Genomic DNA, 57017 nt, shown 5'->3' on the forward strand with positions numbered 1-57017 from the left:
GGTCCAGCCCATTTCACGAACGTGAACCAGCGCCTGACGCCATTCAGCCTCCGGACGCCAGCTTTCATGACCACCGGTTTCCTGCGCAAAGTGGGCAAACATCGTTGCCAGCTCTTTACGGCAGATGGCATCACTGTCACGACCGTCGTTATAGGTCTTACACAGTGCTGGGAATTTTCCCACTGCTTTCAGGAAATTACTGTAGGTATAAGACTGAGCGCGCATCGGGAACAGATATTCCCAGTCACTTGCCTTAACGATCCCTTCAACGCGTTTCACGTTGTCCGGGTTAGCCGCGCGGCCTGGCTCAATCTGCTCAACAAGACTGTTGTCCAGAGTCGCAATGGTGTCTTTCACCGAAGTCATCAGTGGGAAATCAGTAAGCTCTTTTTCCTTTTTCGCCAGGTCGCTGGCTTTCATGGTGTACGGTTCGCTGCTGGTTGCCTGCAGCGTTGCAGCCTGAGCCATAAACGGTGCAATACATGCACCTGCAACGAGAACACTCAGTAATGTCCTTTTAGTCATTTCAATATAATCCTGTATTTAAGCAACAATGGTTTATGCATTCCCAGCTTATGTATTATTCCATTAATAAATAAACCTGAGAGTGCGGTTCTTTTCATTTTTTGAAGAACACCATCCGGTACCCTTCAAAAAATAAAAGATCAATATGCATTTGTTCTTTTCGGTTTTATTTCCTGGTACTTCGTCCAAACCTTATGGGCATAAATCATTCGCTGCTGATAATTCTCTTTTTTTAACCCAGCGTTATAGGCACCTACCGCTTCCCAGTTATAGCCATAGACTTTGATCATGCTCGACAAAATAGATGCACCGACCATAATGGACGTACAGGGCTCGGCAATAAGTCGATACTCGTCAATCCCCTTCCGCTGTAATTCACTAAAATGCGTACTGTTAATTTGCATTAAACCGACATCTCTTGAACCATCATGGTTCCAGCCCACGGCATACGGGTTCATGCCTGATTCCACGTTGGCGATGGCAAATAACAGATAAGGATCGACATGATAATAATGTGCGGCCCTGTCCCAGCAATTTGCAAATACACTTTGGCTAAAGATAAGTAATAACAATATGAAGCGTTTCATTTCTTTACCTGTTTATCGAATTACGTCCCTCTCTTTGCGCACATCTCTATTTTATTTTAAGTTGTTGACCACACCCGAAGTGGGGTGTGGTCAACGCATTGCAGGGTGATATCAATCCTGCAATTTCAGGTTAAGAAGATTATTTGCAGTCAGCTGACGCGCCTTCTTTCACCCAAACATCGCTATTCGCAGGGTTATCACCACGGGTCCACCATTTCGCACGGTATACAGAACCTTTATAAGTGGTGGTTTCACCGCCGTTATAAACGACATCTGAGCGCCAGTTCATTTTCACCTGGCTAACCAGTTCCCATGCATCAGCGTCAAATCCAGGTTTATTGCCCTGAGTCCAGTACTTCGCTTTCCAGACCAGGTTGTCGCTGCTGACGGTATCGCCAGTGTTGTAAACCTTACTGGAAGACCATGCCGCATATTTGCTGGCGTTAGCATCAACCGGTGTATCACAGCTACCGGTCGCAGGCGGGGTAACATCGTCCGCAGGTGGAGTCACGTCGTCTGCTGGCGGGGTAACCTCGTCAGCCGGTGGCGTGACATCATCTGCTGGAGGCGTCACGTCTGCTGGTTTTGGTGTAACCACTACCTGGACGTTGGACTGAACGCTGGTTTTACCATCGCTGACGACAACGCTAAGGGTGTAGCTGGACTCAGAAGCCACTTCCGGTGCAGTGATATTCACGTTAGCGGTATCAGTACCGGTCGCATGCATATCTGCTGGTACGCTCCAGGAATAGGTCAGTGCATCACCATCAGGATCCGCTGCCTGCGCATGCAGAGCATAAGTTTCACCCGCCTGGAGAGTGACGGCTTCCATCGCGTTCACGACTGGCGCCTGGTTGGCTTTTGGTGCCTTATTGACAACCTGCACGTCAACAGAATTGCTCAGCCCTTTAGCATCAGTCACGGTCAGACGGAATGCCAGCGACTGGTTAGCGGTCACAGCAGCCACATTGAAAGAGGCTTTCGCTTTGGTGCTGTTAGTAATGGTCACCGTTGGGCCAGAAATCTGGGTCCATTTGTAGGTAATAGCATCGCCATCCGGGTCAGTGGATGCTGAACCGTCGAGATTCACAGTAGCCGGGCCGGTCACGGTCTGATCGGTCGCCGTCGCAATTGGTGCATGGTTGGTCACCACCGGATCAACCGGTGCAGAACCCCCCAGCAGGCTTTCGTTCATCGCGTTCAGGATGTCGCCGGTATCGGAATCGATAGACCAGGCAAACAGACCGCCCAGGTTATTCGCCAGCACGTATTTACCTTTTGCGGTGGTAGAACGCGCATCTTCATAAGAGATCAGGTCACCCGTTGATTTGTTGAAGACGTATGGCGCTTCAGCCGTTGCGTCGTAACCGGATTCCCAGCCTGGCTTGCCTTTGTATTCGTTAACGATCTGACGATAGTCAACCACGCCCGGCTCCCAGGTGCCTTTCACCATACCGGTTGCAGTGCCGGTGAATGGGTTGTCGCCGGTGTAACCATGCACACCTGTCCATCCGCGACCATACATGCCTGCGCCGACAACGATCTTACCAGGCTGAACACCCTGTGCCAGCAGCGCATTCACGCCGTTTTCGGTGGTGTAGTTGGTATCCGGACGCCATGCTGGCGCACGCAGTGCTGCCTGATGGCCCAGTTCGGTGTTGCTCCAGCCGCCGTAGAAGTCGTAGCTCATCAGGAAGATGTGGTCGAGGTACTGCTGAGCAGCGGTGTAGTCCACGTCTTCAATCTTATCTTTACCGGCACCGATAGCACTGGTCAGTTCATATGAACGACCGGTCTGAGCAGACAGCTCGTTCAGCATGGTACGCAGATCGTGCATCAGCGCAGTATATGTAGCTTTATCCTGCTGCGGGTTGCCCAGACCTTCACTCACACCACCGCCACCTGGGAATTCCCAGTCGATATCCACACCGTCGAAGAATTTCCAGGTCTGCAGGAAATCTTTAACAGAGGAGACAAAGCGTGCGCGGATAGCTGGGTCGCCCATGTGGAAGAACGGATCGGACAGGGTCCAGCCACCGATGGACGGCAGCACTTTCAGATCAGGGTGGGCTTTCTTCAGCGCCATCAGCTGGCCAAAGTTACCTTTATACGGGTCGTCCCAGTCAGAAACGCCGGCCTGCGGTTTCTGCAAAGCAGCCCATGGATCGTGGATAGCCACAGTAAAGTCAGGACGGCCCGCACAATCGCGCTGAAGCACGGAGAAGCTGTTACCGCCTTCAACGGTTTTCAGACCGTCGTTGATGCCGTCACCGCCGCAGATCGGAATAAAACCATAGAGGATATGGTTAAGGTTTGCTGCCGGGATCTTATCGACCGGGAAGTTACGGCCGTAAACGCCCCATTCAGGGAAATAGGCTGCAACCACTTTATCGGTGTGCTTCGCGAAGGTTTTGTTGTTTTCCTGCATCGCGGCGTTCAGCGGCAACAGATGGCTACCGTCAGTATCAGCAACGATCACTTGTTTGCTGGCGCTTTTAGTACAACCGCTCGCATTACAAACTTCAACCTGCTCCTGATAACGTCCGCCTTTTTTCACTTTAAAGGTGGCAGAGCCAGACGCACCCGACGCACCAGACCACACAGTCTGGCCATCCAGCAGAACTTTCGCGGAGGTTGGCGCATCGCCACTCCAGACGTTCCATTCCGCTTTGACATCCACGCCATCACTATGGACTTTGACGAGGCTGTTATAATCCTGCGCGGCCTGATCCACTTCAACCAGGGCAAATTTATCATTGCCGGAGCCGATAGTAGGTGCACCTGGCGCAGCTGCAAATGCAGAACTGGTTGCCGCTGCAATGAATAGCGCCAGATATTTAGGCTTAATAAATTTCATTTCATTTCCTGATAAATTTATTCGTAAACGTGCGTGCCCATATCTTCCTTTAAAACATGGGATGATCTTACATTTTCTTTATTTAAACAAAAAACCATTACCAATAATATTTATGACGTGCTGTATTCCTCCACAAAAAGATACAAGTCCAAAATCCATGTAGCTTATGTCTTTCACAATACACTGAAAGAAAAAGGTGTTCCCTCCCTCTCTTCGTCGAAAAAACCCTAATAAAATCTTGACCTGAATATTTAAATAATGAACCCGAATTGCTGAGCGATTAATATAGCTATTCCAGCAAATGCCAGGTAGGGTCCGAAAGAAATAGAGAGGTTATTTTTATTTAAATTATTAAATGAAAAATAACCGACAATACCGCTGAGCGCTGCGACTAACACAATCACAGGCAGCGCCTGCCAGCCGCACCAGGCACCTAATGCCGCCAGCAGCTTAAAATCACCGTAACCCAACCCTTCCCGCCCGGTCGCCAGGCGAAAAGCCCAGTAAAGCAACCAAAGGGACAGATACCCAACCACGGCCCCCAACAGGGCGTCACGAAGCGGTAACGCGTTGTCAAAGGCATGTATCAAAAGCCCCGCCCAAAGCAGAGGCTGTGTCAGGCAATCCGGAAGCAATTGATGCTGCCAGTCGATCAACGCCAGCGGCAGCAAAAAAGAAACCATGAGCCAGAGCGAAAATAACCCCTGTCCGCCTGGCATAAACCCGGCACTAACGCCAAAAAACAACGCGATAAAAAGTTCGATGAAAAATAACCGAAACGGGATAGCGGTACGACACTGCCTGCACCGTCCGCGCAATACCAACCAACTGACCAGCGGTATATTTTCCCAGAAAGCCAGTGGGTGCTTGCAAACCGGGCAGTGGGACGCAGGAAAGAGAAGATTGCTGCTACCCTCTTCCTCCATCACCATGCCGGGAACACGTTCGGCAACCACCCCCAAAAAACTGCCCACGATGGCACCTAATATCCCACTCATTACCGTGAAACCTAGCGGATAGGCTTCCCGAATCAGTGCGAAGCTCGTCATGCGTTGCGCGCCCAGGTGAGCTGAACTTCGGCTTTCACATCGCTGAGATGATCAACAGGTGTGAGGTTCATTTTCTGGATCCGCACCCCCGAGGCCAGGTTAATTTCACGTAGCCAGTTTTTTAATTCATAGACATTAACGCGATTCACCACGAAGGATAATGTTTGCCCATCCTGACGCACGTCGGTTAGTAGCAAATTAATTTCATGTGCACTGTTCTCAACCACCATGCGTGGATTGTTTGTTTTGACCTGCTGAACCTGAAGGTGATTTTTATCTATTTCAGCTCGCATCCAGTTAAGCGTCTCTTGTTGTTTCACAAGCGTCAACTGGCTATTTCGATTCATATTATCCAACGGGGTGACTCCTGCGTAATAAACAATAGCGCCCAGCATGGCCACAACGCCTAATTTTAAAATCATCTTTTCCCGGGTGCTGTAATTCTGGTAACGCGATTTCAACAGCGCGACTCGCTCTTTCATTTATATTTCCCTGTAATCATGGCGGTATAAGGTGCAACGGTTGAGACCGGCTGTAAGGAAAAATCAAAACTGGCACTGGCCTGATTCACAAAATCCTGTAAAGCCGGTTGTTCCTGAGCACTGACGCTTAGCGTCAGGGTGTTATGCTCACCGTCAAACTCCATCAGATTTATTTCCATCGCAGGCACTGATTGTTTCGCCTTCTCCAGGTCGTCAAGTTGCAGGAAGAACCCTTTACTGTGTTTCTTAATATTTTGCCCAAAGTGGTACTTGATGTTGGTCTGCTGCGGCATACTGGGGAAGTAATGCTGGTAGACCTGCGCAATTTCCTGCTGGAGGAGGTTTTCCTGCTGTACCAGCATCCACGCCATGGCGATACGCGGGCCCAATAACAAACCGAGTGATAACAGACCCATTGCGGCAATAGCGGCGTTCATCCCTTTTGCTGATTTCCCCTTCCCGGCTTTGGCACTGAACTCACCGTGCAGAAGATTGACGCGGCAGGTTTGCCACTGCGGCTGGATCAGCACCAGCGGGTGCTGCCAGTGGTGCAGGACGTCCACCTCAACGCCTTCTGGCTTCTCGCCGTAACAGCACACTTCGCCTTCTCCCGCCTTTTGCATCAGCAGTGGCAACAGACTCGCCTCCATCTCCCCGGCGGTATGGGGCGATAAACGCAGCCAGTAGCTTTCATTCAGAGCAACAAGCGTGCTTCCGCCCTCCTCCACTGGCAACAGCCAGGCATCCGGCAACGCCTGAATAACCTTTAATCCAGCCTGCTGAAAACAGCGTAACCACTCGTGGAGCACATCGGCATCAATAGCCACGGCATCGACCTCAGCGCCCTTTTTATTGAGTACCGTCCAGTGAAGGTTATCCACATCGCCGATCAGCGTCTCTTCCGCCATCCACGAGAACGCCGTCGCCTGAGAGGCCACCTTCTTCGGCAGCGTAAAATGGCGGAAGATCATGTAGCTTGCAGGCAACAGTAAACAGACACGTGCGGCAAGCGGGTGCTCCGCCAGCGCGTCCAGGCTTTCCAGCATCTCAACCTGCTGACTGCCGGATTCACACCACATTATTTTCCCGCCTTCACAACTGTCGGGACGAACAAAAAGGACCTGTTTCATAACGTTCTACTTTGGTTATTCAATCATTCGGTAACGACGTTGCCACGTCACAATTTCACCGGCCTCGTTATTCACCTGAAGCTGGCTAATTACGCGAAGCGTTAACTCATCGGTATTGCCGGTATAGTTGACACGGAAATAGCGACTGTTGATGGCGAACTGTTCTGCCACCTGAGGTAAATCATCTTTCAACTGCGGAAAAGCCTGTTCCAACGCTTTGCTGAACGTTTCCATACTTTCCCAGCCGGTTTCTGGCCGTGAATCAATCAGGCGAACGGCATCATCTGACGTCATTTTTCCCGGGAACATCGCGGCCAGTATGGGGGCCTGATCCGGCTTAAGGGTATTCACATCCACCTTGCTGGCAGAGTCCGGCAAGGCACATAACAGCTTGCTCACTTTCGGATAGGCTGACGCAGGGAACGCCGGCAGCAGCTTGATCTCAGCAATAGTGCGCATCATCTGATTCGCTGGCTGGCGGGCGGGAACCACACCGGCCCAGGCATCCGTCTCTGCGCCCTCTTTCACCGTCGTGGTATCACCGTCGAGATAATCCACCAGTTGCAGATAAACGTCTTCCGCCGCAGTCTGGCTCACGCCGCTGTCCGTCAGGATCTGCTCAACGATGCGCGCCTTAAGCGGTTTTGCTGGCACGGCAGGCGCGTTTGGATCCTGAGATATTTTTTCAGCAGCCAGCAGGTTGTTGACGTTAAAGCAATCTTGCGCGTCTTCGACCTGGCTCACCACCGTGTAGTCTTCACCCTGAGTTTCCAGCTGTTGATGCCAGTCGCCATCCGGGTCAAGAGGTTTACTTTCGCCGCTGGCGTCATTTTGCAAGCGGTCTTTCACCACCTTTTCCTGCGCCTGCATCGCCCAGCGCAGCTGTTGCTGGCTCACCTGATAGTGGGTTTTCTGCAGGTTGCGACAGAACTGCTGGCTGATTTTGGCGGCCAGGGCCGACATCATGACCAGCAAGATCAGTACCACCAACAGGGCAACGCCGCGTTGTTGACGTATCCGGCTCATGATTTAACGTCCGGTGCAGGTGCATTTTCTGCGGCCGGCGCGGCCGGTTGTGGCGCCGCAGCCGCGTCTGGCATATCGCCCGGTGTCGTAAACACCCAGTGCCATGTATCGCCGTTTTCCATGGTCAGCGTGAGTTCCACGCCGTCCGGAAGATGGGCGGAATCGTCCCAGCTTTTCTGCCAGCCATTGCGATAAAACCGCCACTGCATCGATTTCACCTCGCCGATAATCTGCACCTCTTCGGGCTTTACGTCTGCCGGGCTGTCAATCACCGGCCAGACATCGCGATAGACGCGTCCCTTTTCAAGCCGCCAGCGCACGCGCTCCAGCTGGGCCGTGCCGCTCACGCCGTTCAGGGTGGTCAGCTCGACGGCATCCCCCTCCTGCAAAAACAGATCCGGTTCATTACGCGGCGCACGCGCCTGAAGCTGGAAAAAATCACGCTCCATCAGGCTCCAGGCACGCTGCAATTCGTTAAGCTTTGCCGCGCTGGCATCCGTTGCCGAACTGGTGCGCATCGCCCCGTCCAGGATTTGCCAGGCCAGGGTGCTGATTACCGCAAAGATGGTCAGCGCAATCATGATCTCCAGCAGGGTAAAACCGCGCTGGCGTTGCGTGTTCTTCACTTGCTCTCTCCTGGCGGAATAATGCGCAGCGCAATCACCGGCTGACTTTCATCACCTTCGGCATAGACGCGGATTTCGTTGGCCCAGACGTTGCTGGCGGTTTTTACCCGCTGCTTGTGCCAGTTCCAGCTGCGCCCGCCCATCAGTTCCGCGCCCTGTTCTTCAGCATCCGGGAAGTCGCGTTTGCTGAGCTGTGCCTCCGCCAGCTGGTTTTCGGCCACCCAGCTGGCCTGCAATGTTTCGGCAAGGCCGTGGGTAAAACGCACGTTAAGGGAGACGGAATTCATCAGCGCCAGCGCAGCGGTGGAAAAGATAACCAGGGCGACCATTACCTCCAGCAGCGTCATGCCTTTTTGTGTCGTTCTGCGTTTAGTCATCGTTTTCCACCGATACGGGCGCCGCGCCCTGCGAGACTACGCGGAAATGGTGCTGTTTATCGTAGCTTTGCAATGCAAGCGTAAAACGCCCGATCTCCCCGTCAGGCAGAAAGACGATTTGCGGCTCGGCATCTGTCGTGGCGGCCAGTCGCTGCGGGGAAAGCGAAACGTGCATCTCTTCCGGGAAATCACCTTTGGTTGTAATACGGCCCGCAGATAACGGTACCCAGTGACGTTCGCCGTTTTTATCTTCAAGCGTCACCATCTGATATTTGTCCGTGGTAATGACCAACCCGACAATATTTCCATCCATCACCGCACGATCAGAACCATAATCAACGAGGGCTTTTAATTGCTGGCCAAATATATCTGCGCCGCTGCGCGACGGTATTGTAGAGACGACCATCATGGCGCAACTGGCAAATATCACCAGCGCCAGAATAATTTCCAGTAATGTAAAGCCTCGTTGCTTTTTCATTATTTTTCTTGTTTGTCGAGTGACCAGTTTGTGATGTCATCTGCGGTATTCGCTTCACCGTCTGGGCCCGCAGAAAATACGTCTACAGCACCGTGTTCGCCAGGGCTGACCAGCAGATAATCACTCCCCCACGGGTCTTGCGGCAGGCGACGGATATAGCCGTCAGCACGGTAGCCGTTCGGGATTGGCGCAATTTCAGGCTTTGTCACCAGCGCCTGCAAGCCTTGTTCGGTGGTTGGATAACGGTGGTTATCCAGCTTGTACATATCCAGTGAGCCTTCAAGGGCGACAATATCGCTGGTCGCTTTTTGGGCATCGGCCTTTTCTTTATTACCCATTAAGTTTGGCACCACCATACTCGCCAGAACGCCGAGAATAACGATAACCACCATTAATTCGAGCAATGTGAAGCCCGCCTGGCGAGCCAGGTGTTTTCTTTTCATAGCCATGATTTAACCTACCATATTATTAAGTTGCAGAAGCGGTTGTAATATTGACAGGACGATGAATAAAACAATCGTCGCCATTGATACCACCAGCGCCGGTTCAAATACCGACAGCGTTAACGTAATGCGATGCTGTAATGCCGATTCCTGGTTTTCAGCCGCGCGGTCCATTAAATTACCTAATTCGCCGCTCTCTTCGCCGGAGGCAATCATATACAGCATGGTTGGCGGGAATAATTTCGCCTGTTCCAGTGCAGCATATAATGATGCCCCCTGACGGACCGTATCAGCGGCCTGCTCCAGCACCTGTCGGGCATAAAGGTTTTCGATACCGTCCATTGCGATATACATGCCTTCCAGCAGCGGCACGCTACTCGCTTGCAGAATGCTCAGGGTACGGATGTAACGGGCGCTGTTGATGGCGCAAACCAGCTTTTTAATCGGCGAATCGTTTACCAGCCAGCTGTTCCAGCGGAAGCGATTTTTTACGTTTCGCACCCACGCCCTGAAGCCGACAACCCCGCCCACCAGGCCGCCCGCAATATAGATGCCGTATGCCTGGAGGAAGTCACTCACCGCAATCAGCGTGCGGGTGGTGATCGGCAGCTGCTGCTTCATATGGGTGAACTGTTCGATCACCTGTGGTACGACTGCCACCAGCAGAATGCTAATTACCGCAATCGCCACCACCGTCAGGGTGATTGGGTAAACCATCGCCTGCGTCAGCTTGCTTTTCATCTTTTGACGCTGTTCGTTGTACTCCGCCAGCTTTTCCAGCACGTCTCCCAGATGGCCGGTCTTTTCACCGGCCATCACCAGGGTGCAGTAAAGCTTATCAAAGGTGCGCGGAAACTGGCTGAAGGCGTCGAACAACGTGTGCCCTTCCACCACTTTTTCGCGGATCTCCACCACCATCGCCGCCAGCTTTTTATCTTCCGTCTGTTTAGAGATAGCTTTCAGCGCACTCTCCAGCGGCAGCGCGGCATTAACCAGCGTAGAGAGCTGGCGAGTAAACATCGACAGCACGGGCGTGGAGAGTTTTGCCCCGGTTTTCGCTTTTGCGGTCACCGCCGCCTCGCGGGTTTCGGTGATACTGACGGGCATGAGCTTTTGCTCGCGAAGCCACTGGCGAACCTGCTTTTGCCCTTCGGCCTGCTGGGTACCACGCCGTGTTTTACCTGCCGCGTCCGTCGCCGTCCATGCGTAGTAGGCCATCAGTCATCGCCTCCACGTTCGGCGGTGACCCGCATCACCTCTTCCAGTGAGGTGACTCCACTGATCACCTTCAGCAGCCCGTTTTCACGCAGGCTGTAAGCCTGCTTAAAGAGCTGCGTTTCGATGGACATTTCGTCTTTATCTTCATGAATGGCGCGGCGCATGGTGCTATCCACCACCAAAAACTCATGAATACCGGCGCGACCCTGATAACCGCTCTGGCGACAGTGTTCGCAGCCCACCGCGCGATAAATCGCTTTCGGTGGTTTTTCCATAAAGCTAAACAACGCTTGTTCATTGTCATCCAGCGAACTGGTGGTGCGGCAGTGGCTACACAGCCGACGCACCAGACGCTGGGCAATAACACCGAGCAACGATGAACCGATTAAAAATGACTCCAGCCCCATATCGCGCAGACGGGTAATCGCCCCTGCGGCGCTGTTGGTGTGCAGTGTCGACATCACCAGGTGACCGGTCAGCGACGCCTGCACCGCAATTTGCGCGGTTTCGCCGTCACGAATTTCCCCGATCATCACCACGTCCGGATCCTGACGCAAAATAGCGCGCAGCCCGCGAGCGAAGGTCATGTCCACGCGCGGGTTAACCTGCGTCTGCCCCACGCCTTCCAGCTCATATTCAATGGGGTCTTCAACGGTCAGGATGTTGCGTTCATGGCCGTTCAGCGCCGAGAGAATGGCGTACAGCGTGGTACTTTTACCGGAACCCGTTGGCCCGGTGACCAGGATAATCCCGTGCGGGCGATCAATCAGCCCTTTTAGCTTCTCTAGCTCTTCATCAATCAGGCCCAGCTTGTTGATATCAGGCTTCAGGTTACTTTTATCGAGCAAACGCATAACCACGCGTTCACCGTACTGAGACGGAATCGTCGATACACGCACGTCGATCGCCTTACGGCCAATACGCAGGGAGATACGGCCATCCTGCGGAAGGCGTTTTTCAGCGATATCGAGTTTCGACATCACCTTGATACGCGAAACCAGCAGCGGCGCGAGTTTGCGGGCTGGTTGTAACACCGGTCGCAACACGCCATCGACACGAAAACGGATACTCAGCGTGCGTTCGAACGTCTCGATATGAATATCCGATGCTCCGTCTTTCACCGCCTCGCCGAGAATGGCGTTGATCAGGCGGATCACCGGCGAGTTCTCGTCGTTATCGAGCAGATCTTCGTTATCCGGGATCTCCTCGGTTAACGCCATCAGATCGATATCGGCGTCCATATCGTCAACCAGCTGCTGCGAAACCCCGCTGTTCTGCTGCCAGATTTTGGCCAGCATCTCGTCAAACGCTTCTGGCGTCAGTGTGACCGGTGTAAAAGAGCGGCCCAACCTGCGGCGCATTTCCAGCAGGGCAAACGCAGACGCATCCTCCCGGACAAACACGTCATTGTTGTAAAACAACACGCCGTTGTCCTTCGCGTAGCCGCTGCTGCACATGACTTTAGTCAGTTCATCCACGTTGCACCTCCGCCTTACTCTTTAAAGGGGTTGCGCGTGGTGGTTGCGCTGGTTTTCACTGGCGCTGCGCTAACTGACGTCGCACCAGGATAGGTTGGCAACACCGGGTTATTGCCGTTCGACATGATGCCGAGCTTTGTCTCTTCCAAACGCTGCTGCTGACGCGCGCGGATTTGGTCATATTTTTCCTTCGACGCGGCGCTGTAGTTGTCATCATCGCGCAGGACGGTGGTATGGATAAAGACCATCAGATTACGCTTAGAGGTATCCTCAGAGGTGTAACGGAATAACTGACCGACCAGCGGAATATCGCCCAGCAGAGGCACTTTGGAAACGGTCTCTTTCGTCACGTTCTCCATCAGGCCGCCAAGCACCACCGTCTGCCCACTGTGCACCATCACTTCGTTATTAATGGTACGGGTGTTGAAGGTTGGGCCGAGGCTCGCATCTTCCGTGGCGCTTGCGTCCACGCTTGATACTTCCTGCTCAATCTTCAGGTGAATCATGTCGCCGTCGTTAATCTGCGGCACAATCTTCAGCTTAGTACCAACCGTCTTACGCTCAACGGAGTTGAACACGTTGTCGCCGCTCGTGGTCTGCGAGCCGGACAGCACTGGCACATCCTGACCCACGTTAAACGACGCTTCTTTGTTATCCAGCGTGACGACGCTCGGCGTAGACAGAATGTCGTTTTTGGATCCGGTTGAGAGCGCGGTCATCAGCGCGCCAAAGTCGCCGTTAAAGAAGCCTGTCGCCAGTCCGGTAAACGAGGCCCCTTTCATGGTGCCGTTTTTCACCTGACTGATTGGCAGACCCGTTGCGCCAAACTGCACACCGCCATGTTTACCAGTCCACTGCACACCAAGATCCATCCCGTTACCGTCCTGAACCTCAGCAATGATCGCTTCCACCAAAACCTGCGGACGACGAATATCCAGCTTGTCGATCACTTTCTCCAGAGAGTTCATCACGTTAGGCTGCGCGGTGATCACCAGTGAGTTGGTTGACTCGTCGGCGGTAATGTTTAAATCGCCAGACGCGGTGGCAGTTTTCGCTTTTGCGGCACCCGCTTTGTCTTTCAGCTGTTCGCCAATCCCGGTCAGTACCGGTACAACTTTTGTCGCGCTGGCATACTTAAGGTAGAACACGCGGGTGTTCCCTTCGTTATTCTGTTCGCGATCCAGCTGACCAATGAGTGACCGGGTGCGCGCACGGGCATCTTCCGGGCCGCTGATGACCAGACTATTCGTCTCGTCGTCCGCGACCACTTTCGTGGCCAGCTGCGGCGCGTTCTGCCCTTTCTGCTCTTCGTTGTTGAGGTTGTTCAACATTTCAGAAAGCTCTTTCGCAGAAGCGAAACGCAGCGGGACAATCTCGCGGCGCTGAATGCCGTCTTTATCGACGCGCTGAACCAGGTCTACCAGGCGATTTACCACCGAGGCTTTACCGGTTAACAGCAATACGTTAGACGGCTCGAAATGCACCACGTTACCGATGCCCGTCGCATCGTTAAGCTGGCGCAGCAACGGCGCCAGCTCGCGTACAGGCACGTTTTCCATGCGCACAACGCGTGTGATGATCTCATCACCTTTGCCCGGGTTTTTGCTGTCGGCCAGCGGTGCACCGGCTGTACGGGCAACGCTTGAGCGCACGACTTTGACCATGCCGTTATCCATCGGAATGACCGACAGGCCGTAAAGATCCAGCACGCTCAGGAAGAACTGGTAATACTCATCTTCCGTCAGTACGTTATAGGTTCTGACCGATACCGTTCCCTGAACGGAAGGATCGACCAGAATGGTTTTGTTTAAGTTACGGCCTACGGTATCGATAAATTCGCGAATATCCGTGTTTTTGAAGCTCGCGCTAAAGTTAGCTGCAAGCAGCGAACTTGAATATAACGACAATGCGGTCAGCGCCACGCACGCCCAGGGAAATTTCTTCATGTCTGTACACTTGTTAATTGTTTAGAACATTAACCCGAATATTTTCCAGGTGAGCGTGGCGTCTGACGACGACCTCCGCTTCTTTCATTTTCGACCAGTTAGCAATGACATTTTTGGCATCAATGGCATTGGTCATATCGACAGAATTCACTTTTACCGCCACATCACCTTTCTGTAGCCCTGAATGGCTATAGAAGGGAGAGGCATTCCTTGGGTTGATGTTGTAGCCTTCCAGCTGGCCCTGTTCGAATACCGGTTTCAACACCAGATAATCATTCAGATGCAAACTGTCTGCACCTGCATCTTTTGTCGATTTGGTTACCGGGGTGCTATTAACGTCACCCTTAAAGTAAGCGGGATCTTTTAATGCCAGTACCTGTGTAGCACCTTCATAATTAACCACCACATTGTCTTTATTTATTTCCTGAATAAATGCATCGTTAAATCCGCCCAGAGGCTCACCTTCACGGTAGCTTCTCTGCCCCTCCGGCGTCTTGATGACCGCAAAGGACAACCAGGCGTCGTCACTGCTTACGATCCCCTCGATCTCCGCCGCCAGCGGGGTTTTCACCGCCACCTGAGAGTTATTCTGACGTGCTGCCGCCGTAAAAAGTGTGAAGGTCTTTTCTTCGCGCTTTTTTTCCAGCGGCTGTTCATCTGAATTCGCCAACTTATTCGTAACTTTTTTATAATCTTTAAACGTCAGATACCCTTGCTGGCCGCAGAAAATTAACAGCGCAAACATAATACAGGGCATTATCCACCGTGACAGAAATGAGAACCTCATTTTTCATCTGGCCTTTAGCTAAGCGAAAATAAGCAGCGTCGTACTACGACAATATGTGAGCAAATAGTAATGACACGCTATAAATACAACCACTGACTTAGCTGTTAACTTTCATTAAGAAAAATATTGACCGTATAAAATCCAGATGTTAGAGCTTGCCATCAGGTTATTTTTACCCTGTTTGCAAATTGACCATTCTGATCCGTTACCTTACTTTTCCGTACTGTTGCTATTCCTAATCAGAGACGGTAAGTCGTTATGTATCAGAGCCACTTTAATTTTAAAAATCCGCCCTTCCGGAAAATCGCCCGACTGTCCGGGGATTTTCTCGTACCTTATCATCAGGACGTGTTCAACCTGCTGAAAGAGAAAACCCAGAAGGAGGGAATTACGGGGCTCTTTAGCGACGACGCACATCTCCTGGGCCACTTCAGCGACGCGCTGAAAACAGTGAACAACACCGTGCTTGCCATCAATGCGTTTCCAAAACTGAGTGCCAGTAGCCTGCTGTACAAACTCAGCCCGGAAACGAAAGCGAGCACAAGCCGTATTCAGGCGGTGGATGCCGTGCTGCATCGGTGGCTGGAGGAGCCGTCATCGCGGAAAGCAAAAGCTAAAGTTCTGACCATTGCCCACACCGAAGCGATGAAAGAGAGCTGCCGGGAAGTGCTGGGGATGTTACTCACTCGCGCCCATGAGCTGGATTTTCGCTTGTCCATTGTACTGATGGGCACCGCTGCTCAGAAAACGGCGCTGATGCAACAGCCTGAACTGCGCGAGTCTATTCATACGCATCACATTATCCGCCCGCTGACCTGCCGCGAAACGCTCGGCTATGTTCAGGCACAGTGTGAAGAGCATGGGTGCGAAACGTCACCGTTAACCCCTGCACGGGTGCGTAAACTACATGCCCTGACCAAAGGAAATATCACTGAGCTGAATGCGCTGGCGCACCTGTCGATGCTCGCCGCCTGGACTGAACGCGCAGCGCAGGTTAGCCCACGTCACTTACGCCTGGCGGCTGGCGAGATCCTGCCCGCGAAAAAACACGGGAAGCGCCTGGCTACGGTGGGGTTGTTCGCCTCTGTGCTATTCGCCGCCTGCGGCTGGTATTTGACTGCCTCGGTGAATGCAAGACTGCCGATTCAACTACCGGTTCCCGTTAGCTGGAAACACCCAATGCCGAAAGTTCAGGCACCTGTGGTGCCGGTTATCGACAACGAAATGGTTAATCAGCAGGATGCGATGCATCAGCTTTATCAGATGTGGGGTTATGACGCCTCGGCGGATGACACTCTGTGTCAGAACGCGGCGAAAGTGAACCTGATGTGTAAACAAGGGAGCGCGTCACCGGAAACGCTGGCCAGCGAAGGTTATCCGTGGATCAGTGAACTGAAAACCGGCAATCATCTCAACTATGCGGTGGTTGCTCGTGTCGGAGAGAACTCTCTCGATCTGCTGATGAATAACCGCACCTGGCAGGTGAGCCGCAACTGGTTTAATCAACATGCGACCGGCAACTACACGCAGCTGCACCGTCTGACACCGGAAGGTAAAGATGCCATCAGTGCCGCCAGCGACGGTAAAGACATGGCCTGGCTCGATCAGCAGCTAAGCCTGGTACTGGGCCAGCCTGAAACCCATTCGCAAACCTGGACTGCGGAAATGATGAAACGCACCCGTGAATTCCAGAAAAAAATGAATCTCCATGTGGACGGTATCCCTGGTGAGGATACGTTGATGCAATTGATGCTCGACACCAAATCCACGCCGAGCGTACAGATCCAGGCCTCTCATTCAACATCGGACGCGAAAAATCAGGAGAAGCATTCCTAATGTCTACCATTTGTCTTGCTGCCCAGCGCAGCTACACCTCCGGAGAGGCGGTCTGGTTTTCGTACCGTATTCCCAGCCTGAAAAAAGTGTTTAACAACACTTTGTTGTGGATGCTGGGACTCTGCGCCATGCTGATGGCGGGGCTGTACGCGCATATTTACTGGAATTTGCGACACCCAGCCCCCGAACCTGTAAAAGTGAGCGTCGCAAAACCGGAAACGCAGCTTTCGGATATGCACTACGTTTACGTGAGCAAACCGTTCCCGCATCCGCACCCGAAACCAGCATCCGTGCAGGCCGATATCCCTGCCATGCAGGATCTCCCGATTAACAACGATGATGCTGACTGGCAACAGGCACCAGACAGCGAGCCGCCGCATGATACTTCGCGAGATACGCTACCAGGCACAGAAGCACATGACGACGCGCCAGCAAATACAGGTGGGGATGATACATCGTTAACAGAATTATTTAAGCAGGCATTAAAAGAACAAGCACAAGATTATGCTCAAGGCAAAACTCCCGCGCCGCCGGTAGACGAAACGCAGGATAATTCACAAAGTAGTTTGATCCGTAAAGATAATGCGCGATCTCCTCTAAGTGAAAAAGGAGACCGGCTGGAGTAATCAATATTTTTCCGGCAGCGCCGTCATGTTAATAAGACGACCTTTATCAATAACAATATATTGACCTTTTTTCAGGTCGGAGAGGATTTTAATAATGGTACTGCGTGCCAGATTGGTGTATTCCTGAATGTAATCGTAAACGTTGATATCGCGTTGATGGTGAACAATGAGCTCATTGATCTCAAGTAAAAATTCACGGACAACAGAATATGCACTGCGGGCAACCAGCACGTCATCGCGCTTACTCAACAAACAGATATACCAGGAGAGGATCTTGGTGAGTTCAGGCCACAGATTTTTCTCTGTCATCAGGCGTGCAAAATCGTCCTTTTTGATAGAGCGAACCACTGTGTTTGCACGTACCAGACCGTACATATGCGTGGAATTATAAAAAATGGATGACAGGCCAAAAATGCAATGTCCTTGTAATGTGAACATGCACAACTCGTCAGATACACGACGGAACTCAACTTCCCCGTTGATGATAATATGAATATATTCAGAATCTGCCGTTGAGATTTTTTGCCATTTCTTTAACGTTTTTTCTTCATAACCTGACGTTGCTGAAATGATGGTGTCCATTTCGTCGTGCGGACGCAGTTTTTTACCATAAATGCTTAACATTGTTATACCCGTTCAAGATGAGAAATTATAAATTAGTTGACACATACGCGGTTAGAAAAATAATTACACAGCGCATAATTGAATAACATTAAGAATAAATACTGAAAATAAACATTCAGTATTTATTGAATATAAAAAGATACTTAGCAAGCTATGTGTCTATATTAAACGCGGGTACTTTTAAGTCAATTAACTATAAATTAATTGAGATTGAACTTAAGATTAATCTCAAGCAAAACATGGAAAAGCCTAAGTATTCGGGTGGTACCGAAGGATCACCCCTGCCCGTATTTCTCTAAAAGTGCTTCGGCAATGGCCATTGTTTCTATATCAGCAACACCATCCCACCGTTGTGGGCGGAAATGCATCTGAAATACGGTAATCACTCGCTTTTGTTGTGCCTGGGTAATATTTTCCGGGACGTCATAACCATAACGCGCGAGTAAATCTAGCAACACGGCAGTTTCCACTGGCTGAGAAGGTGGCCGCCCATTGATATAGAACGCCACGCGCGCCGGATCGGGCCATGCGCCAATTCCCTGCTGCGCAAGTTCACGCCATGGGAACAGCGGGCCTGGGTCGTCTTTTCGCTGTGGGGCGATATCGGAGTGCGCGACCACGTTTTCCGGTTTGATGTGGTAACGGGCAATAATGTCTTTGGCAAGCGGGATAAGCGCGGCAATTTGTGCCGGTTCAAACGGGGTGAACGTTTTATCTCCGCCCGTTTTTTTCCAGCCGCGGTTTTCCAGCTCAATCCCAACAGAGGTATCATTTATACGGTTCGTGCCGCGCCAGAAACTGATACCCGCGTGCCAGGCAAGCTCACTCTCCGGCACCAGTTGCCAGATACGCGGTTTACCGTCAGGTGCGGGGGGGCGTGCGGGGATTAAATAATGTGAGCTGACGTTTTTATCCGTCAGTGTTGCCAGCGAGCTGTCAAAATCATCGGCGGTGTAGTGAATAACCAGCACCTTAATACGCGGATACGCCGCCTGTGCCTGATGACGGGTATCCAGCTCGTATGCGCCTTTATCGACTATGCCTTTTTCAGTGGCACACCCTGCCAGCAACAGCGCCAGCAGGAGCGTGGAGAGCAAACGCTTCATCGACGGGTTTTCACCGCCGTGCCGCTGACGCTCACCATCAGCATACTGGCATCTTTGCCCACCGTTTCGTAGTCGATATCAATCCCGACAACCGCATCAGCGCCCAACGCTTTTGCCTGCTCGCCCAGCTCTTTGAACGCGATTTCTCGCGCTTTACGCAGCTCTTTTTCATACGCGCCAGAGCGCCCGCCGACGATGTCGCGGATGCCGGCAAAAAAGTCGCGGAAGATATTCGCGCCCAGGATGGCTTCGCCCGTTACCACGCCGCAATACTCGATAATCGGCTGCCCTTCCAGGGTTGGCGTTGTTGAAAACTGCATCGTTTCTCTCCTTCTTTAGCGTTCAATGCCTTAGCGTGCTACTCAGCCAGCATTATCGGTTCGTTACGCTATGATTGAAAGGATAGTTAATAAATAAGGAAATCAACATGCGCTACTCTGCTTTAACGCTTTTAGTGCCATGCGCGCTGGTGCTCAGCGCCTGCACCACGACGGTTACACCGGCTTTTAAGGATATCGGAACACGCAGCGGCCCCTGCATAGACGGTGGTCCGGATGCCGTGGCGCAGCAGTTCTATGATTATCGTATTCAGCACCGCAGTAACGACATTACCGCACTGCGCCCGTATCTGAGCGATGGTCTGGCGAAACTGCTGAATGATGCAAGTCGCGATCCACAGCATAATACGTTGCTGAAAGACGATCCGTTCTCCAGCCGCGCAACGCTCCCTGACAGCGCCGAAGTTGCCAGCGCATCCACCATTCCTAATACCGATGCGCGAAACATTCCTCTGCGCGTGAAACTGACCCAGGGAACCCAATCCTGGCAGGATGAAGTGCTGATGATCCGCGAAGGACAGTGCTGGGCTATCGACGACGTACGCTACGTGGGAGGCAGTGTTCATGCCCCGGCAGGCACGCTGCGCCAGTCGATTGAGAACCGCTAAACCATCCGTTACAAAATTGTTAACCCCGTAAAATGTGCGGCATTTCATGCGGAATGCCGACATTTATACTCGCCGCCATTGCCCGTCGCTATTTTGTGCTATGTTTAGAAGGTATTACGGGTTATATTTAACTTTTAACGCATAAATATTGCATAACTATTCTGTCAACGGTACTATCTGCGGCCTCAATTGCTATAGATTGCCTGGATGAGTAAAGACTGCCCCGATGAGTATTAAACTAAACGGCATTAACTGCTTCTACGGCGCACACCAGGCGCTGTTCGACATCACGCTGAACTGCCCCGAGGGCGAAACGCTGGTTTTGCTCGGCCCAAGCGGCGCAGGCAAAAGCTCCCTTCTGCGTGTCCTCAATCTGCTTGAAATGCCTCGTTCAGGTACGCTGGCAATTGCCGGTAACCACTTTGATTTCGCGAAAACGCCGTCTGATAAAGCCATTCGTGAACTGCGTCAGAACGTGGGTATGGTATTTCAGCAATATAATCTTTGGCCGCACCTGACCGTACTGCAAAACCTGATTGAAGCGCCTTGTCGCGTGCTCGGTTTAAGCAAAGATCAGGCGATGGCTCGTGCCGAAAAATTGCTGGAACGTCTGCGTCTTAAGCCTTACAGCGATCGTTATCCGCTGCACCTTTCCGGTGGTCAGCAGCAGCGTGTGGCCATTGCCCGCGCCCTGATGATGGAACCAGCCGTGCTGCTGTTTGATGAGCCGACGGCGGCACTCGACCCGGAAATCACCGCCCAGATCGTGAGCATTATTCGTGAGCTGGCGGAAACCAACATTACGCAGGTTATCGTAACCCATGAAGTGGAAGTGGCGCGTAAAACCGCCAGCCGCGTGGTCTACATGGAAAACGGATTTATCGTCGAGCAAGGCGATGCAAGCTGCTTCACAAATCCGCAAACCGATGCCTTTAAAAATTACTTATCTCACTGATGTGTTAGGGAAAATGATAATGAAAAAAGTATTGATTGCAGCACTGCTTGCGAGCGTCAGCCTTTCCGCTACCGCAGCCCAGACTATCCGTTTCGCTACCGAAGCGTCTTATCCTCCGTTTGAATCCATCGATGCGAACAACAAAATTGTTGGCTTTGATGTCGATCTGGCTAACGCCCTGTGTAAAGAGATCGATGCAACCTGTACCTTCAGCAACCAGGCGTTCGACAGCCTGATCCCAAGCCTGAAGTTCCGCCGTATTGATGCCGTAATGGCAGGTATGGACATCACCCCTGAGCGTGAAAAACAGGTTCTGTTCTCAACCCCTTACTATGACAACTCTGCCCTGTTCATTGGTCAGAAAGGGAAGTACACCTCTGTTGATCAGCTGAAAGGCAAGAAAGTGGGCGTGCAGAACGGCACAACTCACCAGAAATTCATCATGGATAAACATCCGGAAATCACCACCGTTCCTTACGACAGCTATCAGAATGCGAAGCTGGATCTGCAAAACGGTCGTATCGATGGCGTATTTGGTGATACCGCAGTGGTGACCGAGTGGCTGAAGGCGAACGACAAGCTGGCCGCTGTGGGCGACAAAGTGACGGATAAAGATTACTTCGGCACCGGCCTGGGTATCGCGGTTCGTCAGGGCAACACCGAATTGCAGCAGAAATTCAACGCCGCTCTGGAGAAAGTGAAAAAAGACGGCACTTACGAAACCATCTACAAAAAATGGTTCCAGAAGTAATTCCTGATGAATGAAATTTTTCCTTTAGCAAGCGCCGCCGGGATGACCGTCGGCCTTGCCGTTTGTGCACTCATTATCGGCCTGGTGCTGGCGATGTTCTTCGCGGTGTGGGAATCAGCTAAATGGCTCCCTGTCGCCTGGACGGGCTCAGCGCTGGTAACCGTGCTGCGTGGGCTACCCGAGATTCTGGTGGTCCTGTTCATCTATTTCGGCTCCTCGCAGCTGCTGCTGATGCTGTCTGACGGCTTCACCATCAATCTTGGTGTGGTACAGATCCCGATTCAGATGCAGATTGAGAATTTTGACGTCAGCCCGTTCCTGTGCGGCGTGATCGCGCTTTCCCTGCTCTACTCCGCCTATGCTTCGCAGACTCTGCGCGGCGCGCTGAAAGCGGTGCCTCAGGGGCAGTGGGAATCCGGCCAGGCGCTGGGGTTGTCGAAAGCCGCCATCTTCTTCCGTCTGGTCATGCCGCAGATGTGGCGCCATGCCCTGCCGGGGCTGGGCAATCAGTGGCTGGTTCTGCTGAAAGATACGGCGCTGGTAAGCCTTATCAGCGTGAACGACCTGATGCTGCAAACCAAAAGTATCGCGACCCGCACCCAGGAGCCATTTACCTGGTACATTGTGGCTGCGGCTATCTACCTGGTGATCACGTTGCTGAGTCAGTACATCCTTAAGCGTATTGACCTGCGTGCAACGCGTTTTGAACGGAGACCAGGCTGATGCTTGAGTATTTACCCGAGCTGATGAAAGGGCTGCACACCAGCCTGACGCTGACCGTGGCGTCCATCATCGTGGCGCTGATCCTGGCACTTGTTTTTACCATCATCCTGACGCTGAAAACGCCAGTGCTGGTGTGGATCGTGCGCGGCTATATCACCCTGTTTACCGGTACACCGCTGCTGGTGCAGATCTTCCTGATATACTACGGGCCAGGGCAGTTCCCGTCATTGCAGAACTACCCGGTTATCTGGCACCTGCTCTCCGAGCCGTGGCTGTGCGCCCTGATTGCCCTCTCGCTGAACAGTGCGGCCTATACTACGCAGCTGTTTTACGGTGCGATCCGCGCGATCCCGGAAGGACAATGGCAGTCCTGCGGCGCGCTGGGGATGAGCAAGAAAGACACGCTGGCAATCCTGCTGCCGTATGCGTTTAAACGTGCTCTCTCATCGTATTCCAACGAAGTGGTGCTGGTGTTCAAGAGTACTTCTCTGGCCTACACCATTACGCTGATGGAAGTGATGGGCCACGGGCAGCTTCTGTATGGACGCACCTACGATGTGATGGTGTTCGGCGCCGCGGGTCTGGTGTATCTGGTGGTGAATGGTCTGCTGACGCTGATGATGCGTTTAATCGAGCGTAAAGCGCTGGCGTTTGAACGTCGCAGTTAAATCAGTTTTTGCATAATCACATATTAAGAAGACGGGCAAGTCTAAACACTGCCCGTCTTTTTTTATTTATAAAATAATATTTAATCATTTTTATTGCATATAAATTCAATCACTGGCATTGTACGTCCATGCCGCAGACACGGCGCATAAGACAGATTGACAGACGGGAGCATTAAAATGAAAAAGATAGTTCTGGCCGCATTACTGGCAACTTTCGCCGCTGGAGCAGCAGCCGCAGATAAAATCAATTTCGGCGTATCTGCCACTTATCCACCTTTTGAATCTCTGGATGCCAGCAACCAGATCGTCGGTTTTGATATCGACCTGGCAAAAGCGCTGTGCAAACAGATGCAGGCCGACTGCACTTTTACCAACCACGCATTTGACAGCCTGATCCCGTCTCTGAAATTCAAAAAATACGACGCGGTGATCTCCGGTATGGATATCACGCCAGAGCGTAGCAAGCAGGTTTCCTTCACCGACCCGTACTACGCGAACTCCGCTGTGGTGATTGCGAAGAAAGGCGCTTATAAATCCTTTGACGAGCTGAAAGGCAAACGCATTGGTATGGAAAACGGCACCACGCACCAGAAATACCTTCAGGACAAACATCCGGAAGTGAAAACCGTGGCCTATGACAGTTACCAGAATGCGATTATCGACCTGAAAAATGGCCGTATTGATGGCGTGTTCGGTGACACCGCCGTGGTGAACGAGTGGCTGAAAACCAACCCGCAGCTGGGTACAGCAACCGAGAAAGTGACCGATCCACAGTACTTCGGCACCGGTCTGGGTATCGCGGTTCGCCCGGATAACAAAGCGTTGCTGGAAAAACTGAACGGCGCCCTGAAAGCGATTAAAGCTGACGGCACCTACCAGAAAATCAGCGATCAGTGGTTCCCGCAGTAATCGTTTTTGCCGGGTGACGGCTTCGCCTTACCCGGCCTGTGGGGGGAATTCCAGGCCGGATAAGCGCAGCGCCATCCGGCAACTCTATAAGGGCACAAAGAACCTGAAACGCGCCCCACTCACCGAATCCATCAGCCGGATCCCACCACCGTGCAGCTCCAGCATCCGCTTCACAATCAACAACCCCAGACCGCCACGGTTATCCCGCGACGCCTGCGTGTTTAACGCCGAAGGCCGCACAAACAGATCGTCACGCAACGCTGCATCCACACCCATGCCGCTATCCGCCACTTCAACCTGCAACTGCTCATCTTCTTGCCATACCGCCAGACGAATTTCTCCGCCTGTTGGCGTATGGCGGATAGCGTTATCCAGCAGATTGGTCACCACCCGCTCAATCATCGACACGTCGGCGTTCACCAATGGCAAGGGGCCAGGCACATCAATATGCAGCTGAAGCGCCCGGGTACGCGCAGTCAGCTCAAACTTTTGCGCGACATCGGAAATCAGCTCTCCCATGGCAAAGCGCTCGCGCTGCGGTTTGATGCCGCCATGTTCCAGACGCGCCAGTTCAAACAGCTGCTGAGAGAGATGGCGCACCTTTTGTCCCTGGCGCAACGCGGTCGTCAAATACTGCTGATGCTCCTGCGGAGTCAGGGTGGCGGATTTCAGCGACAGCGTTTCCAGGTAGCCCAGGAGCGAGGTCAGCGGCGTACGTAAATCATGGGAAATATTGGCGATAAATTCCCGACGCTGGCGGTCGCTGTCGGCCAGTTGATCCCACTGGGAAGTGATTTTGCGTGCCAGCTCGATAAAAGTATTACGCAGTGTCGCCACTTCATCGCCCGTGGCGGACGCCAGCGGCTGTGCAGCAAGCTGTTTAATTGCGCTGATACTGTCTTGCTCAAGCCCGGCCACTTCCGCCGTCAGGCGCTTCACCGGGCGCGTGACCCAATACCAGACCAGTAATCCCGCCAGCAGGCCAAACAGCGCCACCAGCAGCAACGACCACAGCGCAGTACTCCACAACGCCTTATGCCAGGCGATATCGGCCAGAATGTTTGATTCTTCGCCCTGCAAGATAATGTACAGATACCCGCGTAACTCCCCATCCTGACGTAGCGGCACCGCACTGAAGACTTTCTGTTTATCGGTACTGCGCGGATCATCGCCATACACCGGCATCACGGCCCCGCTAAGGAAGGTTTGCACGGGGGCGATGTCGATTTTTTGCCGCTGAATATGTCCCGCAGGCGCGGCGTCAGCCAGCAGTTCGCCCTCAGGTGAAACCACATACAGCTCAACGCTCGGGTTAAAGGTCATCAGCCGGTCAAACAGGGGTTTCAGCGCCCGGCGGTCAACCCTGCCCTGCGCATCCAGAATCGGTTCACGCTGCACAATCTGTTGCGCCAGGCCGCTGGAAAGACGCTGTACCATGGCGTTGCCATATTGCTGGCTACTGTACATTTGCACCAGACAAGCCACCGCCGCGCAGAGCAGCAGGAGCAAAATAAACAGCAGCGTCAGGCGCTGGCCCAGGCTAAAACGTCGCATCATCATTCAGCTCCGCAAATTTATAGCCTTTGCCCCAGACGGTCCGGATGATCTCCGGCTCTGCGGCATCTTTTTCAATCTTGATCCGCAGGCGGTTGATATGGGTGTTGACGGTATGCTCGTAGCCTTCGTGCTGATAACCCCAGACCTGCTCCAGCAACGCCAGACGCGAGAAAACCTCCCCCGGGTGGCGGGCAAAAAAGTACAGCAGCTCAAATTCGCGTGGTGTGAGATCGACCTCCTGCCCGTGCAGACGCACACTGCGGCTGAGCGGATCGAGCGTCAGGCCGTGCGCCTGAATATTTCCGGTGGTTTGCGCCTGGCCCATCGCCTGCTGGCGGCGAAACAGTGCTTTAATGCGCGCAATCAGTTCCTGCACCGAAAACGGTTTAGCAAGGTAATCATCCGCCCCGGTTTCAAGCCCGGTAATACGATCGGTTTCACTGCTGCGGGCGCTGATAATAATAATGGGCAGGTAGCGGGTCATCTGACGAATGCGGCGGCAAATCTCGAGGCCGTCGACCGTCGGGAGCATCAGGTCGAGGATAACGGCATCCCACGGCGTTTGCTCCAGGCGCAGCAACGCCTTGCCACCGTCCGGCTCGTGGGTAATGGCGTAACCTTCGTCTTCCAGATTCAGGCGCAGGAGCGCGGCGATATCGTGGTCATCTTCCACCAGCAGGATCTGCTTCATCGGTAAGCCTTTCTTTAATTCTGATGACTTAAGCTTACCTGATTTCGCGGGGTGGAAGAGTTCACATTTTGTTTAAGATTTAACGAGCAACGTCAGCACTTCATAATGCGCGGTGTGCGGGAACATATCGAAAAGTTGAACGCGTTCAACGCGGTAACCCGGCAGATGTGCAATGTCTTTCGCCATGGTTTGCGCGTTGCAGCTGGAATAGACAATGTAATCCGGCGCCATCTGGCTCAGGTAGTCGCACAGCGCTTTACCAATGCCACGACGCGGAGGATTCACCAGCACCAGCTCCGGCACGTTGCCCTGGCCGGTCGCAAACTGCGTGGAGTCCAGCGCCTGGAAATGAAGATTCGTTAGCCCAAGCTCGGCCGCCGACTGTGTTGCGCAGGCGATAGCCTCAGCGGAGATCTCAATCCCGGTCAGCGTCATCTCTGGCGTAGCGCAGTGCAGACCAAACCCACCCACCCCGCAGAACAGATCCCACATATGCTTGATGTTCAGCGCCCTCACCCAGTCGCGGGCGGTGGCGTACAGGGCGCTCGCCACGACCGGGTTAGTCTGGAAGAAACTCTGCGGACGGATCCACAGCGGCACATCGTTAAAGTTCTCAGCCAGGGCGTGCTGTTCAGTGAAGAAGATTTCTTTGTCCCCTTCCATGATTGCCATATGCACTGGCTGAATATTTGCCGTAATCACCTTAAGCTGCGGTAACTGTGCCTGAAGCCACGGCAGCGCCGTGCGAAGCTGTTCCAGCTTGGCTTCTGAGCGCAGCACAAAACGCAGCATCATGCCGCCATCGCGCTGGCTTTCGGTGAGTAAGAGGTATTTCAGCTCGCCGCGTTTGCGGGCCACGTTATAGGGCGTTAATCCCGCGCGGGCGATAAAAGGTTTCAGCGCAGCAAAAACCGGTTCAAACGAAACAGGATAGAGCGGGCAATCGGTCAAATCTTCCGGCGTGCCGTCGCGGTGCAACATCCCCAGCAGCGGTTTTTCGACACTGCCGCTGACCACCATTTTGGCTTTATTGCGAAAACCCTGCTCAGGCCCGCTGACAGGTGTGCACCACTCGCCCACCGCGTGTTCAGCCAGCAGCTGTTGTAAATCGGTCATTTTGGCGGTGAGTTGTTGCGAGACGGGCTGTTCTATCCACTGACAGGAGCGACAGCGACCCGCGTCATAGAGTGCGCACTGCATATGAAAACCTTAAGAATAACGAGGGCTGCGATTATATACACAAAATCATTCAAGTTGTATCAAGGCGGCAAGTCTGAGAATCCCCAGGAGCTTACTCAAGTAAGTGACTGGGGTGAGCAGACGCAGCTAACGCAGAGACAGCTTGAAGGATGACGTGTATACACATTATTGCAGGCGGAAGAATCTCCGGCTGGAAGCAGGGATAAAAAGCAGAAACAGCACCAGCGCATCCGGCAATTTTTGCATCACCAACGAGCGCAAAATCTCACTTTTGGATTCCCCTGCAATACTGAACAGTTCCGGGTAGCCATAACCCAGAGAGGCCGCCCACAGGTAACCCGTGGCCACAACCTGCGTCAGCAGGTAAACCCAGCGCGCCCAGTTACGCCCTTTAACCAGAGAAAACGCACAGTAAATCTCAACAAACACCAGCACCAGGCTGCTCATAAAGACCAGCGTCAGATTCCACGTCTGCACGCTGCGATGGATGAACTCACCAATACCCCGCGCACCCAGCGTATTCAGAATCATCAGCACATCAAGACAGCGGATCATAATAATGGCGAGCGCCGCCACCTGCACCAGCGCAGGAACGTTCAGACGGGCGTGCGTTTGACGTGATTTTTTAAAGAATCCCAATGTTTTACTTCCCTGAAAAACAGTGCCGCGACACGCGCGGCACTTCACTGGAAATTTTAAATGCTTCAGCCGCGTCTTGCACGCTGGATATCACGTACGCGTTGCTTTTCAGCACGCGCCATCAGATACCAGGCGATAAAACCGACAACGCCAACCACACCGAGGATGATAGAGGCCAGGGCGTTAATCTCCGGGTTAACCCCCATGCGCACGCTGGAGAAAACCAGCATCGGCAGGGTTGTCGCCCCAGGGCCAGACACGAAGCTGGCAATCACCAGATCGTCCAGAGACAGGGTAAACGCCAGCAGCCAGCCGGAGATCACCGCAGGCATAATCATCGGCAAGGTAATGATGAAAAAGACCTTCAGCGGCGTAGCGCCAAGATCCATGGCCGCCTCTTCAATAGAACGATCCAGTTCCCGCAGGCGCGAGGAGATAACCACAGCCACATAGGCGGTACAGAAGGTGACGTGAGCCAGCCAGATCGTCAGCATCCCACGGTCCGCAGGCCAGCCGATCGCATGAGCCAGCGCAACGAATAGCAGTAACAGCGACAAGCCGGTTATCACATCTGGCATAACCAGCGGCGCGGTTATCATAAACGCAAAGCCGTTAGACCCGCGGAAACGGCCAAAACGTACCATCACCATTGCGGCAATGGTACCGAGGATCGAAGCCATTGTGGCGGCGCATGCCGCAATGGTCAGGCTCAGCCCCACCGCGCTCATCATTGCATCATCGTGGAACAACTCGCTGTACCAGCGCGTCGACCAGCCCGCCCACACCGTCACCAGCTTCGAGCTGTTAAAGGAGTAGATAACCAGCATCAGCATCGGCGCATACAGGAAGGTAAACCCGATCACCAGGATCAGAATTCGCCACGGGGAGCGTACTACCGGTAAGTTGTTCATCCGTGATCCCCCATCTGTTTTTGCTGGTACTTGTGGAACCACATGATCGGCACGATCAGCAGCAGCAACATCACAATCGCCACCGCAGACGCCACCGGCCAGTCGCGGTTATTGAAGAACTCCTGCCACAGCACGCGACCAATCATGATGCTGTCCGGGCCGCCGAGCAGTTCAGGGATAACAAACTCCCCTACCGCCGGAATAAACACCAGCATCGAACCGGCAATAATCCCACCTTTGGTGAGCGGCACAATCACGCTAAAGAAGGTTTTCAGCGGACGAGCGCCCAAATCAAGAGAGGCTTCCACCAGCGAGTAATCAATACGTGTCAGCGCCGTATAAATTGGCAGCACCATAAATGGCAGGTAGGCGTAGACAATCCCGATATAGACCGCGAGGTTGGTATGCAGGATGGTCAGCGGCTGATCGATAACCCCAAGCCACATCAGGACGTTATTCAGCACACCGTTATTTTTCAGGATCCCCATCCACGCATACACGCGGATCAGGAACGAGGTCCACGACGGTAAAATCACCAGCAACAGCAGAATATTACGTGTCGATGGCTTACTGTGCGCCACCGCCCATGCGAGCGGATAACCCAACAACAGGCAACAGATCGTCGAGATCGCCGCCACCTGCAATGACTGCAAATACGCTTCAAAGTAGAGCGGATCGTCGGTAAGTTGCAGGAAGTTGCCAAGATTCAGCGTCAGCGTCAGCTGCCCGTCGGCCCAATCCATCAGGTTGGTATAAGGCGGGATCGCCCGCGCCATCTCTGCCAGGCTGATTTTGAAAACGATCAAAAACGGCATCAGGAACAGCAGGATCAGCCAGATATAAGGCATGGCGATCACCAGCTTGCGTCCGTGCGCCATCTTAAAGCGCGTCAGTCCGTGCGCAAAACCACCCGGTTTTTGTACGCGGGCTGGAGGTTCAAGTGTACTCATTGTCCGCTCCTTATACCGTCAGTACGACGCAGCTATCCGCATCCCAGCAAAGACGCACTTCATCGCCCCAGGTCGGCAACCCTTTGCGGTAGCGATGTTCGTTTTGCAACTGGGCGCTGAGCATCTGTCCACTCTTCAGACGGACATGGTAGATAGAGAGGTCACCCAGATAGGCAATGTGCACCACTTCACCTACGGCAAAGTTATAGCCATCGGCTGGCGGGTCTTCACAGAGCATAATTTTCTCAGGACGCAACGCGATATACACCGGTACGTTATCCACCACGGAGTTATCCGGGTCGACCTTAATCGGGTGCACCAGCCCCGGGGATTCAATCACCAGCCCGTCTTCCTGGCGCTCTTTCAGCAGCCCTTCGAAGACGTTGACCGAACCGATAAACTCTGCGCTGTAGCGGGTGGTCGGGTGTTCATAAATCTCTTCCGGCTCGCCAATCTGCACGAATTTACCGCGATTCATGATCGCGATACGTCCGGCCATGGTCATCGCCTCTTCCTGGTCGTGGGTCACCATTACGCAGGTCACGCCCACGCGCTCGAGGATATCCACCACTTCGAGCTGCATCCGGTCGCGCAGTTTTTTATCCAGCGCGCCCATCGGTTCGTCGAGCAGCAGCAGTTTCGGGCGTTTCGCCAGGCTTCGTGCCAGCGCCACACGCTGACGTTGCCCGCCAGAGAGCTGATGCGGTTTACGCTTCGCGAACTCCTGCATGTGAACAAGGCTCAGCATTTCGGCCACACGCGCGGTAATTTCGGCTTTTGGCAGTTTGTCCTGCTTCAGGCCGAACGCGATGTTCTGCTCTACCGTCATATGCGGGAACAGGGCGTAAGACTGGAACATCATGTTGATCGGGCGCTGATACGGCGGCACGCTGGAGAGGTCGACACCATCGAGCACAATCTGCCCGGCAGTGGGTTGCTCAAAACCCGCCAGCATTCGCAGCAGCGTGGATTTACCGCAGCCAGATGCACCAAGCAGGGCAAAAATTTCGCCTTTATAGATAGTCAGGCTGACATCATCTACGGCATGTTGGCCGTCAAAGGATTTGGTGAGGTTGCGGATTTCAAGAAGCGGGGTCAGCGCTTTACGGACTTTCGCCTGCGGGCGGGGGGTAGCGTCATTCACGGGGTGTTCTCCGGCATAAATCAAATCATGGTGCAGGCGCACCATTTCGGTGCGCCGGTTGCCGGGCGTGCTTTTCTTGCCCGGCTTACATCAGACGCGCTGAGTGTTATTTACCGCTTTTCACCTTGGTCCACGCACGGGTACGCACGCGGTCAATTTTTGGATCCTGAACTTTCAGGGTGAAGAGCTTGGCGAACACATCCGCTGGCGGATAGATAGCCGGGTTATTGCGGATCTCTTCGCTCACCAGCGGCACGGAGGCCTTATTACCGTTCGCGTAGTACACGTGGTCGCTGATGTGAGCAATCACGTCAGGACGCATCAGGTAATTGAGGAACTGATACGCTTCGTCTTTGTTTTTGGCATCGGCCGGCATCGCGAAGACGTCAAAGAAGGCCAGCGCCCCCTCTTTCGGAATGAAGTACGACACATTCACACCGTTTTTCGCCTCTTTCGCGCGGTTAGCCGCCTGCCATACATCACCTGCCCAGCCAATCGCGACACAGATGTCGCCGTTTGCCAGGTCGTTAATGTACTGAGAGGAGTGGAAGTAGCGAATATTTGGACGCAGTTTCAGCAGCAGGTCAGTCGCCGGGCCGGTGTAATCATCAGCCTTACTGCTGTTAGGATCTTTGCCCAGATAGTTCAGGACGGTAGCGAAAATCTCTTCCGGCGCATCGAGGAAAGAAACGCCGCAGCTTTTCAGCTTCTCAAGGTTTTCCGGCTTCAGCACCACGTCCCAGCTGTCCAGCTTGACGTCCGGGCCCAGCGCCGCTTTGACTTTATCAACGTTGAAACCGATACCGGTGGTCGCCCACAGATACGGCATCGCGTATTTGTTGTCCGGGTCGTGTTTGGCCACCAGCTTCAGGACTTCAGGATCGAGATTTTTCCAGTTCGGTAATTTGCTCTTATCCAGCGGCTGGAAGACGCCTGCGGTCAGCTGGCGCTCAAGGAAGCTTGCAGAAGGTACCACCAGGTCAAAACCGGTGCTCCCTGCCATCAGTTTCCCTTCGAGCACCTCGTTGGAATCGAACACGTCGTAGACCACTTTAATGCCGGTCTCTTTTTCAAAGTTGGCGACCGTGTCCGGCGCAATATAGTCAGACCAGTTGTAAACGTGCAGCGTTTTTTGTTCCGCAGCGAGCGTGCCGGCAGAGACGGCCATCAGAGCACCCGCAACCAGACCCGATAACCATTTTTTATTCAAGGCGATCATATCTTTATTCCTTCTGAAAGCTCGTTAACAAACGAGCTAAAACTGTGCAATCTGAAGATATGCAATAATCATGCATAGTTTGTCGCTCTGCCCAAAATAAAAAGAAACCTCTTTACCCGGCAGCTTCCGCTCGCTTTTTTAAGCATCGCAAGAATAACTGTAGCCCGTGTCTCCGGCTATAGCCCAGACGAAAAAACGCCTTTTATCAATTTTTTATGCAGGTTATGTCTACGTGATAAGCCGAAATGGCCTTCGGGGAGGTGAATAATTCTTTAAAGAAAGGTTAAAAGCAGCAGAAAAAATGGCGTTATGCAGTCGCTCTGGCAGCGACTGCGCAAAAGTCAGACAGCACTAGTGAAGAAAATTGGGAGATGCATCATTATTCTCTGACTCCTCTTCACTGTTATAGAGCAGATGATGTGCACTGGCTTCCAGCATGACCATTGAAATCTGCTCTTCGCTCAGGCGCATAAACCAGGAAAATTGCTTGAAGGAGACCCCTGCCCCGGCAAATAAAGACTGGCAAACGACCAGTTTTGGCAGATTATCATCCTGAATATCGAGAAATGCCTTCACCGTCAAAGAACTGGCATTGATCGCCGAAAGATCTGACGCCAGCGCCAGCAGTGCAGAAGGTTTAACTTCAGCAAGGGCCGAGAAAAGGATCACGTCGTTGATCAGATCGATTTTGGCATCGAACACGCCGTCGAAATTTTGCATATGCGGCAGATGCAGCGCCTGGCAAGAATCGCACTCAAAGTACGTGATACCCGCATCATCAAGCCATTGACGTAACGTATCCAGTGTAGGAACGACCTGTAAATCCATAGCTGTGCAGCCTCTTAAAAAATAACTTCGCATAGAGTACGCAAAAAGTGCGCGCTAATCCATTTAACCGCCCGTTTTCAGGCAATACCCAGGGGTCGCGTGGCGTTCGATCCAGGCGATCATTTTCCCGGCGATATCAATGCCGGTGGTTTTTTCAATACCCTCAAGCCCGGGAGAGGCATTCACTTCCATCACCAGCGGGCCGCGGGATGCACGCAGAATATCGACACCCGCCACGTCCAGACCTAACGTCTGCGCGGCTTTAACGGCAATTTCACGCTCACGCTCGCTGATGGTGGCGACCCGCGCCACGCCACCACGGTGCAGGTTAGAACGGAAATCGCCGTTTTTCGCCTGGCGCTCAATGGCCGCAACCACTTCATCACCCACCACCAGACAGCGGATGTCGCAACCTTTGGCTTCTTCAATATATTCCTGCACCAGGATATGCGCATTGAGGCCGCGAAACGCATCAATCACACTTTCTGCCGCCTGCCGCGTTTCGGCCAGTACCACGCCAATACCCTGCGTACCTTCCACCAGTTTGATCACCAGCGGCGCGCCGCCCACCATGTCGATCAGGTCGCTGGTATCGTCCGGCGAGTGGGCTATCCCGGTAACGGGCAGATCGATGCCCTGACGGGCCAACAGTTGCAGAGAACGCAGTTTATCGCGGGCGCGGGAAATCGCGACGGATTCGTTAAGCGGATAGCTGCCGAGCATTTCGAACTGGCGAAGCGCGGCGGTGCCGTAATAGGTAATCTGAGATCCAATGCGCGGGATCACCGCATCGAAAAGCGGGAGCTGACGGCCTTTATAGTGAATGGACGACGCCGCCGGATCGATGTTCATATAACAGGACAGTGGATCGAGGATTTCAACCTGATGGCCGCGCATTGACGCTGCTTCTCGCAGACGTTTACATGAATAGAGCGTTCCATCCCGGGACAAAATGGCAATTTTCACCCTGCACCTCTCTAAAGACATGGGAAAAGCCTGCGTATCATATACACAAAATCCTTCAAGTTGAATCAAGGCAGCCTGAAGGATGATGTGTATTGCAGCAGAGAGGCGCAGGATGAATGAACTAGCGCGTCGCCCAACCCTGTTTATGCAAATAATCGAGAATAAACGGGCGGTTTTCTTTGATGATCGTACGGCGAATGTGGTCGCTCCAGGTATCACGACGCGTATTGCTGCCGCGCGTCATGTAGTAGTGCGCCAGCTCTTCATCGTATTGCGCCAGCACGTCCTGATCGACAGGCTGATAGCGGTTTTCATGCATGATCATCGCCGCAGGCAAACGCGGCTTCACATCCGGGTTATCAGCCGGCCAGCCAAGACACAGGCCAAACAGCGGTAACACATGTTTTGGCAGATGCAGTAGTTCAGTAACGGCCTGAATGTTGTTGCGCAGACCACCGATGTACACACCGCCAAGCCCTAAAGACTCTGCCGCCGTCAGCGCGTTTTGCGCCATCAGTGCGGTATCCACCACGCCCAGCAATAATTGTTCAGCAAGGCCCAGTTCGGCCTCCGGGCAGATTTGCAGGTGGCGGTTAAAGTCAGCGCAGAAAACCCAGAATTCCGCCGCCTGGGCAACGTGCTTCTGCCCGCCTGTCAGGGTAACCAGTTGCTCACGCAGTTCCACGTCGGTGATGCGAATAATACTGGAGCACTGCAAAAAACTGGAGCTGGAGGTGCCTCTTGCACTGTCGAGGATCGCCTCGCGCTGAGCCTGAGTAATGGGTTCATCAGTGAAATGGCGAATTGAGCGGTGGGAACGCAGCAGGTCAATCGTTGGCGTCATGGTGTCTCTCTTTGGTCGGTCTGTACGCGGTATGGCAGCCAGTATAGGCAAAGACGCCGGGCATGTAATTGGCCAAACATAGCCTGAAGATATTAAAGCGACAGGTGAAACCTTCTTTTCATTCCGGCGGGTTATCGTGCAGTATAAGCGTCATTCGCCGTCAGGCTTGTTTTTTGAGGAGAGAGAAATGTTTGCAGTAATTTTTGGTCGTCCAGGATGCCCTTACTGTGTGCGCGCTAAAGAACTGGCAGAAAAACTGACCGAAGAGCGTGATGACTTCAACTTCCGTTATGTGGATATCCATGCGGAAGGGATCAGCAAAGCCGATCTGGAAAAAACCGTGGGTAAACCGGTTGAAACCGTACCGCAGATTTTCCTCGATCAGAAACACATTGGCGGCTGCACTGATTTCGAAGCCTACGCCAAAGAAAACCTGGGCCTGTTCGCCGCTCAGTAATGGTAAGACGCCCTCAACGCGAGGGCGTTTTTATTTGTGGTGACGCCGATGGCGCATCAGGCTACGAACGAACAAGAAACACAGCGCGCCCAACGCACACCAGAAAACCCCGCTCAGTAACCAGGCCAGCTCCTGCCAAAAGCTTCTTGTCGTGACAAACAGCAGACGCATCAGCAACAGGCACAACGGCGCTGCCAGCATTGCCCCTAACAACGGCCTGACCACCTCTCCACGGCGAGAGAGAAAACTGGCCGCCGCCCCCGGAAGGGTGAAGAAGAGCAAACCCAGTTCCGGATGGCCTGAGGCCCTGAATGCCCCTTTCACATTAAAGGCCAAAGACAGGCAAACCACCGTAAACAGCAAAAAACAGCTGATCACGCCCGCCCAGTTTCGTTTAATGTTCAAACTATCCTCCTGACTTCTTCTCTATCAAATACACTTTCGTCCAGTGGACGCCCAGTCAGATAAAGCAATGTGGCAATCCTTGCCGAAGCCCGCACAGGGTAATGCGATAATAGGTAGCCGCCGATCGCTAATACGATTAAACTAACCCGCGGCGATTGTTTTACGGAATTAATCAAGGGTGTATGGGATTTAGGATTTTTCCCTGACGCCCAAAACAGTAGCCCAAATAGCCTCTTCATTCAACAACTTACTGGTAAACAAGAAGTTAGCCTCCGTGAATATAAACGTCGCAGACTTGTTAAACGGGAATTACATCCTGTTATTATTTGTGGTACTGGCACTGGGCCTTTGCCTGGGTAAATTACGCCTGGGTTCAGTTCAACTTGGTAATTCGATTGGCGTTTTAGTCGTTTCTTTATTATTAGGTCAGCAACATTTCAGCATTAACACGGACGCGCTCAACTTAGGTTTTATGCTGTTTATTTTTTGTGTTGGCGTGGAAGCAGGCCCGAACTTTTTTTCAATTTTCTTCCGCGACGGTAAGAATTACCTGATGCTGGCTTTGGTGATGGTCGGCAGTGCGCTATTGATTGCGTTAGGCCTGGGTAAACTGTTTGGCTGGGATATCGGTTTAACGGCCGGGATGCTGGCAGGCTCCATGACCTCAACGCCTGTGCTGGTCGGTGCGGGCGATACCCTTCGCCACTCCGGAATGGCAGGCGATTCCCTTTCAACCGCACTCGATCACCTGAGCCTGGGCTATGCCCTGACCTATCTGATTGGTCTGGTGAGCCTGATTGTTGGCGCGCGTTACCTGCCAAAACTCCAGCACCAGGATTTGCAGACCAGCGCGCAGCAAATCGCCCGCGAGCGCGGTCTGGACACCGACAGCAAACGTAAAGTCTATCTCCCGGTTATTCGCGCTTATCGCGTGGGGCCAGAGCTGGTTGCCTGGGCCGACGGTAAAAACCTGCGCGAGCTGGGTATTTACCGCCAGACAGGTTGTTACATCGAACGTATCCGCCGTAACGGTATTCTGGCAAACCCGGACGGAGACGCCGTATTGCAGATGGGCGATGATATCGCACTGGTAGGCTACCCTGATGCCCACGCCCGCCTCGACCCCAGTTTCCGTAACGGCAAAGAGGTGTTCGACCGCGATCTGCTCGACATGCGTATCGTCACCGAAGAGATTGTGGTGAAAAACCATAACGCCGTCGGCCGCCGCCTGGCACAGCTGAAGCTGACCGATCACGGTTGTTTCTTAAACCGCGTGATCCGCAGCCAGATTGAGATGCCAATCGACGACAACGTGGTACTGAACAAAGGTGATGTACTGCAAGTGAGCGGCGACGCGCGCCGCGTGAAAACCGTTGCTGACCGTATCGGCTTTATCTCCATTCACAGCCAGGTAACCGATCTGCTGGCATTTTGCGCCTTCTTCATTGTCGGCCTGATGATCGGGATGATCACCTTCCAGTTCAGCAACTTTAGTTTTGGCATCGGTAACGCCGCCGGTTTGCTGTTCGCCGGGATTATGCTGGGCTTCCTGCGAGCCAACCACCCGACCTTCGGTTATATCCCGCAGGGTGCGCTGAACATGGTGAAAGAGTTTGGTCTGATGGTGTTTATGGCTGGCGTAGGCTTAAGCGCCGGTAGCGGCATTGGGCACAGTCTGGGTGCCGTCGGTTGGCAAATGTTGGTTTCCGGACTTATCGTCAGCCTGGTGCCGGTGGTGATTTGTTTCCTGTTTGGTGCCTATGTGCTGCGCATGAACCGCGCCCTGCTGTTCGGCGCCATGATGGGTGCGCGTACCTGCGCCCCGGCGATGGAAATTATCAGCGACACCGCGCGCAGCAACATCCCGGCACTGGGTTACGCGGGCACCTACGCTATCGCCAACGTCCTGCTGACACTCGCCGGTACGCTCATCATCATCATCTGGCCAGGACTGGGATAAAAAGAAAATTTGCGCATAGTCGAAAATATTTTAGATATGCGCAGAACTTTTCTTTCTGGGGGTAGTCATAATTAGTGCCACTGCTTTTCTTTGATGTCCCCAATTTGTGGAGCCCATCAACCCCGCCGTTTTGGTTCAAGGTTGATGGGTTTTTTGTTGCCTGAATTTCCCCTTCCCTCGTCAATTCCCCGCCCATCGCACATACTTTTGGTTCACCCGAACAGACAAAGGTGGACACATGCAACTCAAACACCAGACTGCACTCGTCTTCGGCGGCAGCGGTGCTATCGGCAGTGCGGTGGCGCACGCTCTGGCACGCGACGGAGCGCACGTATACCTCGGCGCGCGTGACCAGACCAGACTGGACGCTACAGCAGAAAGCATCCGCGCCACAGGCGGCACGGCCAGCACGTTTATCTTCGATGCTCTCCACGTCACAGACCCGCTTCCGGCCCTTACCAGCATCGACGTGGTGGTTAACGCCACGGGTTTTATGCACGACCAGGGTAAACGTATCGACGAATTAACCCTGCCTGAATTCAGGCAAGGATTCGATCCTTTCCTCACCGCGTATTTCAACATTGCAAAAGCTGTTTCACCAAAGATGGGCGCTGAGCGCGCAGGCTGCATTATCACTATCGTCGCACCAGCGTCGAATATGGCGATGCCGGGCCATCTCGGGCATATCGTGGGGTGTGCGGGAATAGAGGCTTTTACACGGGCACTCGCCGGTGAGCTGGGGCCGAAAAATATCCGGGTGTTGTGCGTACGCTCCCACGCGATTGCCGATGCGGTTCAGGCGGGGTCGTATGTGGGGGAATTGTTTGCCGCTAAGGCAAAAGGCATGGGTATTTCAGTGGATGCGTTTTTAGGCGGTGCGGCGCAAAGTACCATGCTAAAGCGCCTGCCAACGCTTGCCCAGGTGGCAAATACCATCGCGTTTCTGGCGTCGGATGAGGCCAATGCGATGACGGGCACAGTGGTGAATATGACGGCCGGAGCAACCACTTACTAGCTTCCGTCCTTACCCGCTATCCTTCCCACCATCGTGCGAATTTCCTCCCGGGATAGTGGCTGTCGGTCTGTCACAAAGTGCAGCGTCATACCTTCAATAAACGCATCCAGCGCGCGGGCAGTAACCGGATCAAACCACTGCTCAAGCGTGTTCTGGCTCATTTTCATCCAGTCCTGCATCACCGTTTTGAGCGCCGGGCTACGGTTCATAAAGGCATACAGTTGATACATCAGCTCCATATTGTGCGGCGTGGTGACTTCAGAACTGTGGATCAGGGTGGTGATAGACTCACAGGCCATTTCCGGGTCGCTAACACCCGCAAAGTAATCGCGATACTGCTGCGACATCTGCCGTGTGAACCACGTGAACGCCTCTTCAAGTAGCGATTCCTTACCGTCGAAATAGTAGGTCATCGATCCCAGCGGTACGCCTGCGCAACTGGCAATTTTACGGTGTGTAACCGCATGGATCCCATGTTCAGCAATGGTATCCAGCGTGGCCTGAAGTATCTTTTCCCGACGGTTGGGATCGTTCGGTGGTCTGCTCATAAAATCCTCATCTCGTTTATGTACAAATGTACACAAACTTGGTAGTGTTGTCGCTATTGTTGTACTTCTGGTGCTTACCTCAATGACGCTAACCTCACCCCGTAAAGCCCTGCGACTACGCATGTGGGCACTCTTTATGTTCTTCTTTATTCCCGGACTGCTTATGGCGTCCTGGGCGACCCGTACACCCGCTATCCGCGACATTTTGTCGGTATCCACCGCGGAAATGGGCATTGTGCTGTTTGGCCTGTCGGTCGGCTCAATGAGCGGTATTCTCTGCTCCGCATGGCTGGTGAAGCGTTTTGGTACGCGCACAGTCATTCGTACCACCATGTGCTGTGCGGTATTCGGGATGTTGGTACTGAGCCTGGCGTTGTGGTTCGCCTCCCCTGTAGTGTTCGCTCTGGGTTTGACGGTGTTTGGCGGCAGTTTTGGTGCAGCCGAAGTGGCGATAAACGTTGAAGGGGCAGCCGTCGAGCGCGAGATGAACAAAACCGTGCTGCCCATGATGCATGGCTTTTACAGCCTCGGCACGCTGGCAGGCGCTGGCGTCGGGATGGCACTCACGGCGTTTGGGATCGCCGCCAGTCTGCATATCGTACTGGCAGCGCTGGTCTGTATTGTTCCCATTCTCACCGGGATCAGGGCTATCCCGAATGGTACGGGCAAAAACTCCGCCGACGAACAAAAATCTGCTGAGAAAGGGTTGCCGTTTTACCGCGACATGCAACTGATGCTGATTGGCGTGGTGGTGCTGGCTATGGCCTTTGCCGAAGGCTCCGCAAATGACTGGCTACCGCTGTTAATGGTGGATGGTCACGGCTTTAGCCCAACCTCCGGCTCGCTGATTTACGCCGGATTTACGCTGGGGATGACCGTTGGTCGCTTTACCGGTGGCTGGTTCATCGACCGCTATAGCCGCGTGACGGTGGTTCGTGCCAGTGCCCTGCTGGGCGGACTGGGGATTGCGATGATCATCTTTGTGGATGTCGACTGGATTGCCGGTGTCTCGGTGATTTTGTGGGGGCTTGGAGCATCGCTGGGCTTCCCGCTGACCATTTCCGCCGCCAGCGACACCGGCCCGGATGCCCCAACGCGCGTCAGCGTGGTTGCCACGACGGGTTACCTCGCCTTCCTGGTGGGGCCGCCACTGCTTGGCTTCCTGGGTGAGCACTACGGGTTGCGCAGCGCCATGCTGGTGGTGTTAGGGTTGGTCATGATTGCGGCGCTGGTGGCGCGCGCGGTGGCAAAACCAGAAGCAGAACACTCGACACTGGAGAAGGGATATGAGCGTTAAACTGATTGCAGTCGACATGGATGGCACCTTCCTGAGCGATGCGAAAACTTACAATCGCGAGCGTTTCCTGTCGCAATATGCGCGCATGAAAGAACAAGGCATTCGCTTTGTTGTCGCCAGCGGAAACCAGTATTACCAGCTGATTTCATTCTTCCCGGAAATCGCGCGCGAAATAGCCTTTGTGGCCGAAAACGGCGGCTGGGTGGTGAATGCCGGTGAAGACGTGTTTAACGGCGAACTGTCGAAAGAGGACTTTACAACCGTGGCTGCCGTGTTGAGCGATGTCCCGGAAGTGGAGATCATCGCCTGTGGCAAAAGCAGCGCCTATACGCTGAAATCCTACAATGACAGCTTTAAGGCAATTGCCGCCCAGTACTACCACCGGCTTGAAATGGTGGATAACTTCGACAATCTGAACGATATTTTCTTCAAGTTTGGGCTTAACGTTTCAGATGATGAAATCCCGCGCGTCCAACCGATGCTGCATGAAAAACTGGGCGATATCATGGTGCCCGTCACCACGGGCCACGGCAGTATCGACCTGATTATCCCCGGCGTGCATAAAGCCAACGGCCTGCGGATTTTACAGCAGCACTGGGGCATCGAAAACGGTGAGGTGGTCGCCTTTGGTGACAGCGGAAACGACGTGGAGATGCTGAGTCAGTCGGGCTTTAGCTTTGCGATGGCCAATGCCAGACCCCACATTAAAGAGGTCGCCCGGTTTGAAGCGCCGCACAATAACGATGAAGGCGTACTGGATGTGATTGAGAAGGTACTGAACCGGGAAGCGCCGTTTAATTGAGTTTACGTTCCCTCTCCCGCCGGGAGAGGGAACTAACAGATTACGGCTGCAACGCATTCCCGACACGTTTATCCTTCAGGAACACCACCATCAGGCCAACCCACAACACGCCATTGGCCAGGTTAAACAGGCTGAACAACCCATTGCCACCCAACGCGTAAGCGTGTTTGCTCACCTCGATACCGACGGTAAAAATCAGCATCTGTAACATGCCCATCGCGGCAGACACTGTACCTTTACTCATGTCGCTGGCGAACAGCGTCAGGCGCACCAGCCCGGCGTTTGCCAGACCGATGCCAAAGGCATACAGACTCAGCCCCGCGGTCATCCACAGGTAAGCGTGTGATGACGCCACGGTAGCCACCGCCGCCACAATCAGCCCGGCAGCAATCGGCCAGCCACCCATGATTATCAACGAACGCACGGTACGACGCGAAGTCAGACGCGCCAGCACCAGGTTACCAATAATCAGAGCACCAAAAATCGGCACCTGGAGCAGGCCGTACTCATAGCTGCTGAGCTGCTCGCCGCTGATGATAATGACCGGTGACTGCGCAATCCACGCCAGCAATGGCAGGCTGACAAAGCCCGTTGCCAGCGCGCCCGCCACAAAACGGATGTTTTTCAGCACTTCTTTGTAATCGCGCCCCAGATCTTTAAGGGACAGCTTTTCACCCAACCGGGTGGCGGTTTCCGGCATCGCCCGATGCAGGCCAAAGAAGGAGATAGCCGCAAGCGCTGCAAAGAGAATAAACATCCCCTCCCACGGCGCTACATGCACCCATGCAGCCCCCACCAGCGGCCCAAGCAAGGGGGCAATCAGCGCAACGTTCGCCATCAGCGCGGTAATTTTGATACACACCGCTTCTTCAAAGGATTCCTGAATCGCCGCATAGCCCACCGCGCCGATAAAGCACAGGCTCACCCCTTGCAGGAAACGCAGCAGCGTAAATTGCTCAATGTTTTGCGCCAGCAGCGTGGCAAGACAGGTCACGATAAACCACACCACGCCCGTCAGCATCACCGGACGACGGCCAATACGATCTGACAGTGGGCCTAACAGCCACTGTAAAAACATGCCGCCAGCCAGATAGGCGGTCATAGAGGTCGGTACCCACTCAATACCTGCGTTGTACTGTTCGACAACAGCCAACATGCCCGGCTGGATCATATCGTTGCCGATGTAGGTTGAGAATTCGTAGAGCACCAGACACAGAGGAAAAAGTAACGCCTGACGTCCCAGACGATTACCGGAAGAAGAACGGTTTAACATGCAGTCTCTTTATGATGAAAAAATCGCGGTGAGTGTAATGAAATGCTGCTTCCTGAGATAGTCATTTATCGAGGAGAAACAGAAATAAAGCACCTGGATCCTGAATAATTCAGATTGCATAAAGGCAGCGAGGCACAGGCAACCTGGAGTAGCGCGAGTATATCGTCGTTGTTTAAGGTTTCCTTAAGTTGACACTAATATGATAACCACATTTCACGTCACTGACCTTAATTATGGCACAAACCTCCAGCCGTTCAGAATTATCTAAGTTACCGACAAATAAGACAAAACGACTTTACCGTTTGCCGGGCCGCTTTTATTGTTATCAGCTTTTCGTGCTGATAGTCCTTGCCGTTTTGTTTACCTGGCTATCTCGCGATGAAACGCTCGACAGATGGATAACAGGCTTTTGGTATGACGCCGCAGCTCAACGCTTCCCATTGCAGCAAAACCCGCTGCTGGATTTATTAAATCACCGGCTGGCGAAGTACATCGCCATTGCTTTAGGCGCGGTGGCATTGTTTTACGGTGCATACAAGCGTAACGCAAGGTTGGTGACCGCCGCGCTGTTGATGGGGCTGGGTGCGCTGGTTGTTGGCGTGCTGAAAAGCGTAAGCCATCACAGTTGCCCGTGGGATCTGGTGGAATATGGCGGGAAGGCTGTCTCTTATCCCCTGTTCAGCGCTGCCCCGGCAGACAGTGGCCCCGGTCGCTGCTTCCCGGGTGGACATGCCTCCAGCGGCTTTATGGTGATGGGCCTGTTTTTTGCCTTCTGGCGCGAGCGCCCTCGTCTGGCATGGAGCTTCGTTGTGCTGGGCGTTGTGTTAGGCCTGGCAATGGGTTACGGCCAGGTCATGCGCGGGGCGCATTTCTTCTCTCACAACCTGTGGGCTGGGTGGTGGGTCTGGTTTTCTCAGGTGGTGGTCTACGGGCTTGTTTCCACCCGGTTTGCTAAAGAGTAACGACACTATGTTAGAACATCTGAATTATGGGCTGTTTTATCTGATCAACGCCACACCGGCTTCCCCGGAGTGGTCTATCGATATCGCCACTTTTTTTGCAAAGGATCTGATTAGCATTGTTCCTCTGCTTGCTGCGATCCTTTGGCTGTGGGGGCCGCGCAGCCAGGTCAACTCCCAGCGCCAGCTGGTGATTAAAGTTGCCATGGCACTTGCGGTGAGCGTGCTGGCAAGCTTTGTGCTGGGGCATATTTTTCCTCACGATCGTCCTTTTGTTGATCATGTGGGTTATACCTTCCTGCACCATGCGCCGGATGACTCCTTCCCGAGCGATCACGGGACGGTGATCTTTACCTTTGCGCTGGCGTTCCTGTTCTGGCACCGCGTCTGGTCTGGCGCACTGCTGATGGTTGTTGCCGTGGCTATCGCCTGGTCGCGCATCTATCTTGGCGTGCACTGGCCGCTGGATATGGTGGGTGGTTTCCTCGTCGGATTGATTGGCTGCGTGAGCGCGGCGATCCTGTGGAGTCTGTTTGGTCAGGCACTTTACAACGGGCTGTCGCTTCTTTATCGCACGCTCTTTGCCATCCCAATCCGCAAGGGCTGGGTGCGTGACTAACCCCAGTCCAACAGGTTACACTTGAGCCCCCGCCATGCGGGGGCTCACTTTTTTACCCCGAGGAACTATGGAAACACGTCGCGATGACCGTATTGCTCAGCTGCTTCAGGCGCTGAAGCGCAGTGATAAGCTGCATCTCAAAGAAGCCGCAAACCTGCTTGGCGTTTCTGAGATGACCATTCGTCGTGACCTGAACAGCGACAGCGCGCCCGTCGTGCTGCTGGGTGGGTATATTGTTCTTGAGCCCCGCAGCGCCAGCCATTATCTGATAAGCGACCAGAAAACGCGTCTGGTTGAAGAAAAACGCAAAGCCGCGCGGCAGGCCGCCTCTCTGGTACAGCCGCATCAGACATTATTCTTTGATTGCGGGACGACAACCCCGTGGATAATCGAAGCCATCGACAGCAGCCTGCCTTTTACTGCCGTTTGCTATTCGCTGAACACCTTCCTTGCCTTGCAGGAAAAACCCGAGTGCCGGGTGATTCTCTGCGGCGGTGAGTTCCATGCCAGCAACGCTATCTTCAAGCCGCTTAATCTCCAGGACACGCTCAGCAACCTGTGCCCGGATATCGCCTTTTATTCCGCGGCCGGGGTCAATGTGCAGCAGGGGGCAACCTGTTTTAACCTGGAAGAGTTACCGGTGAAGCACTGGGCGTTAAACGCGGCGCAGTATCATGTCCTGGTGGTTGATCACAGTAAGTTTGGCAAGGTTCGTTCCGCACGAATGGGCGAGCTGGCACGCTTTGACGCGATAGCGAGCGATTGTCGCCCGGATGATGAGCTGGTCGCCCACGCGAAAGCACAGCAGATTAAGTTGATGTATTAGCCCTCTCCCACAGCGAAAGGGCTAACAGTGTAGGCCGGGTAAGGCGACGCCGCCACCCGGCAAAAAAAATCAGAACCAGCTACCAAACCAGCCGTGGAATTTCATCATCACAAAGTCCCACATCCGGCTAAAGAACCCCCCCTCTTCTACCTCTTCCATCACTATCAGCGGACGCTGTTCAATCGATTTGCCATTAAGCTGGAAATCAATCGTCCCGACCACCTGGCCTTTTTTCAACGGTGCAGTGAGCTGGCTGTCAGTCAGGGTATAGCTGGCTTTCAGGTTTTTCAGCTGACCACGTGGAATGGTTACCGAGCCACCTTCGCCTGCGCCCAGATTGACCTCGCTCTTGTCACCAAACCAGACGCGCTGGCTAATGAAGGTAGCATCAGGCTTAATCGGCGTGACGGTTTCGAAGAAACGGAAGCCCCAGGTCAGCAGTTTTTCCGATTCGTTAAAGCGAATACGGTCGGTTTTGGTACCCAGCACCACTGAAATCAGGCGCATATCGCCCTGAGTCGCAGAAGCAACAAGGTTGTAACCCGCGCCAGCCGTTGTCCCGGTCTTCATACCATCAACGTTCACGTTGCTGCTCCACAGCAGGCGGTTACGGTTCGGCTGACGGATCTTATTGAAGGTGAACTCTTTTTCTTTGTGGATGGCGTATTCGTCCGGCACGTCGTGGATAAGCGCTTTCCCTAACAACGCCATGTCACGCGCAGTACTGAACTGGCCCGGCGCATCAAGGCCGTGCACGGTTTTAAAGGTGGTATTGCTCAGTCCGAGCTTCTGGGCATAGCCATTCATAAGGCCGATGAAGGAGTCCTGACTGCCCGCAACATAATCTGCCAGGGCTATACAGGCATCGTTACCTGACTGAATAATCACCCCTTTGTTTAAATCTGAGACTGAAACCTGATCGCCAGGCTTCAGGAACATCACCGAAGAGCCACGCAGCGCCGGGTTACCAGTCGCCCAGGCATCTTTCCCGATGGTGACCATATCTTCCAGTTTGATCTTGCCCGCCTTTAACGCCTGGCCAACCACGTAGCTGGTCATTATTTTGGTCAGACTGGCAGGGTCAAGCTGCTCGTCGGCGTTGCCTTCCGCCAGCACTTTACCGCTGGCGTAATCCATTAAGATCCAGGCACGCGCATCAACCGGCGGGGCTTCAGGAGCCGCCTGTTCAGCTGCGTAGAGTGTCGGTGCAAAAAGAAAAAGAAGCGCAGAGCCTGCCGCCAGGCTGCGCAGAGAAGAAGTTTTTTGCGTCATAAATGCCACCCGAGTGTCCATTCAAAAAATTACGTCACATCACCGTGTCGCAAGAAGCGATGAGTAATAGCGCACTAAATCTGTTAAAGAAACCTAAACCAGGTAAAGTTTTTAAAGTTTATGCAATAACATCCAGATACGCTTTGATCAGCGCGATTTTTTTGTCTTCTGTTGCGTAATTGTTAGGTTTATCTCACCATGTCGAATTGCTGGCTCTGATTCACATCTCAAGGTTGTTTGACCATTTCGGGAGTTAATATGATTACGCTGTGGGGCAGGAACAACTCAACCAACGTTAAGAAAGTCCTCTGGACGCTGGAAGAGCTGGATTTACCGTTTAAGCAGATTATGGCGGGTTTGCAGTATGGGGTGAACAAAGAGGCCGAATACCTGGCCATGAACCCGAACGGCCTGGTGCCACTGCTGCGTGATGATGAAACGGACCTTACGCTCTGGGAATCCAATACCATCGTGCGTTACCTTGCCGCCCAGTACGGTCAGAGCCGCCTGTGGGTGGAAAGCCCGGCAAAACGCGCCCAGGGTGAAAAATGGATGGACTGGGCAAACCAGACGCTCTCTCCAACTCACCGGGTTATCCTGATGGGGCTTATCAGAACCCCGGAAGCAGAACGAGATTACCCGGCCATTCACGCCGCGCAGGACGCCTGTGAAACGCTGTTTGCGTTAATGGACGATGAACTGGCGAAACATAAATGGTTCTCGGGTGACGCGTTCGGCGTGGGCGATATTGCCGTTGCACCCTTTGTCTGGAATCTGACCAACATGGGGCTGAAGTGGACGCCACGTCCTCACCTTGAACGCTGGATCAAACAGCTCAGCGAACGCCCGGCCTACCAACATGCAGTCATGACGCCAGTCACCTGATTATCCCCCGGACGGGCTGACTTTCAGCAGTTGCCCGTCCGATTCGTCCGTCAGAACATACAGCGCCCCGTCTGGCCCCACGCGGACATCGCGAATACGCTGCCCTCTGTCCTCCAGAATGCGACCATCCTCGGTCACGCTATTGCCTTTAACGCTCAGCACAATCACCGCCTTTTCCTTTAACGCACCAATAAACAGCTTGTTCTTCCACTGCGGGTATACATCGCTGTTGTAGAATGCCATCCCACTCACGGCGGGAGAAACTTTCCAGTAAAACAACGGTGGCTCGGTGCCTTTAACCTGTTCGCCTTGTGATTCCGGGATCTTCAGGCCGCTGTAGTTGATACCGTATGTCGCCAGCGGCCAGCCGTAGTTTTTCCCTTTTTCCGGGATATTGATTTCATCTCCGCCGCGCGGGCCATGTTCATTAAGCCACAGCGTGTTGCTCCAGGGGTTCATCGCCATACCTTGCGGATTACGAATGCCGTAAGACCAGATTTCAGGCCGCGCACCGGGGGTATTCACAAATGGGTTATCTGGCGGGACTTTCCCGTCCTGCGTCAGACGCACCACTTTCCCCTGAAGCTTGTCCAGTTCCTGCGCGGTCGGGCGCTGGTTATTTTCCCCTAAGCCGATAAACAGATACCCTTTGCCGTCGAACACCAGCCGTCCACCGAAGTGATTCCCCGTCGAGAGTTTTGGCATCTGACGGAATACCACCTGGAACCCTTCAATCCGCGATACATCATCGCTCAGGCGGCCATACCCCACCGCGGTACCGGCTTTCCCGTCGTGGCCAACCTCGGCATAGCTTAGCCAGACCCGCCGCGATTGCGCGAAATCAGGTGCCAGCACCACATCCAGCAAGCCACCTTGCCCACTCGCCCACACCTTAGGGACGCCAATAATCGGATCGGAAAGCCCTTTCCCCGCCTGCCAGTGTCTGAGCTGCCCACCGCGTAAGGTCACCAGCAGGCCATTGTTGTCGGGTAAAAATGCCAGCGACCAGGGATGATCGAGCTTGTTTTGCAACACTTCGACCTTCACCACATCGGGTGCGGCAAGCAGAGAAACGGGAAATAACAATGCAGGCAGGAAAATCAGCGAGGATCGATGCATAACGCGCTCCTTTATCAGCAGATGGCATAAAGGTTAGCTACTCAACCCGCGCGCGTTATCACTTTTACAAAAGCTTAATCAGATGGGGGAGTTGCCTCCCCCAGGGCTTAGTGCTGTTCGAGCTGGGCGTGCTCGTTCAGGCACATGATGCAAAGAGAGATCGTAGTCAGGCAGTGTTCGAGCTTCTCCGCGTTGACGGCAATAAACGTTGGGCAGTCATGGTGTCCGGTCATCAGACATACCCCTGCGATGGAGAGCACCTCGGCGGCACGACGCAGAGCCAACAGCTCACTTTCAGCGTACTCCGCTTTCAGGATAGGTGCTTTTTCACGCATGAAGTTGCAAAGTTCAAAGAAATTATCACGCAGATGTTCGCTTTCGCTGACTGACATATACCCTTTCGCCTTCCTCAGTTGCAGGTATGCCGCAAGATCGATTCGGGCGTTGATCAGCTTGTTCAGCAGATCGCGTTTCAGTCTGTCAACGGACATGCTATTTCCTCCTCTGTCAGCCTTTGTGCACCTTCAGGATAAGTACATTTTTTGTACAATTTACTGCCTCAGATCAATAAAACATAACTGATTAACATCATTTACAATGTTACAACTTTTGACCGACGCATCCCGCTTGCAAAGAGTGTATAAATCCCCCGCGGAACGCTGTAAAATCCCGCCCTGATAACTCCATAATTGATGAATTTTTAACCTATGAGCAATGTTACGCACCAGCCGAAAATCGGCTTCGTCTCCCTGGGCTGCCCGAAAAACCTGGTGGATTCTGAACGTATCCTGACCGAACTTCGCACCGAAGGCTATGACGTGGTGCCAAGCTACGACAACGCCGATATGGTGATCGTAAACACCTGTGGTTTTATCGACAGCGCGGTTCAGGAGTCTCTGGAAGCCATCGGTGAAGCCCTGACTGAAAACGGCAAAGTGATCGTGACCGGCTGTCTGGGCGCCAAAGTGGATCAAATCCGCGAAGTGCACCCGAAAGTACTGGAGATCACCGGTCCTCACAGCTACGAGCAAGTGCTGGAGCACGTGCACCACTATGTGCCAAAACCAAAGCACAACCCGTTCCTGAGCCTGGTGCCAGAGCAGGGTGTAAAGCTGACTCCGCGCCACTATGCGTACCTGAAAATTTCTGAAGGCTGCAACCATCGCTGCACCTTCTGCATCATCCCGTCTATGCGTGGTGACCTGGTGAGCCGCCCAATTGGCGAAGTGCTGGCGGAAGCCAAGCGTCTGGCCGATGCTGGCGTGAAAGAGCTGCTGGTGATCTCTCAGGATACCTCTGCTTACGGCGTTGACGTGAAGCACCGTTCCGGCTTCCACAATGGCGAGCCGGTGAAAACCAGCATGGTTGGCCTGTGCGAACAGCTTTCTAAACTGGGGATCTGGACGCGTCTGCACTACGTCTACCCTTACCCGCACGTTGACGATGTGATCCCACTGATGGCTGAAGGCAAGATCCTGCCATACCTGGATATCCCGCTGCAGCACGCAAGCCCGCGTATCCTTAAGCTGATGAAACGCCCAGGCTCTGTTGATCGCCAGCTGGCGCGCATCAAACAGTGGCGCGAAATTTGCCCGGACCTGACTCTGCGTTCAACGTTTATCGTTGGCTTCCCGGGTGAGACGGAAGAAGATTTCCAGATGCTGCTCGACTTCCTGAAAGAAGCGCGTCTGGACCGCGTAGGCTGCTTCAAATACAGCCCGGTAGAAGGCGCAACGGCGAACGAACTGGCCGATCAGGTGCCGGAAGAAGTGAAAGAAGAGCGCTGGAACCGCTTTATGCAGCTGCAACAGCAGATCTCTGCTGAACGCTTGCAGGAAAAAGTGGGTCGCGAAGTTCTGGTCATTATCGATGAAGTTGACGAAGAAGGTGCTATCGGCCGCAGCATGGCAGACGCCCCGGAAATCGACGGCGCGGTATACCTGAACGGTGAAACCAACGTGAAACCGGGTGATATCGTGCGTGTGAAAGTCGAAAACGCGGACGAGTATGATCTGTGGGGTAGCCGGGTTTAATCTCCCGACTCCTCTTTTGTAGGCCGGGTAAGGCTTAGCCGCCACCCGGCACATTTCACTACACTACCCTTTAATCCGCGGATCCAGCGCATCGCGCAACCCATCACCCAGCAGGTTAAACGCCAGCACCGTCAGGAAAATCGCCAGACTTGGGAAAATCGCCACATGCGGCGCTATCACCATATCCGCCCTTGCCTCGTTGAGCATTGCCCCCCACTCCGGTGTTGGTGGCTGTGCCCCTAACCCCAAAAACGAGAGGCTCGCCGCAGAGATAATCGACACGCCAATACGCATCGTGAAATAGACCACGATGGATGACACCGTACCCGGCAAAATATGGCTGAACAGAATGGTGGTATCGCTGGCCCCCATACTGCGCGCCGACTCGATAAAGGTTTGCTGCTTAAGCACCAGCGTATTTCCGCGAACCAGGCGAGCAAACGCGGGTATAGAGAAGACCGCGACAGCGATAATCACGTTCGCCATACCGCTCCCCATAATCGCCACGACGGCGATGGCCAGCAGGATGCCAGGAAACGCGAATAGCACATCGCAAACACGCATGATGATTCTGTCCCACCAGCCTTCGTAGTAACCCGCCAGCAGACCGAGCACTGTGCCTATCACTGCGCCTATCAATACAGCAAACACCCCGGCCGCCAGGGAGATACGCGCTCCCACCAGCACGCGGCTAAAAATATCGCGGCCGAGCGAATCCACGCCAAACCAGTGCAGCATCGACGGCCCGTCATTCAGGCGGTCGTAATCAAAGTAGTTTTCCGCATCAAAGGGAGCTATCCACGGGGCGAGGATCGCCACCACAATCAGCAGCAACACAAACAATCCTGCCGTCATGGCCACTGGCTGGCGGCGAAATCGCCGCCAGAACTCCAGCCACGGGGTTCTGATATGGTCCGGCTTTAACCCCGGCATGGCGTTCAAAACGGCCTGACGACGCCAGTTCAACAATCGCATCTTACTTATACCTGATAGCCGGGTTAATGGCGGCGTAGAGCACATCCACCACTAAGTTGATAAGAATAAACTCCAGCGAAAACAGCAGCACTTCTGCCTGAATAACCGGGTAATCGCGCATGTCGACGGAATCAACCAGCAAGCGCCCAAGCCCTGGCCAGTTGAATACCTTTTCCACCACAATCGAGCCACCCAGCAAAAAGCCGAACTGAAGCCCCATCATCGTGACCACCGGGATCATCGCATTACGAAAACCATGCTTGAGGATGACCCACTTCTCGCTCACCCCTTTCGCCCGCGCGGTGCGGATATAGTCTTCACTTAGCACATCGACGAACGACGCGCGCGTAAACCGCGCCATCACCGCAGCCACGGCAGCCCCCAGCGTGAGCGAAGGCAGAATGTAGTGTTTCCAGGTATCCGCCCCAACGGTCGGCAGCCAGCCAAGCTCAACGGAGAAGACCTGCATCAGCAGCATCCCGAGGGCAAACGCCGGGAAGGAGATCCCCGTCACGGCCAGCGCCATACCCAGCTTATCCGGCCAGCGGTTGCGCCACACAGCCGCGACAATCCCGGCCACCAGGCCAAACAGCACAGCCCAGGTCATGCTGGCGATAGTGAGCCAGAATGTCGGCATAAAGCGGCTGGCAATCTCTTCCGATACCGGACGGCGCGACACCATCGACATGCCAAAATCGCCCTGCAACACGTTACCGATATAATGCAGGAACTGCTTATACAACGGCTGATCGAGCCCCAGCTGTTTACGCACCAGCTCAATCACTGACGCATCCGCTTCTGGCCCTGCGATTAACCGCGCCGGATCGCCCGGCAGCATATGGACGAACAAAAACACCAGCACCGCCACAATCAGCAGCGTCGGGATAAGCCCCAGCAGGCGTTTAAATACATAATTCAACATGCCTTTCCCTCTCATCCCACAGGCCGTCGCCTGCGGGAATGAGTATTTTATTTCAAATCAGCGTCATCAAAACTAAAGCCCGTATCCGGCATGATGTAGAACCCGGTCAGCGCTTTGTTATGCGCCGAAACCAGCTTTTCCACCACCAGCGGTACCCACGGAGACTCTTTCCAGATAACGTCCTGCGCATCTTTATAGAGACGAGCCTTCTCTTCTGGTTTTGTGGTTTTCAGGGCATCCGCCAGGTCTTTGTCCACCTGCGGATTACTGTAGAACGCGGTGTTAAACAGCGTCGGCGGCCAGTTCTGTGAGGCAAACAGCGGCGATAGCGCCCAGTCTGCTTCGCCGGTCGAAGCCGTCCAGCCGGTGTAGAACATTCTCACGCCACTCTCTTTCTGCCCTTTACCTTCCACTTCGGCGGCGCGCTGCCCGGCATCCATCGCCGTGACCTGCGCTTTGATCCCCACCTGCGCCAGCTGCTGCTGGGTGAACTGCAACACTTTTTGCGCAGTACTGTGATTATGTGACGACCACAGCGTAGTGCTAAAGCCATTCGGATAACCCGCTTCTTTCAGCAGCTCGCGCGCTTTGGCCGGATCGTACGGCCACGGCTGGTAGCTTTGCGAATAAGCAATGGCTGGCGGTAGCACGCCGGTTGCAGGGGTTGCATAACCGGCAAACGCCACTTTCACCAGCGCCTGGCGGTTAATCGCGTAGTTAATGGCTTCACGCACTTTCGGGTTATCAAACGGTTTTTGCGTGACGTTCATGCTGATGTAGCGCTGCATGATAGACGGGCTGGCCACCAGCTCAAGCTTGCTGTTTTTCGCAAGGATTGCCGCCTGCTCGTAAGGGATTGGGAAGGCAAACTGCGCTTCGCCCGTTTGCAGCATCGCTGCACGGGTATTGTTATCAACCACAGGACGCCAGGTGATGGTGTCGAGCTTCGGTAATCCCTTCTGCCAGTAACCGTCGAATTTTTTCACCTTCACAAAATCGGTCTGATTCCAGGTGACCAGTTCATACGGCCCGGTACCCACAGGATGGAAGCCAATCTCTTTGCCGTATTTTTTCAGCGCAGCCGGGGAGATCATCGCCGTTGCCGGATGCGCCAGAATGTTGATAAACGCGGAGAACGGCTCTTTCAGGGTGATTTTCACCGTTGAAGGATCAACGACCTCAGTGCTGGCGATAGTTTTAAACAGGTTATAGCGTTTGAGGCTATTTTCCGGGTTGCTGGCGCGATCGAGGTTAACTTTGACGGCTTCAGCATTGAAATCGGTGCCATCCTGGAACTTCACGCCGCTTTTAAGCTTAATGGTATATACCAGCCCGTTGTCCGATACGGTGTAGTTTTCGGCCAGCACGTTTTTCAGCTTCATCTCTTTATCGAGGCCAAAAAGGCCTTGATAGAAGGATTTGGCAACCGCCTGCGACAAGGTATCGTTGGCGTCATATGGGTCCAGGGTCGTGAAATTGGAGCCGACCGCAACAACCACATCTTTGGCAGCGAACGCGGGGGCTGCGGCCAGGGCTGCCGTCACGCTCGCGGCTAACAGCCATGTACGAGCAACAAATTTAACCATTGTGTTCTCCTGCCTGTTGTAAGTTATAACCGCGAGAATGCATTGTCCTGACGCGGAGGTGCCACAAAATGACCTGGACTGACTTCGCGAAGCGTCACGCGCTCCACCGATTCGCCCGGTTTACGAATATTACCCGGCATCTCATCCTGCAACAGCACGCGCTGGGCGTGGCGATGGGCAGGATCAGCAACCGGTACAGCCGCCATCAGCTTACGGGTATAGGGATGCTGCGGGTTTTCAAATACCGCCTGACGGGGGCCAATCTCAACAATCTGCCCCTGTAACATCACCGCGACCCGATGGCTGATGCGCTCAACAACGGCCATATCGTGCGAGATAAACAAAAACGCGATGCCCATATCCCGCTGTAAATCGAGCAATAAGTTAATGATTTGCGCGCGAATAGAGACATCCAGCGCCGACACCGACTCATCGGCAATCACCACTTTCGGATTCAGCGCCAGCGCGCGTGCAATACAGATTCGCTGTCGCTGACCACCGGAAAACTCATGCGGATACCGCCAGGCGTGTTCAGGCAGTAATCCAACACGTTCCAGTAACCAGGCCACCCGCCGCTGGGCCGCCTCACCGTCGAGCAGGTTATGCACCCGCAACGGCTCCATTATTGAATAGCCAACGGTATGACGCGGGTCGAGCGAGGCGTAGGGATCCTGGAAAATAAACTGAATATCCCGACGCAACGGCTGGAGCTTGCTGGAAGGCAGGGTATCAATACGTTCCCCGTTAAAGGTGATACTCCCTTCCTGAGACTCCACCAGCCGCAGTAGCGCCCGCCCGGTGGTAGACTTACCGCAACCCGACTCCCCAACCAGCGCCAGCGTTTCACCCGGCCAGAGATCAAAACTGACGTTCTCTACGGCATGAACTTCCCGCTTCACGCGATTAAACAGCCCACTGCGCAACGGGAAGCGGGTCACAAGATTACGCACCTGCAACACAGGTTGACCCGGCACAACCGTGTCCTGTTCTGTATCAGCTTCCTGTTGCCCGTTATCACCCGGTGAAATCAACGGAAAACGCCGCGGTAACGCGCTGCCGTTCATTGCGCCCAGACGCGGCACAGCAGCCAGTAATGCTTTGGTATAGGGATGTTCCGGGGCATGGAATATCTGCTCGACACTGCCCATTTCAACGGCAATGCCCTGGTGCATCACCAGCACACGATCGGCAACATCCGCCACAACGCCCATGTCATGGGTGATAAAAATCACCCCCATCTCCATTTCCTGTTGCAGCACTTTAATCAGTTGCAGGATCTGGGCCTGAATCGTCACATCCAGCGCGGTGGTCGGCTCGTCGGCGATCAGCACCGCCGGGCGGCACGACAGCGCCATCGCAATCATCACGCGCTGGCGCATTCCGCCCGAAAGCTGATGCGGATAGCGCGACAAAATGGCCTGCGCTTCAGGAATACGCACCTGCTCCAGCATCCGTTTGGCTTCAGCCAGCGCTTCATCGCCGCTTAAGCCCTGATGCAGGCGGATAGACTCTGCAATCTGTTCACCTACCGGGAAAACCGGATTCAGGGAGGTCATCGGCTCCTGGAAAATCATCGCGATATCCGCGCCGCGTACCCCCTGCATTTGCGATGAACTCAGTTTGGTTAAATCAATCACCTGGCGATTGCGACGACGCAGCAGCATCGTGTCGCACTCCACCTTTCCACCCGACTGTTCGAGCAAGCGCATTAATGACAGCGCCGTGACCGACTTACCTGAACCAGACTCGCCAACAATCGCCAGCGTTTCGCCACGATTAAGCGAAAACGACAGATTTTTTACTGCGGGGATGAACTGCCGCTCTTCCTGAAACGCAATATTCAGTTGTTGAACCGCCAGAACCTCACGGCTGTCCAGCTTTTCACTGTGCGGCACGCATAACCCCCTTATTCACGATAAATCCCCGTACTGGGCGCATCTCCGGCATAGCCCCAGGCGCGGTACATGCCTTCGCTGTTAAAGGGCAACGCCACGTTTCCCTCATGATCCACAGCGATTACCCCGCCCACGCCGCCCAGCGCCGGGAGTTTTTCCATTACTACACGCTCACAGGCTTCCGCCAGACTCAAACCGCCGTAATCCATCAGCGCGGTAATGTCATACGCGGCCAGCGCGCGAATAAACACCTCGCCGGTTCCGGTACAGGAGACCGCCGCCGTGGCGTTATTGGCATAGCATCCCGCGCCAGGCAGTGGGCTGTCGCCTACCCGACCTGGCAGCTTGTTCGTCATGCCGCCGGTAGACGTTGCGGCAGCGAGGTTGCCAGCTTTATCCAGCGCAACCGCACCCACCGTACCCATTTTGCTGTTCTCATCCAGCGGCGCGGTATGGTCAAGCTGCGTGATACCCTCTGAACGGGCATCCAGTAACTGCTGATAGCGTTCCGGAGTCGAAAACAGGTCAGGTGAGACCGATTCCATCCCGTGCGCAACGGCAAATTGTTCCGCCCCTGCGCCTGTCAGCAGGACATGAGGGCTGTTTTCCATCACCAGACGCGCCGCCAGAACAGGGTTACGCAGATGGCTTACCCCGGCAACCGCACCGGCTTTAAGGGTGATGCCGTCCATCACACAGGCATCAAGCTCGTGCGTTTCGTCACGGGTAAACACCGAACCAATCCCGGCATTAAACAGTGGACACTCCTCCAGCAGACGAACGGCTTCGGTCACGACATCCAGCGCGCTCTCGCCCGCTTCCAGCATTCGCTGCCCTGTTTCCACAATATTATAAAGCGCGTCGATATAACGCTTTTCCTGCTCGGGACTGAGCTGCGCACGGGTGATTGCCCCAGCGCCGCCATGAATTGCGATTACCGCATTAACCATTTCGCATCACCCATCCGCCTGACCAGCGGCTTTTTCTATAAATATCATTATCGTTGCTGATTCTTCAGATAATTTTTGAATATAGAAAGACGCCACGGTGATGTAAAGGGTACACCC

At 53.7% G+C, this 57017-nt stretch carries 58 protein-coding genes (1 of these 58 cut by a window edge); 18 read left to right on the forward strand and 40 right to left on the reverse strand.

The window, feature by feature from the left end; all coding sequences use genetic code 11:
• The 15 genes from F3J30_RS09775 to gspC form a co-directional block, all read right to left on the reverse strand.
• On the reverse strand, positions 1-525 hold the 5' end (the start) of the coding sequence (locus F3J30_RS09775) for a glycoside hydrolase family 19 protein (RefSeq protein WP_166717098.1). 1296 nt of this gene lie to the left of the window's left edge; 525 of the gene's 1821 nt are visible here — the first part of the coding sequence; the start codon lies at positions 523-525; its stop codon lies beyond the left edge, outside the window.
• Positions 526-665: 140 nt separating this feature from the next.
• Positions 666-1112 carry a type III secretion system invasion protein IagB gene (gene iagB / locus F3J30_RS09780; protein WP_014069540.1) on the reverse strand — a complete coding sequence of 149 codons (447 nt, stop codon included), beginning with the start codon at positions 1110-1112 and terminating at the stop codon, positions 666-668.
• A 139-nt stretch (positions 1113-1251) separates the two neighbouring features.
• Positions 1252-3969 carry a glycosyl hydrolase family 18 protein gene (locus F3J30_RS09785; protein WP_166717099.1) on the reverse strand — a complete coding sequence of 906 codons (2718 nt, stop codon included), beginning with the start codon at positions 3967-3969 and terminating at the stop codon, positions 1252-1254.
• 251 nt (positions 3970-4220) lie between these two features.
• Positions 4221-5018: an A24 family peptidase gene (locus tag F3J30_RS09790; protein ID WP_166717100.1), complete on the reverse strand. Its 798-nt coding sequence runs from the start codon at positions 5016-5018 to the stop codon at positions 4221-4223.
• A complete protein-coding gene (locus F3J30_RS09795) occupies positions 5015-5500 on the reverse strand; it encodes a type II secretion system protein M (protein WP_166717101.1) in 486 nt (161 codons plus the stop codon). The genes F3J30_RS09790 and F3J30_RS09795 overlap by 4 nt, the downstream gene beginning before the upstream one ends.
• On the reverse strand, positions 5497-6630 hold the full coding sequence (gene gspL, locus F3J30_RS09800) for a type II secretion system protein GspL (RefSeq protein ID WP_166717102.1): 1134 nt from the start codon (positions 6628-6630) through the stop codon (positions 5497-5499). Before gspL ends, F3J30_RS09795 begins: the two co-directional genes overlap by 4 nt.
• Positions 6631-6645: 15 nt before the next feature.
• Complete coding sequence (gspK, locus tag F3J30_RS09805; protein WP_166717103.1) at positions 6646-7656, reverse strand: type II secretion system minor pseudopilin GspK; 1011 nt, start codon at positions 7654-7656, stop codon at positions 6646-6648.
• Complete coding sequence (gene gspJ, locus F3J30_RS09810) at positions 7653-8282, reverse strand: type II secretion system minor pseudopilin GspJ (protein WP_166717104.1); 630 nt, start codon at positions 8280-8282, stop codon at positions 7653-7655. Before gspJ ends, gspK begins: the two co-directional genes overlap by 4 nt.
• Positions 8279-8659, reverse strand: a complete 381-nt coding sequence (gspI, locus tag F3J30_RS09815; protein ID WP_166717105.1) for a type II secretion system minor pseudopilin GspI — start codon at positions 8657-8659, stop codon at positions 8279-8281. Before gspI ends, gspJ begins: the two co-directional genes overlap by 4 nt.
• Positions 8652-9137, reverse strand: a complete 486-nt coding sequence (gspH, locus tag F3J30_RS09820) for a type II secretion system minor pseudopilin GspH (RefSeq protein WP_166717106.1) — start codon at positions 9135-9137, stop codon at positions 8652-8654. The genes gspI and gspH overlap by 8 nt, the downstream gene beginning before the upstream one ends.
• Positions 9137-9586 carry a type II secretion system major pseudopilin GspG gene (gene gspG, locus F3J30_RS09825; protein WP_014069531.1) on the reverse strand — a complete coding sequence of 150 codons (450 nt, stop codon included), beginning with the start codon at positions 9584-9586 and terminating at the stop codon, positions 9137-9139. The genes gspH and gspG overlap by 1 nt, the downstream gene beginning before the upstream one ends.
• Before the next feature lie 3 nt (positions 9587-9589).
• Positions 9590-10798 (reverse strand): type II secretion system inner membrane protein GspF, encoded by a 1209-nt coding sequence (gene gspF / locus F3J30_RS09830; RefSeq protein WP_166717107.1) that lies wholly within the window; start codon positions 10796-10798, stop codon positions 9590-9592.
• Positions 10798-12276, reverse strand: a complete 1479-nt coding sequence (gene gspE, locus F3J30_RS09835) for a type II secretion system ATPase GspE (protein ID WP_166717108.1) — start codon at positions 12274-12276, stop codon at positions 10798-10800. The genes gspF and gspE overlap by 1 nt, the downstream gene beginning before the upstream one ends.
• A gap of 14 nt (positions 12277-12290) precedes the next feature.
• Entirely contained in the window at positions 12291-14222 is a 1932-nt protein-coding gene (gene gspD / locus F3J30_RS09840) for a type II secretion system secretin GspD (protein WP_166717109.1), read from the reverse strand.
• 13 nt (positions 14223-14235) lie between these two features.
• Positions 14236-14967, reverse strand: coding sequence for a type II secretion system protein GspC (gene gspC, locus F3J30_RS09845; RefSeq protein ID WP_166717160.1), 732 nt, complete (start codon positions 14965-14967; stop codon positions 14236-14238).
• A gap of 300 nt (positions 14968-15267) precedes the next feature.
• On the opposite strand from gspC, the gene F3J30_RS09850 reads away from it, so the two are divergent.
• Positions 15268-16845 (forward strand): ExeA family protein, encoded by a 1578-nt coding sequence (locus F3J30_RS09850; RefSeq protein ID WP_166717110.1) that lies wholly within the window; start codon positions 15268-15270, stop codon positions 16843-16845.
• Positions 16845-17471 carry a hypothetical protein gene (locus F3J30_RS09855; protein WP_166717111.1) on the forward strand — a complete coding sequence of 209 codons (627 nt, stop codon included), beginning with the start codon at positions 16845-16847 and terminating at the stop codon, positions 17469-17471. Before F3J30_RS09850 ends, F3J30_RS09855 begins: the two co-directional genes overlap by 1 nt.
• Here F3J30_RS09855 and F3J30_RS09860 read toward each other — a convergent pair whose 3' ends face one another.
• The 3 genes from F3J30_RS09860 to F3J30_RS09870 all read right to left on the reverse strand — a co-directional run bounded on the left by F3J30_RS09860 (position 17472) and on the right by F3J30_RS09870 (position 19521).
• Positions 17472-18095, reverse strand: a complete 624-nt coding sequence (locus F3J30_RS09860; protein WP_166717112.1) for a helix-turn-helix domain-containing protein — start codon at positions 18093-18095, stop codon at positions 17472-17474.
• 275 nt (positions 18096-18370) lie between these two features.
• Positions 18371-19201, reverse strand: a complete 831-nt coding sequence (locus tag F3J30_RS09865) for an N-acetylmuramoyl-L-alanine amidase (RefSeq protein ID WP_166717113.1) — start codon at positions 19199-19201, stop codon at positions 18371-18373.
• On the reverse strand, positions 19198-19521 hold the full coding sequence (locus F3J30_RS09870) for a heavy metal-binding domain-containing protein (RefSeq protein WP_112012253.1): 324 nt from the start codon (positions 19519-19521) through the stop codon (positions 19198-19200). The genes F3J30_RS09865 and F3J30_RS09870 overlap by 4 nt, the downstream gene beginning before the upstream one ends.
• Positions 19522-19628: 107 nt before the next feature.
• Here F3J30_RS09870 and F3J30_RS09875 point away from each other — a divergent pair, with 107 nt between their 5' ends.
• The 6 genes from F3J30_RS09875 (at position 19629) to artJ (ending at position 24153) form a co-directional block, all read left to right on the forward strand.
• Positions 19629-20147 carry a lipoprotein gene (locus F3J30_RS09875; protein WP_014069521.1) on the forward strand — a complete coding sequence of 173 codons (519 nt, stop codon included), beginning with the start codon at positions 19629-19631 and terminating at the stop codon, positions 20145-20147.
• 226 nt (positions 20148-20373) lie between these two features.
• Positions 20374-21102 carry an arginine ABC transporter ATP-binding protein ArtP gene (gene artP / locus F3J30_RS09880; RefSeq protein ID WP_014069520.1) on the forward strand — a complete coding sequence of 243 codons (729 nt, stop codon included), beginning with the start codon at positions 20374-20376 and terminating at the stop codon, positions 21100-21102.
• Between the two features lie 19 nt (positions 21103-21121).
• Positions 21122-21853 carry an arginine ABC transporter substrate-binding protein ArtI gene (artI, locus tag F3J30_RS09885; RefSeq protein WP_014069519.1) on the forward strand — a complete coding sequence of 244 codons (732 nt, stop codon included), beginning with the start codon at positions 21122-21124 and terminating at the stop codon, positions 21851-21853.
• A gap of 6 nt (positions 21854-21859) precedes the next feature.
• Complete coding sequence (gene artQ, locus F3J30_RS09890; RefSeq protein ID WP_014069518.1) at positions 21860-22576, forward strand: arginine ABC transporter permease ArtQ; 717 nt, start codon at positions 21860-21862, stop codon at positions 22574-22576.
• Positions 22576-23244, forward strand: a complete 669-nt coding sequence (gene artM / locus F3J30_RS09895; RefSeq protein ID WP_014069517.1) for an arginine ABC transporter permease ArtM — start codon at positions 22576-22578, stop codon at positions 23242-23244. The genes artQ and artM overlap by 1 nt, the downstream gene beginning before the upstream one ends.
• 177 nt (positions 23245-23421) lie before the next feature.
• Positions 23422-24153: an arginine ABC transporter substrate-binding protein ArtJ gene (artJ, locus tag F3J30_RS09900; protein WP_014069516.1), complete on the forward strand. Its 732-nt coding sequence runs from the start codon at positions 23422-23424 to the stop codon at positions 24151-24153.
• A gap of 84 nt (positions 24154-24237) precedes the next feature.
• On the opposite strand, the gene F3J30_RS09905 is transcribed toward artJ, so the two are convergent.
• The 11 genes from F3J30_RS09905 to nfsA form a co-directional block, all read right to left on the reverse strand.
• Positions 24238-25710, reverse strand: a complete 1473-nt coding sequence (locus F3J30_RS09905; RefSeq protein ID WP_166717161.1) for an ATP-binding protein — start codon at positions 25708-25710, stop codon at positions 24238-24240.
• Complete coding sequence (locus F3J30_RS09910) at positions 25694-26401, reverse strand: response regulator transcription factor (RefSeq protein WP_166717114.1); 708 nt, start codon at positions 26399-26401, stop codon at positions 25694-25696. The genes F3J30_RS09905 and F3J30_RS09910 overlap by 17 nt, the downstream gene beginning before the upstream one ends.
• A gap of 72 nt (positions 26402-26473) precedes the next feature.
• Positions 26474-27601: a 23S rRNA (uracil(747)-C(5))-methyltransferase RlmC gene (rlmC, locus tag F3J30_RS09915; RefSeq protein ID WP_166717115.1), complete on the reverse strand. Its 1128-nt coding sequence runs from the start codon at positions 27599-27601 to the stop codon at positions 26474-26476.
• Positions 27602-27766: 165 nt separating this feature from the next.
• The gene (locus F3J30_RS09920; RefSeq protein ID WP_166717116.1) at positions 27767-28240 is read right to left on the reverse strand and encodes a YbjO family protein; all 474 of its coding nucleotides are present in this window, start codon (positions 28238-28240) and stop codon (positions 27767-27769) included.
• A 65-nt stretch (positions 28241-28305) separates the two neighbouring features.
• A complete protein-coding gene (gene potI / locus F3J30_RS09925; RefSeq protein WP_014069511.1) occupies positions 28306-29151 on the reverse strand; it encodes a putrescine ABC transporter permease PotI in 846 nt (281 codons plus the stop codon).
• Positions 29148-30101 (reverse strand): putrescine ABC transporter permease PotH, encoded by a 954-nt coding sequence (gene potH / locus F3J30_RS09930; protein ID WP_166717117.1) that lies wholly within the window; start codon positions 30099-30101, stop codon positions 29148-29150. Before potH ends, potI begins: the two co-directional genes overlap by 4 nt.
• Positions 30102-30111: 10 nt before the next feature.
• The gene (gene potG, locus F3J30_RS09935; protein WP_014069509.1) at positions 30112-31245 is read right to left on the reverse strand and encodes a putrescine ABC transporter ATP-binding subunit PotG; all 1134 of its coding nucleotides are present in this window, start codon (positions 31243-31245) and stop codon (positions 30112-30114) included.
• Between the two features lie 106 nt (positions 31246-31351).
• Positions 31352-32464 carry a spermidine/putrescine ABC transporter substrate-binding protein PotF gene (potF, locus tag F3J30_RS09940; protein ID WP_014069508.1) on the reverse strand — a complete coding sequence of 371 codons (1113 nt, stop codon included), beginning with the start codon at positions 32462-32464 and terminating at the stop codon, positions 31352-31354.
• A 351-nt stretch (positions 32465-32815) separates the two neighbouring features.
• Positions 32816-33292, reverse strand: coding sequence for a YbjN domain-containing protein (locus F3J30_RS09945; RefSeq protein ID WP_166717118.1), 477 nt, complete (start codon positions 33290-33292; stop codon positions 32816-32818).
• A 63-nt stretch (positions 33293-33355) separates the two neighbouring features.
• On the reverse strand, positions 33356-34258 hold the full coding sequence (rimK, locus tag F3J30_RS09950) for a 30S ribosomal protein S6--L-glutamate ligase (protein WP_166717119.1): 903 nt from the start codon (positions 34256-34258) through the stop codon (positions 33356-33358).
• A gap of 121 nt (positions 34259-34379) precedes the next feature.
• Positions 34380-35102 carry a nitroreductase NfsA gene (gene nfsA, locus F3J30_RS09955; RefSeq protein ID WP_166717120.1) on the reverse strand — a complete coding sequence of 241 codons (723 nt, stop codon included), beginning with the start codon at positions 35100-35102 and terminating at the stop codon, positions 34380-34382.
• A gap of 187 nt (positions 35103-35289) precedes the next feature.
• On the opposite strand from nfsA, the gene F3J30_RS09960 reads away from it, so the two are divergent.
• Positions 35290-35559 carry a GrxA family glutaredoxin gene (locus F3J30_RS09960; RefSeq protein WP_014069504.1) on the forward strand — a complete coding sequence of 90 codons (270 nt, stop codon included), beginning with the start codon at positions 35290-35292 and terminating at the stop codon, positions 35557-35559.
• 30 nt (positions 35560-35589) lie between these two features.
• Here F3J30_RS09960 and F3J30_RS09965 read toward each other — a convergent pair whose 3' ends face one another.
• The gene (locus F3J30_RS09965; RefSeq protein ID WP_166717121.1) at positions 35590-35964 is read right to left on the reverse strand and encodes an inner membrane protein YbjM; all 375 of its coding nucleotides are present in this window, start codon (positions 35962-35964) and stop codon (positions 35590-35592) included.
• Positions 35965-36238: 274 nt separating this feature from the next.
• On the opposite strand from F3J30_RS09965, the gene F3J30_RS09970 reads away from it, so the two are divergent.
• Both F3J30_RS09970 and F3J30_RS09975 read left to right on the forward strand, forming a co-directional pair.
• Positions 36239-37924 (forward strand): aspartate:alanine antiporter, encoded by a 1686-nt coding sequence (locus F3J30_RS09970; protein ID WP_014069502.1) that lies wholly within the window; start codon positions 36239-36241, stop codon positions 37922-37924.
• A gap of 238 nt (positions 37925-38162) precedes the next feature.
• Complete coding sequence (locus tag F3J30_RS09975; protein WP_166717122.1) at positions 38163-38939, forward strand: SDR family oxidoreductase; 777 nt, start codon at positions 38163-38165, stop codon at positions 38937-38939.
• Here F3J30_RS09975 and F3J30_RS09980 read toward each other — a convergent pair.
• A complete protein-coding gene (locus F3J30_RS09980) occupies positions 38936-39487 on the reverse strand; it encodes a TetR family transcriptional regulator (RefSeq protein WP_166717123.1) in 552 nt (183 codons plus the stop codon). The genes F3J30_RS09975 and F3J30_RS09980 overlap by 4 nt on opposite strands.
• Before the next feature lie 82 nt (positions 39488-39569).
• On the opposite strand from F3J30_RS09980, the gene F3J30_RS09985 reads away from it, so the two are divergent.
• Together F3J30_RS09985 and F3J30_RS09990 are read left to right on the forward strand one after the other, a co-directional pair.
• Positions 39570-40784: an MFS transporter gene (locus F3J30_RS09985; RefSeq protein ID WP_014069499.1), complete on the forward strand. Its 1215-nt coding sequence runs from the start codon at positions 39570-39572 to the stop codon at positions 40782-40784.
• Positions 40774-41586: a Cof-type HAD-IIB family hydrolase gene (locus F3J30_RS09990; RefSeq protein WP_166717124.1), complete on the forward strand. Its 813-nt coding sequence runs from the start codon at positions 40774-40776 to the stop codon at positions 41584-41586. Before F3J30_RS09985 ends, F3J30_RS09990 begins: the two co-directional genes overlap by 11 nt.
• Positions 41587-41626: 40 nt before the next feature.
• Here the strand turns inward: F3J30_RS09990 and F3J30_RS09995 are convergent, their stop codons facing one another.
• Complete coding sequence (locus tag F3J30_RS09995; RefSeq protein WP_014069497.1) at positions 41627-42859, reverse strand: MFS transporter; 1233 nt, start codon at positions 42857-42859, stop codon at positions 41627-41629.
• 233 nt (positions 42860-43092) lie between these two features.
• Between F3J30_RS09995 and F3J30_RS10000 the strand changes: the two genes are divergently transcribed.
• The 3 genes from F3J30_RS10000 (at position 43093) to deoR (ending at position 45263) form a co-directional block, all read left to right on the forward strand.
• Complete coding sequence (locus F3J30_RS10000; protein WP_166717125.1) at positions 43093-43821, forward strand: phosphatase PAP2 family protein; 729 nt, start codon at positions 43093-43095, stop codon at positions 43819-43821.
• A gap of 7 nt (positions 43822-43828) precedes the next feature.
• On the forward strand, positions 43829-44437 hold the full coding sequence (gene ybjG / locus F3J30_RS10005; RefSeq protein ID WP_166717126.1) for an undecaprenyl-diphosphate phosphatase: 609 nt from the start codon (positions 43829-43831) through the stop codon (positions 44435-44437).
• A gap of 67 nt (positions 44438-44504) precedes the next feature.
• Positions 44505-45263, forward strand: coding sequence for a DNA-binding transcriptional repressor DeoR (deoR, locus tag F3J30_RS10010; RefSeq protein WP_014069494.1), 759 nt, complete (start codon positions 44505-44507; stop codon positions 45261-45263).
• A 69-nt stretch (positions 45264-45332) separates the two neighbouring features.
• Here deoR and dacC read toward each other — a convergent pair whose 3' ends face one another.
• Complete coding sequence (dacC, locus tag F3J30_RS10015; protein ID WP_166717127.1) at positions 45333-46535, reverse strand: serine-type D-Ala-D-Ala carboxypeptidase; 1203 nt, start codon at positions 46533-46535, stop codon at positions 45333-45335.
• Positions 46536-46793: 258 nt separating this feature from the next.
• Between dacC and F3J30_RS10020 the strand changes: the two genes are divergently transcribed.
• The gene (locus tag F3J30_RS10020; RefSeq protein WP_014069492.1) at positions 46794-47420 is read left to right on the forward strand and encodes a glutathione S-transferase family protein; all 627 of its coding nucleotides are present in this window, start codon (positions 46794-46796) and stop codon (positions 47418-47420) included.
• On the opposite strand, the gene F3J30_RS10025 is transcribed toward F3J30_RS10020, so the two are convergent.
• Together F3J30_RS10025 and bssR are read right to left on the reverse strand one after the other, a co-directional pair.
• Positions 47421-48539 carry a PQQ-dependent sugar dehydrogenase gene (locus F3J30_RS10025; RefSeq protein WP_166717128.1) on the reverse strand — a complete coding sequence of 373 codons (1119 nt, stop codon included), beginning with the start codon at positions 48537-48539 and terminating at the stop codon, positions 47421-47423.
• Positions 48540-48646: 107 nt separating this feature from the next.
• The gene (bssR, locus tag F3J30_RS10030) at positions 48647-49030 is read right to left on the reverse strand and encodes a biofilm formation regulator BssR (RefSeq protein ID WP_014069490.1); all 384 of its coding nucleotides are present in this window, start codon (positions 49028-49030) and stop codon (positions 48647-48649) included.
• Between the two features lie 216 nt (positions 49031-49246).
• Between bssR and rimO the strand changes: the two genes are divergently transcribed.
• On the forward strand, positions 49247-50572 hold the full coding sequence (gene rimO, locus F3J30_RS10035; protein ID WP_014069489.1) for a 30S ribosomal protein S12 methylthiotransferase RimO: 1326 nt from the start codon (positions 49247-49249) through the stop codon (positions 50570-50572).
• 63 nt (positions 50573-50635) lie between these two features.
• Here the strand turns inward: rimO and gsiD are convergent, their stop codons facing one another.
• From gsiD to iaaA, 5 genes are read right to left on the reverse strand one after another with little or no spacing between them, the layout of a single operon-like run.
• Complete coding sequence (gsiD, locus tag F3J30_RS10040) at positions 50636-51547, reverse strand: glutathione ABC transporter permease GsiD (protein ID WP_166717129.1); 912 nt, start codon at positions 51545-51547, stop codon at positions 50636-50638.
• Between the two features lies 1 nt (position 51548).
• On the reverse strand, positions 51549-52469 hold the full coding sequence (gsiC, locus tag F3J30_RS10045; protein WP_014069487.1) for a glutathione ABC transporter permease GsiC: 921 nt from the start codon (positions 52467-52469) through the stop codon (positions 51549-51551).
• Positions 52470-52516: 47 nt separating this feature from the next.
• Complete coding sequence (gene gsiB / locus F3J30_RS10050; protein ID WP_166717130.1) at positions 52517-54055, reverse strand: glutathione ABC transporter substrate-binding protein GsiB; 1539 nt, start codon at positions 54053-54055, stop codon at positions 52517-52519.
• A gap of 23 nt (positions 54056-54078) precedes the next feature.
• Complete coding sequence (gene gsiA, locus F3J30_RS10055; RefSeq protein WP_166717131.1) at positions 54079-55950, reverse strand: glutathione ABC transporter ATP-binding protein GsiA; 1872 nt, start codon at positions 55948-55950, stop codon at positions 54079-54081.
• Between the two features lie 11 nt (positions 55951-55961).
• Positions 55962-56900: a beta-aspartyl-peptidase gene (gene iaaA, locus F3J30_RS10060; RefSeq protein ID WP_166717132.1), complete on the reverse strand. Its 939-nt coding sequence runs from the start codon at positions 56898-56900 to the stop codon at positions 55962-55964.
• Between the last annotated feature and the right edge of the window lie 117 nt (positions 56901-57017).

This window comes from Enterobacter sp. Tr-810 (assembly GCF_011752765.1).
Taxonomy (GTDB): domain Bacteria; phylum Pseudomonadota; class Gammaproteobacteria; order Enterobacterales; family Enterobacteriaceae; genus Enterobacter; species Enterobacter soli.

Bases quoted from the DNA above. Each gene is read 5' to 3' on its own strand.
- iagB (WP_014069540.1), bottom strand. From the start codon at position 1,112: ATGAAACGCTTCATATTGTTATTACTTATCTTTAGCCAAAGTGTATTT.
- F3J30_RS09785 (WP_166717099.1), bottom strand. From the start codon at position 3,969: ATGAAATTTATTAAGCCTAAATATCTGGCGCTATTCATTGCAGCGGCA.
- F3J30_RS09790 (WP_166717100.1), bottom strand. From the start codon at position 5,018: ATGACGAGCTTCGCACTGATTCGGGAAGCCTATCCGCTAGGTTTCACG.
- F3J30_RS09795 (WP_166717101.1), bottom strand. From the start codon at position 5,500: ATGAAAGAGCGAGTCGCGCTGTTGAAATCGCGTTACCAGAATTACAGC.
- gspL (WP_166717102.1), bottom strand. From the start codon at position 6,630: ATGAAACAGGTCCTTTTTGTTCGTCCCGACAGTTGTGAAGGCGGGAAA.
- gspK (WP_166717103.1), bottom strand. From the start codon at position 7,656: ATGAGCCGGATACGTCAACAACGCGGCGTTGCCCTGTTGGTGGTACTG.
- gspI (WP_166717105.1), bottom strand. From the start codon at position 8,659: ATGACTAAACGCAGAACGACACAAAAAGGCATGACGCTGCTGGAGGTA.
- gspH (WP_166717106.1), bottom strand. From the start codon at position 9,137: ATGAAAAAGCAACGAGGCTTTACATTACTGGAAATTATTCTGGCGCTG.
- gspG (WP_014069531.1), bottom strand. From the start codon at position 9,586: ATGGCTATGAAAAGAAAACACCTGGCTCGCCAGGCGGGCTTCACATTG.
- gspF (WP_166717107.1), bottom strand. From the start codon at position 10,798: ATGGCCTACTACGCATGGACGGCGACGGACGCGGCAGGTAAAACACGG.
- gspD (WP_166717109.1), bottom strand. From the start codon at position 14,222: ATGAAGAAATTTCCCTGGGCGTGCGTGGCGCTGACCGCATTGTCGTTA.
- gspC (WP_166717160.1), bottom strand. From the start codon at position 14,967: ATGTTTGCGCTGTTAATTTTCTGCGGCCAGCAAGGGTATCTGACGTTT.
- F3J30_RS09850 (WP_166717110.1), top strand. From the start codon at position 15,268: ATGTATCAGAGCCACTTTAATTTTAAAAATCCGCCCTTCCGGAAAATC.
- F3J30_RS09855 (WP_166717111.1), top strand. From the start codon at position 16,845: ATGTCTACCATTTGTCTTGCTGCCCAGCGCAGCTACACCTCCGGAGAG.
- F3J30_RS09860 (WP_166717112.1), bottom strand. From the start codon at position 18,095: ATGTTAAGCATTTATGGTAAAAAACTGCGTCCGCACGACGAAATGGAC.
- F3J30_RS09865 (WP_166717113.1), bottom strand. From the start codon at position 19,201: ATGAAGCGTTTGCTCTCCACGCTCCTGCTGGCGCTGTTGCTGGCAGGG.
- F3J30_RS09870 (WP_112012253.1), bottom strand. From the start codon at position 19,521: ATGCAGTTTTCAACAACGCCAACCCTGGAAGGGCAGCCGATTATCGAG.
- F3J30_RS09875 (WP_014069521.1), top strand. From the start codon at position 19,629: ATGCGCTACTCTGCTTTAACGCTTTTAGTGCCATGCGCGCTGGTGCTC.
- artP (WP_014069520.1), top strand. From the start codon at position 20,374: ATGAGTATTAAACTAAACGGCATTAACTGCTTCTACGGCGCACACCAG.
- artI (WP_014069519.1), top strand. From the start codon at position 21,122: ATGAAAAAAGTATTGATTGCAGCACTGCTTGCGAGCGTCAGCCTTTCC.
- artQ (WP_014069518.1), top strand. From the start codon at position 21,860: ATGAATGAAATTTTTCCTTTAGCAAGCGCCGCCGGGATGACCGTCGGC.
- artM (WP_014069517.1), top strand. From the start codon at position 22,576: ATGCTTGAGTATTTACCCGAGCTGATGAAAGGGCTGCACACCAGCCTG.
- artJ (WP_014069516.1), top strand. From the start codon at position 23,422: ATGAAAAAGATAGTTCTGGCCGCATTACTGGCAACTTTCGCCGCTGGA.
- F3J30_RS09905 (WP_166717161.1), bottom strand. From the start codon at position 25,710: ATGATGCGACGTTTTAGCCTGGGCCAGCGCCTGACGCTGCTGTTTATT.
- F3J30_RS09910 (WP_166717114.1), bottom strand. From the start codon at position 26,401: ATGAAGCAGATCCTGCTGGTGGAAGATGACCACGATATCGCCGCGCTC.
- rlmC (WP_166717115.1), bottom strand. From the start codon at position 27,601: ATGCAGTGCGCACTCTATGACGCGGGTCGCTGTCGCTCCTGTCAGTGG.
- potI (WP_014069511.1), bottom strand. From the start codon at position 29,151: ATGAACAACTTACCGGTAGTACGCTCCCCGTGGCGAATTCTGATCCTG.
- potH (WP_166717117.1), bottom strand. From the start codon at position 30,101: ATGAGTACACTTGAACCTCCAGCCCGCGTACAAAAACCGGGTGGTTTT.
- potF (WP_014069508.1), bottom strand. From the start codon at position 32,464: ATGATCGCCTTGAATAAAAAATGGTTATCGGGTCTGGTTGCGGGTGCT.
- F3J30_RS09945 (WP_166717118.1), bottom strand. From the start codon at position 33,292: ATGGATTTACAGGTCGTTCCTACACTGGATACGTTACGTCAATGGCTT.
- nfsA (WP_166717120.1), bottom strand. From the start codon at position 35,102: ATGACGCCAACGATTGACCTGCTGCGTTCCCACCGCTCAATTCGCCAT.
- F3J30_RS09960 (WP_014069504.1), top strand. From the start codon at position 35,290: ATGTTTGCAGTAATTTTTGGTCGTCCAGGATGCCCTTACTGTGTGCGC.
- F3J30_RS09975 (WP_166717122.1), top strand. From the start codon at position 38,163: ATGCAACTCAAACACCAGACTGCACTCGTCTTCGGCGGCAGCGGTGCT.
- F3J30_RS09980 (WP_166717123.1), bottom strand. From the start codon at position 39,487: ATGAGCAGACCACCGAACGATCCCAACCGTCGGGAAAAGATACTTCAG.
- F3J30_RS09985 (WP_014069499.1), top strand. From the start codon at position 39,570: ATGACGCTAACCTCACCCCGTAAAGCCCTGCGACTACGCATGTGGGCA.
- F3J30_RS09990 (WP_166717124.1), top strand. From the start codon at position 40,774: ATGAGCGTTAAACTGATTGCAGTCGACATGGATGGCACCTTCCTGAGC.
- F3J30_RS09995 (WP_014069497.1), bottom strand. From the start codon at position 42,859: ATGTTAAACCGTTCTTCTTCCGGTAATCGTCTGGGACGTCAGGCGTTA.
- F3J30_RS10000 (WP_166717125.1), top strand. From the start codon at position 43,093: ATGGCACAAACCTCCAGCCGTTCAGAATTATCTAAGTTACCGACAAAT.
- ybjG (WP_166717126.1), top strand. From the start codon at position 43,829: ATGTTAGAACATCTGAATTATGGGCTGTTTTATCTGATCAACGCCACA.
- deoR (WP_014069494.1), top strand. From the start codon at position 44,505: ATGGAAACACGTCGCGATGACCGTATTGCTCAGCTGCTTCAGGCGCTG.
- dacC (WP_166717127.1), bottom strand. From the start codon at position 46,535: ATGACGCAAAAAACTTCTTCTCTGCGCAGCCTGGCGGCAGGCTCTGCG.
- F3J30_RS10020 (WP_014069492.1), top strand. From the start codon at position 46,794: ATGATTACGCTGTGGGGCAGGAACAACTCAACCAACGTTAAGAAAGTC.
- F3J30_RS10025 (WP_166717128.1), bottom strand. From the start codon at position 48,539: ATGCATCGATCCTCGCTGATTTTCCTGCCTGCATTGTTATTTCCCGTT.
- bssR (WP_014069490.1), bottom strand. From the start codon at position 49,030: ATGTCCGTTGACAGACTGAAACGCGATCTGCTGAACAAGCTGATCAAC.
- rimO (WP_014069489.1), top strand. From the start codon at position 49,247: ATGAGCAATGTTACGCACCAGCCGAAAATCGGCTTCGTCTCCCTGGGC.
- gsiD (WP_166717129.1), bottom strand. From the start codon at position 51,547: ATGCGATTGTTGAACTGGCGTCGTCAGGCCGTTTTGAACGCCATGCCG.
- gsiC (WP_014069487.1), bottom strand. From the start codon at position 52,469: ATGTTGAATTATGTATTTAAACGCCTGCTGGGGCTTATCCCGACGCTG.
- gsiB (WP_166717130.1), bottom strand. From the start codon at position 54,055: ATGGTTAAATTTGTTGCTCGTACATGGCTGTTAGCCGCGAGCGTGACG.
- iaaA (WP_166717132.1), bottom strand. From the start codon at position 56,900: ATGGTTAATGCGGTAATCGCAATTCATGGCGGCGCTGGGGCAATCACC.